Origin of the sequence: Embleya sp. NPDC059213 (assembly GCF_042754445.1) — a bacterium.
Classification (GTDB): Bacteria; Actinomycetota; Actinomycetes; order Streptomycetales; family Streptomycetaceae; genus Embleya.
The window spans coordinates 1-55,774 of sequence record NZ_JBHZAV010000022.1; the positions used below are offsets into that span (position 1 = coordinate 1).

At 72.0% G+C, this 55,774-nt stretch carries 52 protein-coding genes and 2 pseudogenes (1 of these 54 cut by a window edge); 23 read left to right on the forward strand and 31 right to left on the reverse strand.

From position 1 onward, the window contains the following. Positions 1–97: 97 nt before the first annotated feature. The 3 genes and pseudogenes from ACFXMF_RS11510 to ACFXMF_RS11520 all read right to left on the reverse strand — a co-directional run. Positions 98–739 (reverse strand): hypothetical protein, encoded by a 642-nt coding sequence (locus ACFXMF_RS11510; RefSeq protein ID WP_360315495.1) that lies wholly within the window; start codon positions 737–739, stop codon positions 98–100. Continuing rightward, entirely contained in the window at positions 736–1,530 is a 795-nt protein-coding gene (locus tag ACFXMF_RS11515) for a hypothetical protein (RefSeq protein WP_360315497.1), read from the reverse strand. Before ACFXMF_RS11515 ends, ACFXMF_RS11510 begins: the two co-directional genes overlap by 4 nt. Before the next feature lie 124 nt (positions 1,531–1,654). Next, positions 1,655–2,670: pseudogene (locus ACFXMF_RS11520) on the reverse strand (aldehyde dehydrogenase family protein); the annotation flags it as partial. Between the two features lie 240 nt (positions 2,671–2,910). Here ACFXMF_RS11520 and ACFXMF_RS11525 point away from each other — a divergent pair. The 3 genes from ACFXMF_RS11525 (at position 2,911) to ACFXMF_RS11535 (ending at position 5,496) form a co-directional block, all read left to right on the forward strand. Continuing rightward, complete coding sequence (locus tag ACFXMF_RS11525) at positions 2,911–3,729, forward strand: tyrosine-protein phosphatase (protein ID WP_360315499.1); 819 nt, start codon at positions 2,911–2,913, stop codon at positions 3,727–3,729. 143 nt (positions 3,730–3,872) lie between these two features. Beyond that, the gene (locus tag ACFXMF_RS11530; protein ID WP_360315501.1) at positions 3,873–4,664 is read left to right on the forward strand and encodes a GNAT family N-acetyltransferase; all 792 of its coding nucleotides are present in this window, start codon (positions 3,873–3,875) and stop codon (positions 4,662–4,664) included. Between the two features lie 124 nt (positions 4,665–4,788). After that, a complete protein-coding gene (locus tag ACFXMF_RS11535) occupies positions 4,789–5,496 on the forward strand; it encodes a DivIVA domain-containing protein (RefSeq protein WP_379991158.1) in 708 nt (235 codons plus the stop codon). 131 nt (positions 5,497–5,627) lie between these two features. Here the strand turns inward: ACFXMF_RS11535 and ACFXMF_RS11540 are convergent, their stop codons facing one another. The 7 genes from ACFXMF_RS11540 to ACFXMF_RS11570 all read right to left on the reverse strand — a co-directional run bounded on the left by ACFXMF_RS11540 (position 5,628) and on the right by ACFXMF_RS11570 (position 14,283). Further along, the gene (locus ACFXMF_RS11540; RefSeq protein WP_379991159.1) at positions 5,628–6,770 is read right to left on the reverse strand and encodes a zinc-binding dehydrogenase; all 1,143 of its coding nucleotides are present in this window, start codon (positions 6,768–6,770) and stop codon (positions 5,628–5,630) included. Further along, entirely contained in the window at positions 6,767–7,078 is a 312-nt protein-coding gene (locus ACFXMF_RS11545) for an antibiotic biosynthesis monooxygenase family protein (RefSeq protein WP_360315509.1), read from the reverse strand. The genes ACFXMF_RS11540 and ACFXMF_RS11545 overlap by 4 nt, the downstream gene beginning before the upstream one ends. Next, positions 7,075–7,746: a glycerol-3-phosphate responsive antiterminator gene (locus tag ACFXMF_RS11550; protein ID WP_360315511.1), complete on the reverse strand. Its 672-nt coding sequence runs from the start codon at positions 7,744–7,746 to the stop codon at positions 7,075–7,077. Before ACFXMF_RS11550 ends, ACFXMF_RS11545 begins: the two co-directional genes overlap by 4 nt. A 28-nt stretch (positions 7,747–7,774) precedes the next feature. Next, positions 7,775–9,316: an FAD-binding oxidoreductase gene (locus ACFXMF_RS11555; protein ID WP_379991160.1), complete on the reverse strand. Its 1,542-nt coding sequence runs from the start codon at positions 9,314–9,316 to the stop codon at positions 7,775–7,777. 79 nt (positions 9,317–9,395) lie between these two features. Next, positions 9,396–11,114, reverse strand: a complete 1,719-nt coding sequence (locus tag ACFXMF_RS11560) for a glycerol-3-phosphate dehydrogenase/oxidase (RefSeq protein WP_360315515.1) — start codon at positions 11,112–11,114, stop codon at positions 9,396–9,398. A gap of 95 nt (positions 11,115–11,209) precedes the next feature. Next, positions 11,210–12,742, reverse strand: a complete 1,533-nt coding sequence (locus ACFXMF_RS11565; RefSeq protein WP_379991161.1) for an FGGY family carbohydrate kinase — start codon at positions 12,740–12,742, stop codon at positions 11,210–11,212. A gap of 68 nt (positions 12,743–12,810) precedes the next feature. Then, the gene (locus tag ACFXMF_RS11570; RefSeq protein ID WP_360315519.1) at positions 12,811–14,283 is read right to left on the reverse strand and encodes an MFS transporter; all 1,473 of its coding nucleotides are present in this window, start codon (positions 14,281–14,283) and stop codon (positions 12,811–12,813) included. Between the two features lie 266 nt (positions 14,284–14,549). Between ACFXMF_RS11570 and ACFXMF_RS11575 the strand changes: the two genes are divergently transcribed. The 3 genes from ACFXMF_RS11575 to ACFXMF_RS11585 all read left to right on the forward strand — a co-directional run bounded on the left by ACFXMF_RS11575 (position 14,550) and on the right by ACFXMF_RS11585 (position 16,124). Continuing rightward, positions 14,550–14,825 (forward strand): hypothetical protein, encoded by a 276-nt coding sequence (locus ACFXMF_RS11575; protein WP_360315521.1) that lies wholly within the window; start codon positions 14,550–14,552, stop codon positions 14,823–14,825. Continuing rightward, a complete protein-coding gene (locus tag ACFXMF_RS11580) occupies positions 14,822–15,064 on the forward strand; it encodes a hypothetical protein (RefSeq protein ID WP_360315522.1) in 243 nt (80 codons plus the stop codon). Before ACFXMF_RS11575 ends, ACFXMF_RS11580 begins: the two co-directional genes overlap by 4 nt. Before the next feature lie 67 nt (positions 15,065–15,131). Further along, the gene (locus tag ACFXMF_RS11585) at positions 15,132–16,124 is read left to right on the forward strand and encodes an aldo/keto reductase (RefSeq protein WP_360315524.1); all 993 of its coding nucleotides are present in this window, start codon (positions 15,132–15,134) and stop codon (positions 16,122–16,124) included. A 43-nt stretch (positions 16,125–16,167) separates the two neighbouring features. Here ACFXMF_RS11585 and ACFXMF_RS11590 read toward each other — a convergent pair whose 3' ends face one another. The 5 genes from ACFXMF_RS11590 to ACFXMF_RS11610 form a co-directional block, all read right to left on the reverse strand. Further along, positions 16,168–16,833 carry an HAD family phosphatase gene (locus ACFXMF_RS11590; protein WP_360315526.1) on the reverse strand — a complete coding sequence of 222 codons (666 nt, stop codon included), beginning with the start codon at positions 16,831–16,833 and terminating at the stop codon, positions 16,168–16,170. A gap of 133 nt (positions 16,834–16,966) precedes the next feature. Continuing rightward, the gene (locus tag ACFXMF_RS11595) at positions 16,967–18,052 is read right to left on the reverse strand and encodes an exo-alpha-sialidase (protein ID WP_360315528.1); all 1,086 of its coding nucleotides are present in this window, start codon (positions 18,050–18,052) and stop codon (positions 16,967–16,969) included. 133 nt (positions 18,053–18,185) lie between these two features. Then, positions 18,186–18,548 carry a DUF2203 domain-containing protein gene (locus tag ACFXMF_RS11600; protein ID WP_360315530.1) on the reverse strand — a complete coding sequence of 121 codons (363 nt, stop codon included), beginning with the start codon at positions 18,546–18,548 and terminating at the stop codon, positions 18,186–18,188. A gap of 97 nt (positions 18,549–18,645) precedes the next feature. Continuing rightward, complete coding sequence (locus ACFXMF_RS11605) at positions 18,646–18,861, reverse strand: hypothetical protein (protein WP_360315532.1); 216 nt, start codon at positions 18,859–18,861, stop codon at positions 18,646–18,648. Positions 18,862–18,903: 42 nt separating this feature from the next. Then, positions 18,904–20,148, reverse strand: coding sequence for a helix-turn-helix domain-containing protein (locus tag ACFXMF_RS11610; RefSeq protein WP_360315534.1), 1,245 nt, complete (start codon positions 20,146–20,148; stop codon positions 18,904–18,906). 279 nt (positions 20,149–20,427) lie between these two features. Here ACFXMF_RS11610 and ACFXMF_RS11615 point away from each other — a divergent pair, with 279 nt between their 5' ends. The 4 genes from ACFXMF_RS11615 to ACFXMF_RS11630 are packed head-to-tail and all read left to right on the forward strand — an operon-like array spanning position 20,428 to position 24,374. Beyond that, the gene (locus ACFXMF_RS11615; protein ID WP_379991757.1) at positions 20,428–22,923 is read left to right on the forward strand and encodes a nitrate- and nitrite sensing domain-containing protein; all 2,496 of its coding nucleotides are present in this window, start codon (positions 20,428–20,430) and stop codon (positions 22,921–22,923) included. Continuing rightward, positions 22,920–23,378, forward strand: a complete 459-nt coding sequence (locus ACFXMF_RS11620) for a roadblock/LC7 domain-containing protein (protein WP_360315538.1) — start codon at positions 22,920–22,922, stop codon at positions 23,376–23,378. Before ACFXMF_RS11615 ends, ACFXMF_RS11620 begins: the two co-directional genes overlap by 4 nt. After that, positions 23,375–23,809, forward strand: coding sequence for a DUF742 domain-containing protein (locus ACFXMF_RS11625; RefSeq protein WP_360315540.1), 435 nt, complete (start codon positions 23,375–23,377; stop codon positions 23,807–23,809). The genes ACFXMF_RS11620 and ACFXMF_RS11625 overlap by 4 nt, the downstream gene beginning before the upstream one ends. Then, positions 23,790–24,374, forward strand: a complete 585-nt coding sequence (locus tag ACFXMF_RS11630; RefSeq protein WP_360315542.1) for an ATP/GTP-binding protein — start codon at positions 23,790–23,792, stop codon at positions 24,372–24,374. Before ACFXMF_RS11625 ends, ACFXMF_RS11630 begins: the two co-directional genes overlap by 20 nt. A gap of 216 nt (positions 24,375–24,590) precedes the next feature. On the opposite strand, the gene ACFXMF_RS11635 is transcribed toward ACFXMF_RS11630, so the two are convergent. Beyond that, positions 24,591–26,900 (reverse strand): germacradienol/geosmin synthase, encoded by a 2,310-nt coding sequence (locus ACFXMF_RS11635; protein ID WP_379991756.1) that lies wholly within the window; start codon positions 26,898–26,900, stop codon positions 24,591–24,593. 179 nt (positions 26,901–27,079) lie between these two features. On the opposite strand from ACFXMF_RS11635, the gene ACFXMF_RS11640 reads away from it, so the two are divergent. Both ACFXMF_RS11640 and ACFXMF_RS11645 read left to right on the forward strand, forming a co-directional pair. Then, complete coding sequence (locus tag ACFXMF_RS11640; RefSeq protein ID WP_360315546.1) at positions 27,080–27,505, forward strand: RidA family protein; 426 nt, start codon at positions 27,080–27,082, stop codon at positions 27,503–27,505. Between the two features lie 118 nt (positions 27,506–27,623). After that, positions 27,624–27,995 (forward strand): hypothetical protein, encoded by a 372-nt coding sequence (locus tag ACFXMF_RS11645; RefSeq protein ID WP_379991754.1) that lies wholly within the window; start codon positions 27,624–27,626, stop codon positions 27,993–27,995. A 67-nt stretch (positions 27,996–28,062) separates the two neighbouring features. Here ACFXMF_RS11645 and ACFXMF_RS11650 read toward each other — a convergent pair whose 3' ends face one another. Further along, complete coding sequence (locus ACFXMF_RS11650) at positions 28,063–29,400, reverse strand: VWA domain-containing protein (protein ID WP_379989365.1); 1,338 nt, start codon at positions 29,398–29,400, stop codon at positions 28,063–28,065. Positions 29,401–29,563: 163 nt separating this feature from the next. Further along, on the reverse strand, positions 29,564–30,922 hold the full coding sequence (locus ACFXMF_RS11655) for a glutamate-1-semialdehyde 2,1-aminomutase (protein ID WP_360315552.1): 1,359 nt from the start codon (positions 30,920–30,922) through the stop codon (positions 29,564–29,566). A gap of 86 nt (positions 30,923–31,008) precedes the next feature. Between ACFXMF_RS11655 and ACFXMF_RS11660 the strand changes: the two genes are divergently transcribed. Then, a complete protein-coding gene (locus ACFXMF_RS11660) occupies positions 31,009–31,752 on the forward strand; it encodes an SDR family oxidoreductase (RefSeq protein WP_360315554.1) in 744 nt (247 codons plus the stop codon). Positions 31,753–31,884: 132 nt separating this feature from the next. On the opposite strand, the pseudogene ACFXMF_RS11665 reads toward ACFXMF_RS11660, so the two are convergent. The 3 genes and pseudogenes from ACFXMF_RS11665 to ACFXMF_RS11675 form a co-directional block, all read right to left on the reverse strand. After that, positions 31,885–32,466 (reverse strand): annotated as a pseudogene (locus ACFXMF_RS11665) (DUF6309 family protein); the annotation flags it as partial. Further along, positions 32,418–33,185, reverse strand: a complete 768-nt coding sequence (locus tag ACFXMF_RS11670; protein WP_360315556.1) for a phytanoyl-CoA dioxygenase family protein — start codon at positions 33,183–33,185, stop codon at positions 32,418–32,420. The pseudogene ACFXMF_RS11665 and the gene ACFXMF_RS11670, both read right to left, overlap by 49 nt. Positions 33,186–33,468: 283 nt before the next feature. After that, on the reverse strand, positions 33,469–33,891 hold the full coding sequence (locus tag ACFXMF_RS11675; RefSeq protein WP_379989362.1) for a YjbQ family protein: 423 nt from the start codon (positions 33,889–33,891) through the stop codon (positions 33,469–33,471). Between the two features lie 175 nt (positions 33,892–34,066). On the opposite strand from ACFXMF_RS11675, the gene ACFXMF_RS11680 reads away from it, so the two are divergent. The 3 genes from ACFXMF_RS11680 to ACFXMF_RS11690 all read left to right on the forward strand — a co-directional run bounded on the left by ACFXMF_RS11680 (position 34,067) and on the right by ACFXMF_RS11690 (position 36,699). After that, complete coding sequence (locus ACFXMF_RS11680; protein WP_360315560.1) at positions 34,067–34,435, forward strand: helix-turn-helix domain-containing protein; 369 nt, start codon at positions 34,067–34,069, stop codon at positions 34,433–34,435. Positions 34,436–34,622: 187 nt separating this feature from the next. After that, on the forward strand, positions 34,623–35,813 hold the full coding sequence (gene aroB / locus ACFXMF_RS11685; RefSeq protein WP_379989361.1) for a 3-dehydroquinate synthase: 1,191 nt from the start codon (positions 34,623–34,625) through the stop codon (positions 35,811–35,813). Next, a complete protein-coding gene (locus ACFXMF_RS11690) occupies positions 35,806–36,699 on the forward strand; it encodes a carbohydrate kinase family protein (RefSeq protein WP_360315564.1) in 894 nt (297 codons plus the stop codon). Before aroB ends, ACFXMF_RS11690 begins: the two co-directional genes overlap by 8 nt. Here ACFXMF_RS11690 and ACFXMF_RS11695 read toward each other — a convergent pair. The 3 genes from ACFXMF_RS11695 to ACFXMF_RS11705 are packed head-to-tail and all read right to left on the reverse strand — an operon-like array spanning position 36,665 to position 39,866. Next, entirely contained in the window at positions 36,665–37,825 is a 1,161-nt protein-coding gene (locus ACFXMF_RS11695) for a sugar phosphate nucleotidyltransferase (RefSeq protein WP_360315566.1), read from the reverse strand. The genes ACFXMF_RS11690 and ACFXMF_RS11695 overlap by 35 nt on opposite strands. Continuing rightward, on the reverse strand, positions 37,822–38,901 hold the full coding sequence (locus ACFXMF_RS11700; RefSeq protein WP_379989360.1) for a sugar phosphate isomerase/epimerase family protein: 1,080 nt from the start codon (positions 38,899–38,901) through the stop codon (positions 37,822–37,824). The genes ACFXMF_RS11695 and ACFXMF_RS11700 overlap by 4 nt, the downstream gene beginning before the upstream one ends. Before the next feature lie 35 nt (positions 38,902–38,936). Beyond that, a complete protein-coding gene (locus ACFXMF_RS11705) occupies positions 38,937–39,866 on the reverse strand; it encodes a BadF/BadG/BcrA/BcrD ATPase family protein (protein ID WP_360315570.1) in 930 nt (309 codons plus the stop codon). A gap of 133 nt (positions 39,867–39,999) precedes the next feature. On the opposite strand from ACFXMF_RS11705, the gene ACFXMF_RS11710 reads away from it, so the two are divergent. The 5 genes from ACFXMF_RS11710 to ACFXMF_RS11730 are packed head-to-tail and all read left to right on the forward strand — an operon-like array spanning position 40,000 to position 46,210. Further along, a complete protein-coding gene (locus tag ACFXMF_RS11710; RefSeq protein WP_379989359.1) occupies positions 40,000–41,346 on the forward strand; it encodes an MFS transporter in 1,347 nt (448 codons plus the stop codon). Next, positions 41,343–42,350 carry an SDR family oxidoreductase gene (locus ACFXMF_RS11715; RefSeq protein WP_379989358.1) on the forward strand — a complete coding sequence of 336 codons (1,008 nt, stop codon included), beginning with the start codon at positions 41,343–41,345 and terminating at the stop codon, positions 42,348–42,350. Before ACFXMF_RS11710 ends, ACFXMF_RS11715 begins: the two co-directional genes overlap by 4 nt. After that, entirely contained in the window at positions 42,350–43,786 is a 1,437-nt protein-coding gene (locus ACFXMF_RS11720; RefSeq protein WP_360315576.1) for a trehalose-6-phosphate synthase, read from the forward strand. Before ACFXMF_RS11715 ends, ACFXMF_RS11720 begins: the two co-directional genes overlap by 1 nt. Before the next feature lie 28 nt (positions 43,787–43,814). Further along, on the forward strand, positions 43,815–45,233 hold the full coding sequence (locus ACFXMF_RS11725; protein WP_379989357.1) for an aspartate aminotransferase family protein: 1,419 nt from the start codon (positions 43,815–43,817) through the stop codon (positions 45,231–45,233). Continuing rightward, entirely contained in the window at positions 45,230–46,210 is a 981-nt protein-coding gene (locus ACFXMF_RS11730) for an alcohol dehydrogenase catalytic domain-containing protein (protein WP_379989356.1), read from the forward strand. Before ACFXMF_RS11725 ends, ACFXMF_RS11730 begins: the two co-directional genes overlap by 4 nt. Before the next feature lie 27 nt (positions 46,211–46,237). Here the strand turns inward: ACFXMF_RS11730 and ACFXMF_RS11735 are convergent, their stop codons facing one another. Together ACFXMF_RS11735 and ACFXMF_RS11740 are read right to left on the reverse strand one after the other, a co-directional pair. After that, positions 46,238–47,482, reverse strand: a complete 1,245-nt coding sequence (locus ACFXMF_RS11735; RefSeq protein WP_360315582.1) for a hypothetical protein — start codon at positions 47,480–47,482, stop codon at positions 46,238–46,240. Between the two features lie 157 nt (positions 47,483–47,639). Beyond that, a complete protein-coding gene (locus ACFXMF_RS11740) occupies positions 47,640–48,908 on the reverse strand; it encodes an OmpA family protein (RefSeq protein WP_379989355.1) in 1,269 nt (422 codons plus the stop codon). Positions 48,909–49,159: 251 nt separating this feature from the next. Between ACFXMF_RS11740 and ACFXMF_RS11745 the strand changes: the two genes are divergently transcribed. Then, entirely contained in the window at positions 49,160–49,774 is a 615-nt protein-coding gene (locus ACFXMF_RS11745; RefSeq protein WP_360315586.1) for a hypothetical protein, read from the forward strand. Between the two features lie 68 nt (positions 49,775–49,842). Here ACFXMF_RS11745 and ACFXMF_RS11750 read toward each other — a convergent pair whose 3' ends face one another. The 4 genes from ACFXMF_RS11750 to ACFXMF_RS11765 form a co-directional block, all read right to left on the reverse strand. Then, positions 49,843–50,772, reverse strand: a complete 930-nt coding sequence (locus tag ACFXMF_RS11750) for a hypothetical protein (protein ID WP_379989353.1) — start codon at positions 50,770–50,772, stop codon at positions 49,843–49,845. Positions 50,773–50,774: 2 nt separating this feature from the next. Then, positions 50,775–53,036, reverse strand: a complete 2,262-nt coding sequence (locus ACFXMF_RS11755) for a hypothetical protein (RefSeq protein ID WP_360315590.1) — start codon at positions 53,034–53,036, stop codon at positions 50,775–50,777. Between the two features lie 15 nt (positions 53,037–53,051). Then, positions 53,052–53,855: a hypothetical protein gene (locus tag ACFXMF_RS11760; protein ID WP_360315592.1), complete on the reverse strand. Its 804-nt coding sequence runs from the start codon at positions 53,853–53,855 to the stop codon at positions 53,052–53,054. A gap of 140 nt (positions 53,856–53,995) precedes the next feature. Further along, entirely contained in the window at positions 53,996–54,751 is a 756-nt protein-coding gene (locus tag ACFXMF_RS11765; RefSeq protein ID WP_360315594.1) for a Crp/Fnr family transcriptional regulator, read from the reverse strand. Between the two features lie 219 nt (positions 54,752–54,970). On the opposite strand from ACFXMF_RS11765, the gene ACFXMF_RS11770 reads away from it, so the two are divergent. Then, positions 54,971–55,381, forward strand: a complete 411-nt coding sequence (locus ACFXMF_RS11770; RefSeq protein WP_360315596.1) for a PPOX class F420-dependent oxidoreductase — start codon at positions 54,971–54,973, stop codon at positions 55,379–55,381. A 27-nt stretch (positions 55,382–55,408) separates the two neighbouring features. Here the strand turns inward: ACFXMF_RS11770 and ACFXMF_RS11775 are convergent, their stop codons facing one another. Continuing rightward, positions 55,409–55,774, reverse strand: partial view of a histidine phosphatase family protein gene (locus ACFXMF_RS11775; protein ID WP_379989352.1) — the 3' portion only. Its footprint extends 216 nt past the window's final position; the window shows 366 of its 582 coding nt (coding positions 217–582); the start codon falls outside the window, past its right edge; it ends in the stop codon at positions 55,409–55,411.

The following is a 55,774-nucleotide window of genomic DNA, read 5'->3' on the forward strand; positions in this document are numbered from 1 at the left end:
GGGGGGGGGGGGGGGGGGGGGGGGGGGGGGGGGGGGGGGGGGGGGGGGGGGGGCCGGCCCCCGCCGCCCCGCCGGGGGCCCGGGCCCCCCCGACCGCTCAGAACCGGACCGACCGCTCGATCGACTCGATCTCGGCGAACCGTTCGGTGGCGCTGCTCGGGGCCGAGGACAACATGTAGATCGGTACCGCCCCGGTGTCGATCACGGTGACCCGCAGCCGGAACGGCGCCACGTTCTTGTCCTCGGGCGCGCACTCGATGTCCATCAACCACGCGTTGCGGCCGTCGAGTCGGGCCGCCTCGCTGGAGCGGACCGAGTCCTGGGCCTTGGCCGGGTAGATCAGTTCGAGCTGGGTCCGGCCAACGGTCTCGGCCATCTCCGGCATCGAGCGCGGTTTGGCCACGTACACCTTGGTGTCCACCACGCCGACCATGAACGTCCCGAGCGGGTTCTTCGGGTCGGCGGTGGGCTTGGCGGTGGGGTCGGTGGCCTTGGGGTCGACCGTGGAGGCGACCGAGGAGTACAGGCCGACCACGGTGTCCGGCGGCTTGGCGTACCAGCCCTGGGGCAGCACGTACGACACGTGCGCCTTGGGGTCGCGGATCTCGCCGGGCCGGGCCGGCTGCGTGGGCGACGGCGTCGCGGACGGCTCGGCCTTGGCATCCCCGTCGTCGGCCGGGCCGCACGCGCCGACGGCTATCAGTGCGGCCACGGTCACCCCGAGCGCCGCCCGCCTCATCCCTCGACCTCCACGTCGCCCGCCTCGACCGCCGCGCGGTAGGCCGCCTCGACCTCGCTCCGGTCCGCGCCCTCGCGGTCCAGCAGGTGCGCGTACAGCAGGCGCGAGCCGTCGATGCCCGAGTCGAGCGCCCGCCGGATGTGCTCACGCGCGGCGTGCAACCGACCCGCGTCGAGTTCGGCGTCGCCGAGGTCGACCAGCGCGTCCTCCTGGCCCGCCTCGACCGCCCGGGTCAGCCACGCGATGCCGTCCTCGATCGCGTCGCCGTTGAGCAGCAGCCGGCCGAGGTTGGCCATCGCGAACTCGTCGCCCGCCTCGGCCGGCGGACGCAGCAGCGCCTCCGCCTCCGCGTCGCGGTCGAAGTCCTGGAGGAAGGCGGCGAAGTCGTTCGGCGCGTCGGGGTCACCGGCTTCGAGCGCGGAGGTGTACCAGCGCTCGGCCGCCTCGGGCTCGTCCAGCGCGTCCGCCAGCAGGTTGGCGATCGGCAGCGCCCACTGCGTCTCGCCGAGCCGATGCCGATCGATCAGCAGATCGACGGCGGCGTCCGCCCGGCCGGTGACCTCCAGCAGCTCGCTGAGCGCGTCCACCGCCTCGGCGTCCCCCTCCGCCAACGCCTCCCGCAGGATCGCCTCGGCGGTCTCGTCACCTCCCGCGAACATCAGCTCGCCGGCCTTGCGCCGAGCCTCGGGCACGCCGGAATCGGCGGCGTCGAGGTAGAGCTTGACGGCGGCATCCATGCGTCCCTCGCGCATCGCTTGGTCGGCCTGGGCGAGGTGGTCAATGCCGGACATGGTCCTGCTTTCGGATCGCGGGGTGTGGACCCACGAGCCTGCCACATCCCACACCGTTCCCCGCGCCTGCCACGAGTCGAGTCGGAGGTGCGCGGAGCCCACGAACGCAAGGTGCGGGCCCCGCTCAGAACGGATGTGGCGCGATGTCGCCCCGTACGGTGACCCACCGGGTCTCGGTGAACGCGTCGATGTTGGCGTCCGGGCCACCGAAGCGCGCGCCCGCGCCGGAGGCCGCCTGGCCGCCGAACGGCGCGTTCGCCTCGTCGTTGACCGTCTGGTCGTTGATGTGTACCAGTCCGGTGGGGATCGCGTCGGCGATCCGCATGGCCGACCCGACGTCACCCAGGATGCCGAGCGAGAGCCCGTACTCGCTGTCCCGCGCGAGCGCGATCGCCTCCTCGACCGTGCCGAACGGTACGACCGGCGCGACCGGTCCGAACACCTCGTCGGCATACGCCGGCATCGTCGGCCGCACGTCGGCCGGCGCCGTCGGCCGATAGAACAGCCCCTCGTGGGTCCCCCCGGCGGCCGGCCGCGCGCCCGCGGCCACCGTGTCCCGCACGAGCGCGTCGATCCGGCGCAGTTGGCCCTCGTCGACGATCGGGCCGAGCGCGACGTCCTTGCTCACGGGATCGCCGACCGGCAGCCGATCGGCCCGTTCGGCCAGGGCCGCCACATAGTCCGCGTGCAGGCTTTCGTGGACCAGGTGCCGACCGGTGGTCATGCAGATCTGGCCCTGGTGCAGGAACGAGCCCCACGCGCCGGCCGACGCGGCCTTGTCCACGTCGGCGCCCGGCAGCACGATCAGCGCGTTGTTGCCGCCGAGTTCGAGGTGGGCACGCTTGAGCAGGCGTCCGCAGGTCTCGCCGATCCGGCGGCCGGCCGCGGTGGATCCGGTGAACGAGACGATGCGGACTTCCGGGCCTCGACCAGGGCCGCCCCCGTCTCGGCGCCACCGGGCAGCAGGTGCAGGACGCCGGCGGGCAGCCCACCCTCCTCGAACACTCGGGCCAGGACGACCCCGCCACCGACCGCCGTGCGGGGATCGGGCTTGAGCTTTCGGACTGCCGAATACGCCCTGGACGTTGCTACGAATCCGGACACGGCGGGCCAATACCTTCCACTGAACGGAAGCAACAGGAGCCCGGAACGAAAACCGAGCGGCTCGGGGCAGCGGCCGGAGATCGCGCAGCCCGGCCGAACGGCGGGCAGAGGTCGCGCGGGCGCCGAACAGGGGCGGGCGGCAGTGGCGTGGGCGCCGGGCAGGCGCCGATGGAAGTTGCGGGCGCGCGCAGCGTGGAAGGTGGGCGGAGGCTGCCTCGGTGCCGGGCGGGTGCACGGGGCGGGGCGTCGATCGGTAGGTCGACATAGGATCATGCGATGAACCAACCGACGCGACGCCACGTCGACTTCGCCCGCCTGCACAACTTCCGCGACATGGGCGGATACCGGACCGCCGACGGCCGCACGGTGCGTTGGGGCGCGCTGTACCGCTCCGACTCGCTCGGCAAGCTCGAAGGCGCGGACTGGGAGACGTTCCTGGCGATCGGGGTCCGCACGGTGATCGACCTGCGCTACCCCCAGGAGATCGCATACCGAGGTCGTGTCCCGGCCCACGAGTCGTTGACCTACCACAACCTCAGCATCGAGCACCGCCCGTACAACCAGCCCGACTTGGCCGAGGACGTACTGCCCGGCCCGTACCTGGCGGCCAGGTTCGCCGAGGTCGCCGAGGACGGCGTGCGTGAGATCCGCGAGGCGCTCGCGGTGATCGCGGCGGCCGAATCCGCGCCGGTGGTCTTCCACTGCGCCTCCGGCAAGGACCGCACCGGCCTGATCGCCGCTCTGGTCCTGGCCCTGCTCGGCGTCCCCGACGAGGACATCGTCGCCGACTTCGCGCTGACCGAGCTGGCCACGGCCCGGTTGCTCGCCGACTGGCAGGCCGAACACGACGGCGCGACGCCCCGCTGGCCGGCCTTCGGCCGCGCACCGGCGGAGGTGATGGAGCTGTTCCTGGCGGACCTGGCGAAGACGTACGGCTCCCTGCACACGTACGTCACCGACCGTCTCGGCTTCACCGAAGCCGAGATCGAAGCCCTCCGCGAGGCCCTCCTCGAATCGGCCGACGCCCCTACCGGCCCGGTTGTCGGGGGCGCCCCGGTCACCTCCGACACCCTGGGCACGCCCGTCACCCCGTGACGCGGTAGCCGCGCGGCTGCGTCTGCCGCGCGCCCGGCGCTCCCCCGGGCCCGCCCGGGCGCGCAGCCCGCAGCCGCGGTCGGGCGCGCCGCCCAGCCGAAAATGCCGGCCCCGGCCCCGGCCCGATGTGGTGGGGTGGCCGGATGAACGTGACCTCCCTGGCCTTCCGCACCGACCTGATGTTGCTCACCCTCCAGGGCAGCCACATCGACGAACGTGACGGCTACCTCGTCGTCCGGACCCCGGCCAACCCCACCTTCCACTGGGGCAACTTCCTTCTCCTGGCCGCGCCGCCCGCTCCCGGCACGGCCGCCGCCTGGATCGACACCTTCCGGCGCGAATTCCCCGACGCGACCCACGTCGCGCTCGGCGTCGACGGCACGACCGGCGCGGCCGGCGACCCGACCGACCTGGCCACCGCCGGCCTGGCCGCCGAGCGCAGCACCGTCCTGACCGCGACGACCCTGAACGCGCCCCCGCGACCCAACACCACCGCGACCTTCCGCATGGCCGAATCCGACGACGACTGGGCCCAGGCCGTGGCCCTCACCGAGGCCACCAACCCCGGCTACGCCCCGGCCGCCTACCGCGAATTCGCCACCCACCGCCTGGCCGGCTTCCGCAACCTCCAGGCCCGCGGCCACGGAGCCTGGTTCGGCGCCTTCGAAGACAACCGACTCCGCGCCGGTCTGGGCCTGTTCACCGACGGCCGCGGCCTCGCCCGCTACCAGACCGTCACCACCCACCCCGCCCACCGCAACCAGGGCCTCGCCACCACCCTGGTCCACGCCGCAGCCCGACACGCCCAATCCCACTGGTCGGCCGAAACCCTGGTAATCGTCGCCGACCCCACCTACCTCGCCATCGACCTCTACCGCGCCCTCGCCTTCACCGACACCGAATCCCAAGTCCAACTCAGCGCTGACGCAACCTGACCCGCGCCGAGCACGGCAAACACCCTTGGGGCGGGTCGGGTGGTCGCGATCCGGTGGTTGGCCGTCCGGGTGGCGGCGACGGCACGGTTGTAGCCTTCGCGAGCGGGTCGAGTGGAGGCAAGGGGTGTCGAGAACGTGCGGCAGCGAGTACTTGGGGGCGGGAATGCAGTGGAACTTCACTCGGACGCGGCTGCGTGAGGGGTACTCGATCGCCGACGTGGACGCGTTCCTGGCCTTGGTGCGCAGCAGCCTGGACGGCACCGCCGCGGTACCGCTGACGCCGGCTCAGGTGCGCGAGCAGCAGTTCACCACCGTTCGACTGCGCGAGGGCTACGACGAGGACGAGGTGGACGCCGCGCTCGACGAGATCGAGGCCCGATTGGCGGCGCGCGGCGGGGCGTGGGGCTCCGCCGGGAGCCGCGGCGCGGACACGAGGGCGGACCGGGGCGCGAATCCGGGAGCGGACCGGAGTCCGGACGGGAATCCGGGCCGGAGTACCGATCCCGGCGCGGACCCGGAGGAGGTCCGGGTGGCGGCCGAGCGGTTCGCCGACGCACGCGCCGAGGCGGACGTGAAGGCGGTGACCCTGCGGCCCGCCGGGGAGCGCTTCGCGTCGGTCCGGCGCGGCTACCCCCGGGATACCGTCGACGCCCTGGTGAGCCGGGTCGCCGAGGCACTGCGCGGCCGGGTGCGGCTGACCCCCGAGGAGGTTCTCGCCGACCGCTTCGACATCGCCCGCCGAGGGTACGACCGCGCCGAGGTGGATGCCTGGCGCGATCGCACCGCCGATCTGCTGATCCGTCGCCGGCTGGACGACGCGGCCGGAGACTGAAGGCGGCAGGGCCCGCACAAGCAGACGAGCACGAGCCGCCGGACCGGACGAACCGGGCCGGGCCCACCCGCACTCACCCCACCCGACCCGGGCCCGCCGCACACTCACCCCACCGCCGGGCCCACCCGCACTCACTCCACCGGGGCCGCCCCCGTCCGGATCACCTGCCGAATCGCCTCACCGCTCGCCAGGGCCTCCATCGCCTCGTTGAGGTCGGCCAGTTCCACCGTCGAGGTGTGCAGGTACTCGACCGGCATCAGGCCGGCCCGCCACAGCGCCAGGTAGCGCGGGATGTCCCGACGCGGCACCGCGTCGCCCATGTACGAGCCGATCAACGATTTGCCCTCGCCCGCGAAGGCCAACGCCGGCACCGCGTCCAGCGTGCGGCCCGGTGCGGGCAGGCCGACCGAGACCACTCGGCCGCCCCGGTCCACCGCGGCCAGGCAGTCCGCGACCACGGCCGCGCTGCCGACCGCCTCGATCGCGACGTCCGGGCCGCCGTCGGTGAGGTCGCGGATCGCGCCCACCGCGTCGGCCGGGTCGTACGCGTGCGAGGCACCCAGCCGCAGCGCCAGGTCGCGTTTGGCTGGCATCGGGTCGACCGCGACGATCGGGTACGCGCCGGCCGCCCGCGCACCGAGCACCGCGGACAGCCCGACCCCGCCGAGGCCGAACACCGCGACCGACTGCCCGGGCCGCACCGCCGCCGTGTTGATCACGGCGCCGGCCCCGGTGAGCACCGCGCAGCCGAACATCGAGGCCACCGCGAACGGCACGTCGCGCGGGATCGGCACCACCGATTCCTGTGCCACCACCGCGAATTCGGCGAACGCGGAGACCCCGAGCTGGTGGTGCACGACCTCGCCCCCGGCATCGCGCAGCAACGCGGGGCCGTGCAGGAGCCCGCCCGAGCCGTTGGCCGCCGCGGCGGCCGAGCACAGCGCCGGGCGGCCTTCGTCGCAACGCGTGCAGTGGCCGCAGCTGGGCACGAACACGAGCGCGACGTGCTCGCCCGGCGCGACCCGGTCCACCCCGGGCCCGACCGCCTCGACCACGCCGACCGCCTCGTGTCCGAGCGCCATCGGCAGCGGCCGGACCCGGTCGCCGTTGACCACGGACAGGTCGGAGTGGCACAGGCTCGCGGCGGCGATCCGGACCAACACCTCGCCCTCGCGCGGGTCGCCGAGTTCGACCTCCTCGATCGCGACGGGCCGGCTCGCCCGATACGGACGTTCGCGCGATATCCCACGCAGCACCGCTGCCCGCATCTTCACCGGGCGTCCGTCGCGGCCGCGTCCCGAGGGCTGAGCCGCACCACGTCCCGGCTCGCCAGCAGCGGCACCACCTGCCCGAGCACGATCTCGGCGAAGTGCGCGGAGGCGCAGTGCGCGGTGAAGTCGGCCTCGGCGTCGTACTCCTCGTACAGCACGATCGTGCGGGCGTCCTCGACACCCTGGTGCACGCGGTAGCCGCGACAGCCGGGTTCGGCCAGCGAACGTCGGGTCATCTCGTCGAGCAGCGCGAGCACCCGTTCCTGCTCGCCGGGGTTGGTCAGGTAGCGGGCGACGACAACATAACTCACGGTGTATTTCTCCTACTTGCATGAGAGCCGGCCTGGGACGGCGACCCGAGCGCCGCGAGCCGATCACGGCTCAGGTCCCACAGCCGGGGGTCGGACGTGGCCACGGCGACCGCGCCGAGCGCGAGCGCGGCGGCCGCGTCCTCGGCGGTCTCCACGAACCCGGCCGCGACGAACGGCGACATCGCGCGCTTGGCCTCGGGGGTCATCCGCGCCACGATCGGCGACGGCATGATCTCGACCAGGTCCGGGCCGCCGCGGGCGATCGCGTCGGTACTGCGGCGCATGTTCGAGCGGTCGGTGACGAACACCTTCTGCATGGTCAGCAGCCCGAGCGGGCGCCCCTTCTCCATCAGCGACAGTCGGGTGCTGACCATGCCGTGCGCGCCCATCGCCTTGAGGAACTCCAGGGCGCCCTTGTCCTGGGCCAGGCCCGGGCAACTGTCCACGTTGACGAACACCGTCTTGCCCGCCTTGCCGAGCAATTGCACGATATTCGGCAATTGCCCGACCGGGATGGACGCGAGGATGCACACCTTCGCCGGCGCGCCGAGGAAGTTCTGCAGGCGCTGGGGTCCGATGATCGACGCGATGACCGGTACCTCGGCGAAGGCGGACGACAACACGGAGGACATCCGGGGCCCGCTCGCGGGGCGTTGACTGGCGTTCATGACCTACCTGCGCTGGGTCTCGGCCGCCTCACGCATCGAAGCGGTTGGGGAGGCCCAGTTTGCCAGGATTGAGTATTCCGACCGGGTCCAGGGTCTCCTTGACCTTGACGAACGTGTCGAAACCGGCGCCGAGCGCGGCGGGCAGGTACGGACCGCGCAGCAGGCCGCAGCCGTGGTGGTGGCTCAGCGCCGCGCCCTGGCGGATCAGCACCTCGTTGGCCGCGTCCCACACCGCGCGGTACCACTCGCGCCGCCTGGGCCGGTCCACGTCGCCGCGCAGCGAGAAGTACACACACGCGCCGTCGGTGTACGCGTGCGACTGGTGCGCGGACGCGGCCAGCGTGCCCGGCACCGACTGGATCGCCGCGACCACCTCGTCGTACACCTCGGCCAGCGCGGTCCAGGATCCGGCGATCTCCAGCGTGTCGGCGACGAAGCCGGGGCCGGGGGTGAAGCCGTCGGAGGACTTGCCGACCAGCATCCGCTCCTTGAGCCAGCGCTCGAACACCGTGTCGCTGTCCAGTTCGGGGCCGTACGCCAGGCAGACCTCCTCGCTGACCTTCAGCATCGCGTCGACCAGGATCGGGTCGCCCTCGTCCGCGATCAGCAGCAGGTTGGTCTCGGGGTGGCCGAAGTGCACCCCGCTCTCCAGCTTGTCGTACAGGCGCAGCACGGCCGGGGTCGCGCCGCGCTGCATGATCTTGCGGCACGCGTCCAGGCCCTCGGCGAAGGTCTCGAAGCCGAACGCGAGCGCCTTGGCGTAGGTGGGCAGCGGGTGCACCCGGATCCGGGCGGAGGTGATCACGCCGAGCGTGCCCTCCGAGCCGATGAAGATCTGCCGCAGGTCGGGGCCGGTGGCGGCGCGCGGGTAGTCGCCGTAGGTGGCGCGCGTGCCGTCGGCGTGCACGACGTCGATGCCGACGACCATGTCCTCGATCTTGCCGTAGCGCGTGGAGAGTTGGCCGGCGCCGCGGCAGGCGATCCAGCCGCCGACCGTGGAGACGGCGAACGCGGACGGCCAGTGGCCGGTGGTGGCGCCGTAGGTCTCCTGGAGTTCCTGCTCGAACAGGTCGCCGAACATGCCGGCTTCGACGTCCACGACGAGCGATTCGGCGTCGAAGGAGCGGATCCGGTTCAGTCCGCACAGGTCGAGCACGACGCCGCCGTGCACGGGCAGGGCCGCGCCGGTGACGTTGCTGCGGCCGGCGGAGGCGGTGACCGGGATGCCGGCCGCGTTGCAGATCCGCAGTACGGCGGCGACCTGGTCGGCGTCGACGACCTCGACCACGACCGCGTCCGGGGTGGCCGGGCGGCCGTCGGTTTCGCCGATCATGGTGCCGGCCCACCAGTCGCGGGTGCGGGTGACGACGTCCTCGCGGTCGGTGTACACGGCCTTGGCGACGCCCTGCAGGTCGGTGATCACCGACGCGGGGACCTCGACCACGGCGCCCTGCAGCGACGCGTCGCCGGTGCCGACGGGGGTGTTGCGGGCCCATTTGGGCGGCGTGGGCGCGCCGACGATGTAGTCGCCTCGGTTGAACGGGTTGGTGATGGTCTGCCTGCTGATCACTGGTCTGCTCCTTCGGGTCGAGCGAGTTGTGGGGTACACCGGGTGTCGTGGGGGCGGGCGGCACGATCCGCCGTGTGTGTCACGCCCGTCGGCCGGCCCCGGCGGACGCGTGCGCTGCCTCGGCCGGCTCGAAGTCGCCCAGCAGCACCGCCTTCTCGTGCCGCACGGCGGCCAGGTAGTCGGCGACCTGGCGTTCGATCTCCGGCTCGGACAGGCCCAGTTCGGCACCGAGCAGCCGGCCCACCTCGGGCGCCGCGGCGGCCGAGGCGTCGCGGGCGAACAGGCGCGATCGGGTCCGGCGCGAGAGCACGTCGTCCACCGAGCGGGCCAGCTCCGAGCGGGCCGCGTAGACCACCTCGGCCCGGATGTACGGCATGCCCGCGACCACCGGTTCGGCCAGCGTGGCGTCCTCGGCGAGCAGGTCGGAGACGAAGCGCGCCTCGGTGCCGTAGCGCTCGCCCAGGTGCGCGGCCAGCCCGCCGGAGGCGGCGACCGCCTCGGCGTCGTAGCCGGCGCCGCCGATCAGCGGCAGGTTCGCGGTGCGGCTGCGGCCCTTGCGGCCGAGCACCTGCATCACCTTGTCGATCACCAGCTCGCCCATGTGCCGGCTGGTGGTGAGCTTGCCGCCGGTGACGGTGACCATGCCGCCACGACCGACGGCGATGTGGTGGTCGCGGCTCATGTCGAGGGTGGCGCCCTCCTTCTTCCCCACCAACGGACGCAGCCCGCCGATGCTGCCGACCACGTCGTCCGGGGTGAGCTTGCCCTCGAAGGCGGTGTTGGCGCCTTCGAGCAGGAACTCCATCTCCGGGCGGGTGCAGTGCACGTCGTCGACGGAGCCGCGGTAGTCCTCGTCGGTGGTGCCCAACACGACCGAGTCGCCCCAGCGGGTGCAGGTCGCGCGGCGTGCCCGGCCGGGGATGGGCACGGTGACCGTGCAGTCGATCCGGACCTTGCTCCACGGCACCACGATGTGTACGCCCTTGGCGGGTCGTACCTGCGGCTCGTGTGTGCCGTCGGCCATCGAGTCGACCGCGTCGCTCCAGACGCCGGTCGCGTTGACCACCGCCGACGCGCGCACGTCGAACCGCTCGCCGTCCACCTCGATCCGGGCGCCCGCCGCCCGACCGCGTTCGTCCAGGACCCGATCCACCTTGGCGCCGTTGAGCACGGTGGCGCCGAGCGCGGCGGCGGTGCGCACGATGGTCAGCACGAGCCGCGCGTCGTCGGCGCGGCCGTCGAAGTACATCAGCCCACCCTTGAGGTGGTCGGCCCGCAGCGTGGGCGCGTGCGCGAGCACCTCGTCGACGGTCAGCCGCTGGTGCAGCTTGCCGATCCGCCAGCCACCGACCAGGTCGTAGGTCCACAGCAGACCCTCGAAGCCCTTGGCCAGCCGGGCATCGAAGATGCCCTCCTTCTCCAGGATCGGGAACAGGAACGGCAGCCGGTGCACCAGGTGCGGTGCGTTCTTGCGGAAGCGGTGCCGCTCCAGCAACGAGTGCCGGACCAGGTTGACGTTGCCCTGCTCGATGTAGCGCAGGCCGCCGTGCACCATCTTGGACGACTTGGAGGAGGTACCGGAGGCGAAGTCGTCCTTCTCCACCAGGGCCACGTCCAGACCGCGCGAGGCCGCGTCGAGTGCGGCGTACGCGCCGGTGACGCCGCCGCCGATCACGAGCACGTCGAACACGTGGTCCGCCAGCCGGCGCTTGGCCCGGCTCCGGTCGAGAAGCAGCGGCTTCCCTCTCGTGGCCGCCGCTGACGCACGCCGAGGCTTGCGGGCGGGCAAGGTGATCACAACATCAACTCCTGGAATCTGTCCGGCGGTTCGATGACCGGCCGCCGGGTGGTACGTGTTGCGGGTGGCCTCGCGGCCGACTGCGGGTCCGCGCCTCAGTCGAGGTGCGGTGCGAGCACGGTCCGCCAGGCGGCCCGTTGTTCCTCGCGTTGTCCGGGAGTGGTGGTCGGCGCGAAGACCCGGCCGCGCGGTTGCGCCTCGACCACCTCTTCGAGCGAGGACCACAGGCCCTCGCGCACGCCCGCCAGATAGGCGGTGCCGCGCAGGCTCGCGGTCGCCGAGTCGGCGGCGCGCTCCAGCGGCAGGCCGACGACGTCCGCCTGGATCTGCATCAGCGTGTCGCTGCCGGCCACGCCGCCGCCCACCCGCAACCGCCCGAAGGGGGCGCGCATGGTCTCGGCGACGCCGTCGATCAGGTCGCAGACCGAGTGGGCGATCCCGTCCAGCACGGCGCGGGCCACATCGGCCCGGGTGGTGGCCAGGGTCAGGCCGCTGAGCGCGGCGCGCGCCTCGGGTCGCCATGCGGGGGTGCGGATCCCGGCCAGCGCGGGCACGAACCACTCGCGCCGGCCCGACTCGGCCGTTCCCCGGGCCTGCGCGGCGAGTTCGCCGATCTCCGCGGGCGAGGCGAAGAAGCCCAGGTCGTCACACAACCAGCGCAGCGCGGACCCGGTGGTGGAGCAGTACGCCTCCAGGCTGAAGTGCGTGGTCTCGCCCTGCCGCCAGCCGGGTTGGGCCAGGACCCCGGTCACGCCCGGGATCGGCAGCGCGGGGGTGTCCCCGGTGGCCGCGTCCACGAACGTACCGGTGCCGTACACGCACATCCCCTGCCCGGCGGCCAGCCCGCCGAGCGCGATCAGCGCCGCGTGCTGGTCGCCCATGACCGCAGCCAACGGCAGGTCGAGGCCCAGGAGTTCGGGGTCGATCCGGCCGTAGCCGGGGTCGTCGTCGGCGAACAGGTCGGGCAACAGGTCGAGCGGGTAGCCCAGTTGCCCGACCCACTCGTGGTCCCAGGCGTGTTCGCGGAGCAGGTAGGCGCCGACCGAACCGGCGTTGCTCGCCGAGACGGCGTGCGCGGCCCCACCGGTGAACTTCCAGGCCAGCCAGGTGTCCACGGTGCCGAACCGCAGCGTCCCGGCCGCGTGGGCGGCGGCCACCTCGGGCTGCTCGGCGAGTTGCCGGGCGGCCCACAGGAACGGCGCCCGGCTGCCCACCGGGCGACCGAGCCTGGCGGTGAGCGGCTCGTCCCATTCGGCCTCGTAGGCGAGCAGGTCCCGGGCGTACCGCCGGTCCTGCCACACACAGGCCGGCACCAGTGGCCGGCCGGTGCGCGCGTCCCACAACATCGCGGTGGCCCGCTGGGTGGACAGCGCGAGTGCGGCGATCTCGACGTCGTTCGCGTGCGCCCAGGCCAGCGCCTCGCGGCAGACGGTCAGGGTGGCCGTCCAGATCTCCACCGGGTCCTGTTCGACCGAGTGTTCGTCGGGATGCCGCACCGCGATCTGCCGGTACGCCACGTGGCCCACCGTCCCGGAGTCCAGCACGACTCCGGCCCGGGTCCCCGTGGTGCCCTCGTCGACGGACAGGATGCCGAGGCGCCGTCCGGGAGCGTGCAACGTCTTCGTCATCACAGCCCTTTCGGTCCGAAATATGCGATTGCGATCTCCGCGTGCGAGTCTTTCGCGGGAGGTCTGCGTCAGCGGGCGAGCAACGCGGGGTTCGCGGGGCCGGCCGAATCGGTGGGCGACGCGGTGAGCGTGGGCACGTCCGGGTCCTCGTCCGGCGAGATCGCCCGGGTCGGGTCCCACTTGATCGCGATGCACGTGAGCAGACCCAGCAGCGGGACGATCGCCAGGACCAGGAACGTCTTGTCCAGGCCGATGCCGTCCTTGATCTGCGGGAACAGGTAGAGCCCCGCCACGCTGCCGAAGCTGCCGATCATCCCGGTGACGCCGGTGCCCAGGGTGCGCACCTCACTGCGGTAGGACAGTGCGGCGATCGACTTGCCGTTCGCACCCGGGCCGGCCGAGTGACAGAAGATGAACAGCGCCGGGAGGATGAACGCGATCCAGGTCGGCACCCGGTCGAAGGTCAGCCCCATCCCGACCAGCATCACGAACACGCCGCCGAAGCCGAGCGCCGAGCTGACCCGAAGGCCCAGTTTGCGGGCGAAGTACGCGGAGAGGATGCCGCCGACGATGCCGAAGGCGTTGAACACCATCGAGCCGATGGTGGCCTTCTCGAAGCTGTTGCCGAAGATCGCCAGGCTGATCACCGGCAGGTACCAGCCGACCGCGAAGTACTGCATGGACTGGCCGAGCGAGATGGCCGAGGACAGCAGGGTGCGGGGCAGGTACTTGCCGCGGAACAGGATTCCGGCCTGCTTCATGCCCACGTTCGGCGGCACCTCGTCCGCGTCCGCGTCGTCGTGCGCGGCGCCGGCGGCGGCCGGTTTGGCGGCGACGGCCTCGATCCCGTAGATCCGGTGCAGGTTGCGCGCCGCGTCCTCCAGCCGACCCTTGGTGGCCAGCCAGGTGGGACTCTCCACGAGGAAGGCCCACTGGAGCAGGAACAACGACAACGCGATCACCCCGGCCGAGCCGACCGACCAGCGCCAGATGTCCGCGCCGACGTCGAACTTGAAGCAGATCAGGGTGAGCAGCAGGTTGCCGGTGGTGGCGATGTACCAGATGCCCTGCCACAGGTTGAGCCGGCCGCGCAGCGACTTGGGGGTGTACTCGGCGAGCAGCGCCATCGCCACCGCGAAGTCGATCCCGTAGGCGACGCCGACCAGGACCCGGCCGATCCACACCACGGTGAAGTCGTCCGCGGTGGCCGCGATCACCGCGCCGGCCAGCGCGAACAGCTTGGCCAGCAACAGTGGGGGCACCCGGCCGATCCGGGTGGCCAGCCACCCGCCGATCGGGTTGAACAGGATCGCGAGGGCCGGCGCGGTGGCGGTGAGGATGGAGACCTGGGTACTGCTCAGGTCCATCTGCTTCGTCATCGGGGCGAGCCCGGCGCCGAGCGCGGCATTGGAATACGCGTCGAGGAAAAGGCCCCCGAACACGAGGAACCAGATGACCTTGGCCCGACCGGAGATTCTCCCCAGTCGGTCGATGAGCGCGACGACGTCCTTGACGCCTCTGACGCTCTGCTGCTGTGCCATGTACCCGTCCTCGGAAAAAAGGACCAGTCGGCGACACGCGAGCGCTAACGCGTAGGAGGGCACAGCGAAGCCACCGACAGGTGGTCTTCGTCTGTTCCTGCCAAAGAATGATCTGGACCCTACGAGGGACATTTTGGGCTGTCAAGGGTCCGTAAAGGACCGATCCACCGCCCACCCCCGAGGCGGCACGGCGCGCGACCGGTTCACCGGGTCCGCCGCCGCGCGCCGGCTACCGGCGCCGCGCCGCCCCGTGTCACGCTGGCGCCATGAGTGATCGCCCAGTCATCCACGCCCACCACAACGGCCGTGTGGTCGAGCTGCCCGGCACCCTGGCGGACATCCGCGCCGCCCTCCCCGAGCACGAGCGGGCCGCGTTCGACCACGACATCCAGCACGCCGCCATCGACAACCTGCCGGCGGTCGCCTCCGCCTGGGCCAAGACTCCCGAGATGCGTGACCACGACGACGCCGTCGCCGCCCGAGTCGCGACCGGCGACCACCGCGGCCTGTACCACCCCGATGGCACACCGGTCGAGCCGTGAGCAAATACCGCGTGCAGTACACCGACAACGCGCTCGCCGGGTACAACGCCCTGACCGCCTCCACTCGCCGGGAATTCGACCGAGCCGTCGATGCCATGTCGCACTCGCCGCGCACCCACGGGGACGCGATCCGCGGCAACCCCGACCGGCGCACCGCGGTATTGGCCGGGGTGATCACCGAATACGAGGTCAGCTCCGGCGTCCTCGTGGTCACCATGCTCCACGTGCGCGGCCTGTGAGTCGAGGTCGGATGCCGACCGCGCGGCGGCATGGCCGCCGACCAGGGAATCGGGCGAAGATGGGGCCATGATCCACAAAGCTTCCGATGATCGTTACGAGTCGATGCGCTATCGCCGGGCCGGGCGCAGCGGGGTGCGGTTGCCCGCCGTGTCGCTCGGGTTGTGGCACAACTTCGGGGACACCCAGCCGATGGAGGTGCAACGGGCGGTGTTGCGGCGGGCCTTCGATCTGGGGGTGACGCACTTCGACCTGGCGAACAACTACGGGCCGCCGTACGGGTCGGCCGAGGCGAACTTCGGGGTGCACTTCCGGGCCGACTTCCGGCCGTACCGCGACGAGTTGTTCATCGCGTCCAAGGCCGGCTGGGACATGTGGCCGGGGCCGTACGGCGACGGCGGGTCGCGCAAGTATCTGCTCGCGAGTCTGGACCAGTCGCTCGCCCGGATGGGGCTCGACTACGTCGACGTCTTCTACTCGCACCGCTACGACCCGGAGACCCCGCTCGAAGAGACGATGGGCGCGCTGGACACGGCGGTTCGCTCCGGACGCGCGCTGTACGCCGGCATTTCCAACTACGGTCCGCAGGAGCACCGTCGGGCGGTCGAGATCCTGCGCGACCTGGGCACACCGGTGCTGCTCAACCAGTCGGCCTACTCGATCCTGGACCGCGAACCCGAGCGCGGCGTGCTGGACGCGATCGGCGAGACCGGGACCGCGCTGATCGCCTATTCGCCTTTGGCCCAGGGCCTGTTGACGGACCGATACCTGGACGGTGTGCCGAGCGATTCGCGGATGGCGGTGGGTCATTTCCTCACCACCGACCAGCTCACGAAGGAGCGTCTGACCCTGCTTCGCGCGCTGAACAAGCTTGCCCAGGGCCGGAATCAGACCCTCGCGCAGCTCGCGCTCACCTGGATCCTGCGCGACGAGCGGGTCGTGTCGGTGATCGTCGGGGCAAGCAGCGTACGGCAGTTGGAGCAGAATCTGTCCGCCGTCGGGCAGCCGGATCTGACCGCCGCCGAGATCGCCGAGATCGATCGGCTCTGCGCCGAGCTGTGACGTGGGCGGATTCGCGGCCCGCCGCGAATCCGCCGGACCGGACCTACGCCCGCGCCGCCGCGGACACGGCCAGTTCGCCGGCCTCGATCGAGGCCAGGGACTCGACCACCCGGCGGCCCGGGGCGGGCTCCATCGCGACGGTCGAGGACACCGCCAGGACGGCGCACCCGGCGGCCTCCGCCGAGGTGACGCCGACCATGGTGTCCTCGACCGCGACGCACGCGCTCGGCTCGACCCCGAGCGCGGTCGCCGCGGCCAGATAAGGGGCGGGGTCGGGCTTGGTCCGCGGCACGTCCTCGGCCGCGACGGTCACCGCGAATCGGGCCGACCCCAACGCGTCCCGCACCAGGTCCACGACCCGACGCGGCGACGCCGACACGATCGCCAACGGCACGCCGGCGGCGGCCAGTTTGTCCAGCAGCGCGAGGACCCCCGGCAGCGGCTCGATCCGGGCCTCGACCCGGGTCGTGAACGCCGCGTCCAGCGCGTCCGTCAGTTCGTGCACACACGGCGCCTCGGCGACCACCTCGTGCAGGTAGCTCGCCGTGTGCCCGATCGCGTGCCCGACCACGTCCGCCGCGTCCGTCTCCCCCAACGCGTAGCCGACCCGGCCGGCCACGTCCGCCACCGCCTCCCACCACAACTGCTCGGTGTCGACGAGGGTCCCGTCCATGTCGAACAACACGGCGGCGGGCGATACGGCGGACACACTGACTCGTTTCGATGGGCTGAGGCGAGGACGTCACGACCCTCTCAGCCCGACGTGAGCGCAGTGCCACGATCGGGTTGCGCGCACGTGAACGTGTGTGGACCCCAACGGCACGGGGTGCGGCCGGGCCCGGTCAGATCACCGCCGCGCGCAGCGACAGGACGTCCGGGAGGTGTTGGGCGATGCGTTCCCAGTGGTCGCCGTCGTGTCGGCCGCGGTAGACCTCGCCGCTGCGGGAGCCGAAGTACAGGCTGGTGTCCTCCGCGTCGTCGGTGCACATCGCGTCGCGCATCACGGCGGTCCAGAAGTCGTCCGGCAGGCCGTCGGCCAGGGCGGTCCAGGACTTGCCGGCGTCGTCGCTGCGGTAGACGCGGCATCGGCCGTCGACCGGGAAGCGCATCGCGTCGGCGGTGAGCGGGACCACGTAGACGGTGTCCGGGCGGCGCGGGTGGACCACGATGGTGAAGCCGAAGTCGGCGGGCAGGCCGTCGGCGATCGACTCCCAGGTCGCGCCCGCGTCGTCGCTGCGGTAGACGCCGTGGTGGTTTTGCAGGAACAGCCGTTCGGGGCGGTCCGGGTGCCGGGCCACCTTGTGCACGCACTGGCCGTACTCGGGATACTCGTCCGGTTGGAACGTGACGTGGATGCCGGTGTTGGACGGGCGCCAGCTCGCCCCGCCGTCCTCGGTGACGTAGACCCCGCCGGTGGACATCGCGACCAGGATCCGTTGCGGATCGGTGGGGTGCGGCAACACCGTGTGGATCGCCTGGCCGCCGAAGCCGGCCTCCCAGTGCGGCCGGTGCGGGTGGTCCCACAACGCCCGCACGAGTTCGAACGAGCGCCCGCCGTCCGTGGAGCGGAACAGCGCGGAGGGTTCGACGCCGGCGTAGAGCACGTCGGGTTCGGAGCGGGCGCCGGGCACCAGTTGCCACACCCGCTCGACCGAGGCGCCCGCGTCCGCCGGGAACCCGACCCGGCCCAGGTCCGGTTCGCGCCAGGTCGCGCCGAGATCGTCGCTGCTGACCACGACCGGGCCGAAGTGTTCGTGGACCACGCCCGCCAGCACCCGGGGCGCGGGCCCTCGGGTGTCGATCGCGACCGAGTAGACGCCGGTCATCGGATGGTGCGGCCCGGTGTAGGCCCAGGATCCGTCGCCATCCGAGCGACCGATCCACAGGCCCTTGCGGGTGCCGATGGCGAGCAGGACGGAATTCGTCATGGTGACCTCCAGGCAGCGTTCCGTACTCGGGGAACGCTACGCGGCGGCGGGGACAATCGCCCGATTCGACGCGATCACCCTGGTTTCGTGCACTTCCTCTCGGCAATCGGCCCCGTGCGATCGTGCTCGCGTGCTAAGGAAGCGGTCGGCGGCCGGCGAAGCCGAGGTCGAGGCGGTGGTACCAGCCGAGCCGGCGGTCGCCCTCCAGCCAACACAACAACACGGGTACGCCGTCCAGGTCGGCCGGGAAGTCCACGAGCAGCGGCGCGAAGCCCTTGAGTTCCGCGCCGGTCTGCTGGACCTCGGTCATCAGCTCGTCGAGCCGGGCCTGCATGCCCTTGAGTTCGGGCAACCCGCCCAGCTCACAGCGCGTCTCGCCGCGTTCCAGCGCGACCGCGACCTCCGCGGCGTCCGCCCGGACGGCGATCAGCTCGTCGAGCACCGGCAACAGTCGGGCCAGCTCCGCGCGTGCCTCGTCGACCGTGAACAGACCCATGCGGCACAACCTCCCGTGTCGTGCGCCGGCCGACGATGGCGCGCGCCGATGGTAGCGCCGCGGCCGACGCGCGGGGCCGCCGGCGCCCGCGAAGAGGTCAGCCGAAGTACTTGGTGTTCTCTTCCACGCCCGGAAAGGAAGCGTGATTGGCGTGCACACCGAAGATGCCGCCGGAGGATTCCGCCCGGCCGGTGCGCTCCTGTTCGATCCGGAGGCCCTCGTGGCTCGTGGTGTGCCCGCGCTTGCCGACCGTGACGGCGATGACCGTGACCAGCGCCATCAGGACGAGAACGAAAGAGATGATCGTGATCACGGTGCCCCCTGGGGGATTGTCCGGTCCGGCGCTTCGACTGTGCTACATGATCCATGCCCGCTCCGGCCCCGACGACCCATTTCCCGCGCACCGGGCCGCCAGTGCCCGCAATCGGGACTCGTCGCCGTCGGTGGACGAATCCAGCCGCAGGATCTCCTGGACGAAGCGGCGATTCATCGGCCGGCAGCGGACCTCCTGGGCCGCGACGGCCTCCGCCTCCAAGAGCGCGCCGACGGCTTCGCTGCGGCGGCCCACCGCGGCGAGGGCACGGGCGAGGTCGATCAGGTGCCGGGCCTGCCGACCGCGCGGCAGTACGGCGAGCGCGGCCGGGGTGAACCGACCGGCGATGGCCCGCGCGTACTCGCCGAGCAGGACATGCGCGGTGACCCGATGCAGCCGCACCTGGATCGCGCCGGGGTCGGCCCGCTCGGCCCCCTCCAGCAGGTCGCGCGTGGCGGGCCGATCGCCGAGCCGGGCTGCGGCCAGCGCCGCGCCGAGCCGCAGGGTGCGCAGCGCCGCCCGGCCGGGCCGGCCGCGGGCACCCAGCGCCGGGGCCAGGTCCGCCTCCGCGCCGAGCGCGAATTCGACGGCGGCACCCGCGCCTTCGTGCCCGACCATGGCGCCGGTGAGCCGATGGGCGGCCCGGGCCAGGACCACCACGTCGGCACTGCGGCCGGCCGAGGTGACCGCCCGGTCGGCGGCGCGCCACGCCAGCGCCGGTTCGCCGTACACGTGCGCGACGGCGGAGGCGAGCGCGAGCGCGGCGGAACGCACGACGGCCACGGCGGGCGCCGTGCTCCCGGCGCTCTCGGCGGAGTCGGCCGCCGACTCCGCCGGGCTCGCCCGCGTCGTCGCCCCCGCACCCGCGGTCGCCTCCAGCACCGAGGACACCACCCGGTCCAGGCAGCCGTAGTCCGCCGCCGCGTACGCGGTCCAGCCGTAGGTCAACTCCCGGCGCAGCACCCCGAGGTCGACCGGCGGCCCGGTGGTGCCACCCGCCAGCGCCGTGTCGGCCCGGCGCAGCGCCGCCCGTACCGCGGCGAGCGGATCGTGGTTGCGGGCCTCCCGGTCGGGTGCGGCGGGCAGCAGTCGGTCGATCCCGATGTGCAGGACGAGTGCGGCTTCGGCGAGCATCGACACGCGCGGGTCGGCTTGTCGGTGGCCGGCCTCCACGTCCTCGACCCAGCGCACGGATCGGCCCATCAAACGGGCGAATTCGGATTGGGTGAGGCCACGACGTGTACGCCAGTAGGCGATTCGCCGGCCGATTCCGGGCGCCGTCTGCATGTCGGGCCGCTCCTTTGGGTATTGCCGAGTGCGCGTCCGGTGACCGAGTCGCCGCGGGCCGACGTATCATCGTCGTTCTGCGCCGTTTGTACCGCACGGGCGGGAAGTTCCCCACGCACACTGCGTGGATTCTGTCGGCTGCCCCGCAGGTACCTTCGGCCGGGTCGCGGCAACCGCATTCGGGACCGGGTTGCCCTTGCGGGAGAGTCGATGAAAAAACTGTTGCGTGTCCCCGGGGTCGGTCGGACCCGAGCGGCTCGCTCGCGGCCGGGTCGTACGTTGTCGATCCGGACCTTGCTGGTACTGCTCACCGTGGTGCCCTCGATGGCCATGGTCGCCCTGTGGGGCATCGCCACCTACCGGTTGGTCGACCACGCGAGCAGCCTGGACAACGAGGTCTCGGTGGCCGAGCGGGCCGGCAACCCCAGTTACGCCACAATGGTGAATCTGCAACTGGAACGGCGGCTGACCGCGGGCTGGATGGCCAAGCCGACGCCGGCGACGGCCGAGGCGCTGCGGGCGCAGCGGGTCAGGACCGACGAGGCCGTGGGCCAGTTCGTCGCCTTCGCCGAAAGCGATGCGCGGGACACGCCTGGGCACGTGGTGCGCCGAGCGCACGAAATAGTGCCTCAGTTGACCCAACTCGCCGACGCCCGCCGCCAGGTGGACGCGACCGGCGCGGTCGGGCGGGATCGTTGGCTGGGTTACTACACGAAGCAGGTCGCCAACCAGATCTCCATGGTCCAGGCGCTGGCCGAGACCTCGGACACCGACGTCACCTTCGCGGGTCAGTTCCTGGTCATACAGTTCCGCGCCGGGGAGGCGTTGACACAGGAAGACATGACGGTCACGTTCGCGCAGGCCGGAGGCCGGTTGACCCAGCCGGACTTCGCCTCGTTCGTGCAGAACGTGGGCGTGCGTCGGCACACCCTCGAAGACGAGGTCGAGCCGTTCCTGCCCGCCGACCTGCGGCCCCTGTACGTGGCGCTGACGCAAAGCCCGGCCTGGCGGGACCTGACCGCGATGGAGGACGCGATCATCGCGGCCGTCGACGCCCCCAGGGACCAGCGGGCCGCGGCCGGCTCCGGGATACCTCTGCCTGCCGAACTGGCGAAGTGGCGCGAGACCTTCGATCAGCTCGCCATGCCCAACACGGCCTTCGACTTCGCCCGGGTCGAGCAGGTGTTCGCGGCGGGTGACGCGGCCACCTCGGACACCTGGAATCAGGTGTATCTGCTGAGCGCGATCGGCCTGGGCTTCGTACTGCTCGGCGCCCTGCTGTGTTGGCGGGTGACCCGCTCGGTGCGGCTGCGCCTGTCCCGGCTGCGCGACGCGACGGTGGAACTGGGCTCGCGGCGGCTGCCGCTGATCATCGACCGGTTGCAGCACGGCGAGCGGGTGGACCTGGCGGTGGAGGCACCGGACGTGCCGGTGGGGCGGGACGAGATCGGCCAGGTGGCCTCGGCGTTCAACGCCACGCAGCGGGCCGCGCTCGACGGTGCGGTGCAACTGGCCCGCCAGCGCGAAGGCTTCGCAAAGGTGTTCGTCAACACGGCGCTGCGCACCCAGTCGCTGGTCAACCGTCAGATCGGTGAGTTGGACGCGATGGAGCGTCGGCACCAGGACCCCGAACTGTTGCGCGAGTTGTTCACCATCGACCATCTGGCCACCCGTCTGCGCCGCTATGAGGAGAACCTCGTGGTGCTCACCGGCAACCGGCCGGGCCGGCGCTGGAGTCGCCCGGTCCGGATCGTGGACGTGATACGCGGTGCGGTCGGTGAGGTCGAGGACTATCACCGGATCGAGGTGTATTCCGACCGTGACCTGCAACTGTCCGGCCCGTCGGTGGGTGGGTTGATTCACCTGCTGGCCGAACTCGTGGAGAACGCGACGACGTTCTCGCCGCCGGACACACCCGTGCATGTCCGGGCGGTCTCGGTGGCCAAGGGCCTCGCGATCGAGATCGAGGACCGCGGCCTGGGCATGTCGACGGACGAGTACGAGTCGGCCAATCGACAGTTGGCCGTCCCGGTGAGTTTCGATGTGATCGCGCTCGCCGAGGACGTGCGGATGGGCCTGTTCGTGGTCGCCCAACTCGCCGATCGGCTCGGGGTGGAGGTCACCCTGCGGCCCTCGCCGTACGGCGGCACGCTGGCGATAGTGTTCTTGCCCGAGGAATTGATCACCCGGAGTTCGGGTGCGTCCGGCGAACCGGACCGGGCGGCGGGGCCGTTCGAACACGCGCTCGCGGCGGATTCGGATTCGGAGTCGGAGTCGGACATGCAGTCCTCGGTCGGGTCGGCGATCGACCCGACCCCGGTGGTCGGTGCGGCGCGCTCGTCCCGGGACGACGTCGAGTCGGACTCGCCGGATCGGCAACACCCCGAGCCCGTGCTGCGTTCGCTGGAGCGGGTGCCGGCCGCGCCCGTACCCGCCGGTGGCCTCGTCGCCACCGCCGAGGAGACCACCGCCGACGGCCGACGGGCATTGCCGCGTCGGGTCCGGCAGCGCAATCTGCCGATGCCGTTGCGTACCGAGGCGGCCGGCGGAGGCGAGAGCGACCCGGGAACCGGGTCGAAGCCCTCCACTCCGCGCGAAGCTGCGGCTACCTTGTCCTCGTTCCGGTTCGCGAGCCAACGAGCGCGCGAGGCGTCCGAACCGAGCGCGGCCGGCGACGAGTCCGCGATCGACACCGAACCCGGAACCGGGGCCGAGCCCGCACCGGGCCCGAGCCCCGCCGCCGGAAGCACCACGCACCCTGGGGAACCGTCATGACGAACACGCACGATCTCGCCGGCGGCACGGCCACCACCGCAACCGACAATCGGCTGGACTGGTTGTTGACCGACCTGGTCAAACGCGTGCATCAGACCCGGCACGCGATCGTGTTGTCCGAGGACGGGCTGCTGATGAGCCGATCCGAGACCATCCCGCGCGACGACGCCGAGCAATTGGCCGCCGCGGCGGCCGGGTTGCAGAGCCTGGCACGCAGCATCGGCCGGGGCTTCGCGGGCGGTTCGGTGCGCCAGACGCTGGTGGAGATGGATGACGCGTTCCTGTTCCTGACCGCCGCCGGCAAGCGCGCGCACCTGGCCGTACTGGCCGAACAGAGCGCGGACGTGGGAGTGGTCGCGTTCGAGATGAACATGTTGGTGAAGAAGGTCGGCGAGTACCTCGGGACACAGCCACGCGGCGACGGGGCGGGCGATCCGGCGGGTGGTCGGGCATGACGTCCCGGTGGGAGCAGTCCTGGGATGAGGACGCCGGCCCGTTGGTACGGCCGTACACGCTCACCCGGGGGCGCACCAAGGCCATACGGGACGCGGATCTGACCTTGATCACGCTCGTCACCACGGTCGCGCCGGACGAGCCCGGGGGCCGCGCCCCGGCCGCGGACGATCCGTCCGCGGCCGCGCGCCGCAAGGCCCGGGACGGGCGTGGCCGGCAGCCCGAGCACCAACAGATCCTGGAACTGTGCCGGGAGCCGCAGGCGGTCGCCGAGGTGGCCGCGCTGATCGACCTCCCGGTGAGCATCACCAAGGTGCTCGTCGACGACCTGCTCCGCGACGGCCTGGTGACCGTACGCGCCCCGCTGGCCCTGGCCCGAACCCCCGATCCCGCACTGTTGAAGAAGGTACGTGATGGTCTCCTTCGGCTCTGACCGGTTGCCCGAGCATGCGGCGGCGGTCAAGATCCTGATCGCGGGCGGGTTCGGGGTCGGCAAGACCACCCTGGTCGGCACGGTCAGCGAGGTACCGCCGCTGCACACCGAGGAGGTGATGACCGAGGTCGGCGTGGGCGTGGACGACCTGGTGGGCGTCGAGGACAAGTCCCGCACCACGGTAGCCCTCGACTTCGGCCGGATCACGCTGTCCGAGGACCTGGTCCTGTACCTGTTCGGCGCGCCCGGCCAGGAGCGGTTCTGGTCCCTGTGGGACGACCTGGCGATAGGCACGCTCGGGGCGATCGTGCTGGTGGACACCCGACGGCTGGAGGCCGGCTTCGGCGGCATCGACTTCTTCGAACGCCGAGGCATCCCGTTCGTGGTCGCGATCAACCGCTTCGACGACGCGGTCGAGTACACGGTCGAAGAGGTTCGCGACGCCCTCGACCTGGCCCCCGACGTCCCGATCGTCCCCTGCGACGTGCGCATCCGCACATCGGGCCGAGACGTCCTCCTGGCCCTCGTCGACCACCTGATGTCCGCCCCCCTGGCCCTCGCCTAGCCGACCCGGCCTCCGAGAACAACCGACCCGCCCAGGCACCCCCCCAGCCCACGCAGGCACCCCAGCCCAGGCACCCCCAGCCATCCAGGCACCCCCTCAGCCCGTCCGGCGCTTGAGGACAACCCACCCGGACCGACTCCCGCCCGCCCAGGCACCCCCCAGCCCGTCCGGCGTTTGAGGACAAGGCGGGCCGCAGGCCGGCCCACCCGCCCACCCTCACCGCACCGCAACCCCCGCCCGCACCCCCGACAACCGCGCAGCCGACGTCCCCAGCCCACGAGGCCCATAACCCACCCGAGGCACCGTCGCCGCCCCGCCGCCACCCCGCGCCACAGGCACCGCGCGCGAGCCGACCCCATCCCCGGCCACCTGCCAAGGAAACGGCACCAGCGGCTTCGGGTCCGCGTAACGCAGGCAGTCCTGATGCCACTTCAGGATCGCCGCGTTCCAATCACCCAGCGCCACCGCGTACCCGTCCAGCGCCGCCCTGGCCATCCCGTCCAGCGCCAGGTCCTCGTACATCGCCGGAAGTTCCACCGCGACCACCCGCTCGAACTCACGCATCCTGGAGGTCATCAGGTCGTTCACGATCACCAGCGCGCGAGCGAAGTCGCAACCGAAGAAGCTCTGCACCACCAGCAACAGGTTGTGCAACTCCCCCTCGACCTCGATCTCCTTGCGGTAGGAGAACACGTCGTTGATCATCCAGCCGAAGTCGGCGGCCGAGTTCTCCATCGCCCGCACCGCACGCGAGCGGTACGCCTCGTCCGGCACCACGTCACCGTGCGAGAGCCGGGACAGGCTCTTGGTCAGGTCGGAGCCGAACGTACGGCGACGCATCTCGATGTAGTCGACCGGGTCCGGAACCCGATTGAGCGCCATGTTGGCCAACTCCCACAGCCAACTGTCCATCATCTCCTCGATGGTGCGCCGGAACCTGCGGCGCGACCGCGGCGACATCGGCCCGGCGGTACGGGCCCACAGGTCCACCAGCCCGCGCTCGATCGCGTCCGTCGGCACCGGCGTCGGCTCGCCGTCGACCGGCATCAGCGCCTTGAGTCGCTCGGTGTACACCTTGGCGCCGGCCTGGTCGAGCGAGCGGCCGAACACGATCGGGTAGTAGTCGTCGCCGTAGGTGCCCCAGGTCAACCACCCGGAGGCGAGGTCGAGTTGTTCCAGGCTCACGTCCGGCGCGATGCCCGCCGCGCACAGCGGCAGGTCGAATCCGCGCAGTGCCTCCTCGTCCCAGAGGCCCTCGCCGGTGATGCCGACCCGTGCGGCCCACTCGACGATGTTCTCCCGCGAGGCGTCCAGGTGTCGATTCAGTCGCGGCGCGAACGGCAGGTGGAAGTCCGGGATGTCGTACGGCTCGACCGGCTGGAACGGCACGCGCGTGTAGGCGCGCAGCCCGTTGTGCGACCCGGCCACCAGTCCCGGCAGGATCCGCGCCGCCGAATTGCCCAGGCCCTGCGGTCCGGCCAACACCCCGGTCACCGTCGGCACGTGGGACCCATCCGTCGAACCCGCTTCCGCACCGGCCCCGTTCATGTACCGGCTGGAGCGCATGTGCCACTCGTGCCCGCCGGACTGCCAGTCCTGGAGGCCCTTGACGTAGGCCATCACGTCCAGGCAGGACTGCGGGTCCAGGCCGTGTTCGAGGAACAGCGGCGGCAGTTCGGTGAACGTGGTGTGCTCGAACTGGTGCAGGCGCGAGGTGAGCAGCTCGTTGACCGCGTCGGCCGCCTCCTGCGTGGTGCAGCCGAGGAACTTCTCGAACACCAGGATCGCGTTCGCGTTCTCGCCCTCGTTCTCCACCTCGCGCTGGTACGAGAACAGGTCGTTGCGCAGGTGTACACCGTCGGCGAAGGTGTCCCTGAGCACCCGCATCGGCCGCGAGGCCGCGATCACCGCGGGCACCTCGGCGTTCGCCACGTATTCCACCAGGTTGGCCGACCACGGCGCGCCGCCCACCTTGCGGCGCATCTCGATGTACTCGACGGGGTTGGCGATCCGGCCCTCGTTGATGTTGGCCAGTTCCCACATCGATTCCTCGAGCAGCGCCTGGGTGCTCTCGGCGAACCGCTCCCGCCACTCCCGCGACATGCTCGGCACGGTCCGCGCCCACAGGTCGGCCAGGCCCTCCTCGACCTGGTTGGTCGGCTCGGGGATCTCGGCGGTGGAGTCCACCGGCATGAAGGCGCGCAGGCGTTCCAGGTAGCCCTTGGCACCGGCCAGGTCGCGGGTGCGCTTGAAGATGTCCAAGAAGTGGTCGTCGAAGAAGAACACCCAGACGTACCAGTCGGTGACCAGGTCCAGTTGCGCCCCCGTGCAGTCCGGATGGGTATAGGCGCACAACAGCGCGTAATCGTGCGAATCGAAATCGTGCTCGTCCCAGATCTCCGAGCCCTCGATCATCCGCATCCGGCGGGCCCAGGTCTTGGAATGCTCGCGCGCGCCCTCCAGATGAGGGTTCAGCCGCGCGGGGTACGGCACGTAGAAATGCGGGAGTTCGAAGGGTTGTGGCATCCGTGCGCTCCTTTCGCCAGGGCACACGGTAGGTCGCGCGAACCCGCCGGAGCGCACGACGGATCGGTTCTCGCTCGATCTGGTGAAACGCACCGTCGCAGGCTTAACGATCTTGTTCGGCGGCCATGCGGACGAAAAACCGCGACAGGCGGGCCGGCCCACGGGCGAGGATGGGCGTCATGACGACATCGAATCGCCTGACCCACATCCCGGCACCCGAGGGCGTGCGACCGGGCACCGGCTACACCAACGTGGTCACCGGCACCGGTCGGCTCGTCGCGGTCTCCGGGCAGATCGCTCTCGACGAGGACGGCAACCTGGTCGGCAAGGACGACCCGGGCACCCAGGCCCGACAGGTGTTCGAGAACCTGCGACGCTGCCTGGCGGCGGCGGGCGCGACCTTCGACGACGTGATCAAGTTGACCTACTTCCTCACCGACGTCGGGCACCTGCCGGCGGTGCGTTCGGCGCGCGACGAGTTCATCGACCCGACCCGGCTGCCCGCCGCTTCGGCGGTCCAGGTGGTCGCCCTGTTCCGGCCCGATCTGCTGCTGGAGGTCGAGGCGTTCGCCCTGGTCGACGACCCGACCGCACCCGGCGCATAGGGCGCCGGCCGCGGTCCGCGCCGGCGGCCCCGAAGCACCGCCGAGCGATGCCGGCTTCATGCCCGGGCAGGTCGGCCCGCCGCGCGGGCCCCCGACGGTCTCCGAAGGGTGGCGGCAAGTGCTCGTGCAGGTACGCGTGGTCGGCGACGAGGGTTGCGAAGTCGCTTCGCTACAGCGCTGGTTGGCGATGGATCCGGAGGTCCGGGGCGGCATCGCGACCAGCTACGCCGAGGACGGCACGGTCGGCGCGATGGGAACCACGCTCGATGTGGTCGACATCGTGCTGAGCAACGGCATCGGCCTGGGCGGCCTGATGGTGGCGATCGCCGGCCGGCGCCGCACCGGGGCACCGATGGCCGGCCCGGGCGGGCCCGACATCGTGATCCGCCGCGGCGAGGTCGAGGTGGTGCTGCCCGGCGCGACGGAGGCGGACCTCGCTCGGGCCGTGCGCGCGCTGGAGGAGCCCGAGCCCGGCACACCCGGGACCTGATGGCCCGTCAAAAAAGCCCGACGGTCGGCCGCTTCGGCCGACCGTCGGGCGTGTTTCGTACTCGTTCCTACACCAACGCGTCCACCGGGTTCGCCGTCAGGACGCCCGCCGCGACCGCCTCGTTCAGCCATTCCGGGAACTCCAGGAGCAGTTGGTCGTACAGCTCCCCGTCCGCGAGCAGCCTCGGGTCGTGTCCGGCGTGGAAGAAGCCCGCGTTGTCGACCACGCGCTGTTCCGGCACGGTGAGTTCGTCCAGCTTGCGCAGGAAGTCGAAGCCCTTGGCCTCGGGGTCGCCGAAACCGATGAACTGCCAGAAGATCGGCAGCCCGGCCGCCTCGCACAGCGCCTTCGCGGCGGCGGGACGGCTGGTCGGGGCACCGTCGGTCTGGAAGATCACCAGCGCCGGGCCGGTGCTGCCGGACGCGCGGTAGTGCTCGACCACCTTGGCGATCGCCCAGTGGTAGTTGGTCCGACCCATGTGCCCGTAGGAGCCGTGCAGTTCCTCGATCCGACCGACGTGGTTGTCGGGATCGAGGTCGGCGACGCCGTCGATGTCGGTGGAGAAGAACACCAGCGGTACGACCGCCTCGCCGAGCTGCGCGGACAGCGCGAGCGTCTGGTCGGCGAGGTGTTGCACGGTTCCGTCCTTGTAGTAGGAGCGCATCGAACCGGAGCGGTCCAGGACGAGGTAGACGGCGACATCGCGGCCGGTGAGCCCGCACTTGGCCACGGCCGCCGCGGCGGCCTCGCCTCGGGCACCGAAGCCGGGCACGGCCTCTTCGGCTCGGGCGGACGGCACCACGGCGATGCCGGTCGGTGCCGGCGCGGCCTCGGCGACCACGAACGGCTCGACCTCGACCTCGACCTCGGCCGGGATCTCGGTCGCCGGCTCCGGCTCGGACACCTCGGCGTCCGGTTCGACGACCGTCGTCACCTCGGCCTGTTCGACCTCGACGGGTGTCGCGATCGACTGGGCCGGTACGGGAATCGACGCCGGCCCAAAGGCGTCGAACTCCGCCCGGGACACCGGGATGACGATCGACTCCGGGACGGTCACCGGGTCCGGGACGACCACCGGCTCGGGGGTGACGACCGGCTCGGAAATGACGACCGGCTCCACAACGGCAACCGGCTCCGGGACGGCCTCCTGCGCCGCGGGGCCGACCGGCTCCGGCGCGATCACCGGCTCCGGGCGCACCTGCGGTTCGACGCGGCCGCTCGTCGGCTCGACGCGCGGCTTCGACTCCGCTTCGGCGACCGGCTCGGGCGCGACGACCGGGGACACGGTCGGTGCGGCGTCGAGGTCGGTCGGCGCGGCGGCCACGTCCGTCGTCTCGGGTGTCTCCGCCGCCTCGCGGGACGCCCGCGAACGAAGTACGTTGCGCAGCAGACTCCTCAAACCCATCGGCGAATCCTTACCTGTGTGGGGGACGCCGTCCCGATGATCAGGACGGTTACGTAAGGCTAGTCATGGCCCCGGCCGACCTGTGGGCGACCCGCGCGTACGACACCCCGACCGACCCCCGAACAGCCGAAGGCGGCCCACCCGTACGCCGAGCGGCGACCCCTCACACCCCCGCGAGCAGTACGAACGCCGCGTCCACCGCCGCGCACGCGGCCGCGACGTCGTCGTCGGTGAGCGCCGCCGACACGAACCAGCACGCCGAGCCGACCGCGTTGACGTGTACTCCGCGCTCCAACAGGGCGTGTCGGAACAGCGCGTAGCGCGCGTCGTCGCTCGCCGCCAGGTCCCGGTAGTTGCGCGGCGCGATGCCGTCGGCCGAGAAGACCACCTGGAACATCGCCCCGACACCCTGCACCACACACGGAATCGCGTGGTCCCTGGCGGCCCGCCGGATCGCCTCCATCACCCGGTTCCCGGCCGTGTCGATGTGGGCGACCACCGCCGGATCGGCGAGTTCGCCCAGCGTCACCAGGGCCCCGGCCGCACACAGCGGCGAACCGTTGTACGTTCCACCGTGTTTGATCCGGTTCGCACCGACCTCGTCCATGATGTCCCGGCGCCCGGCGAACGCCGCGATCGGCAACCCGCCGCCCAGCGCCTTGGCGTACACGGCGAGATCCGGGAGCACCCCGAACAGCCCCTGGGCGCCGCCGGGTCCGGTGCGAAAGCCGGTGCACACCTCGTCGAAGATCAACACGATCCCGCGTCGGGTGCACTCCTCGCGCAGCGTCTCCAGGTAGCCGGGCAGCGGCATCGTGCACGCGTTGTTGGCCACGATCGGCTCGCAGATCACCGCGGCCAGTTCGCCGCGATGCGCGTCCAGGATCTCGCGCAACACCTCGGCGTCGTTCCACGGGCAGATCACCACGTCGGCGACCACGCCGGCCGGCACCCCCGGCGAATGCGGGTGCGCGTGCGGCCGGGTGTACGGTCCGGCCTCGGCCGCGGTGGGCCGGTTGGAGACGGCGAGCGAGTCCGCCCATCCGTGGTAGTGGCCCTCGAACTTGAGCACCTTGTCCCGCCCGGTGAAGCCGCGCGCGGCCCGGACCGCGCCCTGGATCGCCTCCGACCCGGAGTTGGCGAACCGGACCAGGTCGGCGCACGGGATCATCGACCGCATGATTTCCGCCAGTTCGATCTCCGGGACGGTACCCGCGCCGAACATGGTGCCGCTCGCCAGGACTTCGGCCACCGCCGCACCGATGGACGGATTCGCGTGCCCGATGACCGCGCAACCGTACGAAATCAGGTAGTCGACATACTCGTTCCCGTCCACATCCCAAATGTGCGCGCCCTTGCCGCGCGCGATATAGAGCGGATAGGGAAAGGGACCGGTGCTCGTCGTGCGTGCGGAGGAAGCCGTTCCGCCCGCCAGTGAGCGTCGGGCCCGATCGAAAAGCATCCGACTGGTTTCGGTCGACTCGGCCGAGATCACGGAATACGCCACCTTCGCTCTTGACACCCGCCATGGACACTACGCAGGGTTTCTCTCCGTACCGTCGCGGTGAAAGCGAACGGGCCGGTCGTACCGATTCCGGGGGGTCACCCATGATCGAGAAGGTCGCCGTCGTCACCGGCGCGGGCAGCGGTGTGGGCCGCGCGTGCGCACTCGCCCTGATCGAGCAGGGCTGGTCGGTCGGCCTGGCCGGTCGGCGCAAGGTCGCCCTGGAGGAGACCGCCGGCCTCGCCCGGGATCCGCGCCGCGCCCTGGCGGTGCCCACCGACATCACCGACCCCGACGCGGTCGACCGACTGTTCGCGACCGTCGTGGAGCACTTCGGCCGACTCGACCTGCTCTTCAACAACGCCGCCGACACGATGGCCTACCTGCCCACCGAGGACGTCGAACTCGACGACTGGCGAAGGGTGCTCGACTCGATCGCCACCGGCAGCTTCCTGTGCGCGCGGGCCGCGTTCCGGATCATGAAGGAGCAACATCCGCGCGGCGGCCGGATCATCAACAACGGCGCCCCCTCGGCCCACGTCCCGCGCCCGGATTCGATCGCCTTCACCGCCGCCAAGCACGCCGTCACCGGGCTGACCAGGTCGCTGGCCCTGGACGGCCGGCCGCACGACATCGCCTGCGGGCAGATCGACATCGGCAACGTCACGCCGATCGACCGGCCGCAGCCGGCCGTCCGGCAGGCGGATGGTTCGCTGCGGGTCGAGCCCACCATGGACGTCGGACACGTCGCGGACATGGTGCTCGTGATGGCCGGGTTGCCGGTCGGGGTGAACGTGCAGTCGGTGACCGTCATCCCCAGCGCGATGCCCTACGTCGGCCGAGGCTGACCCGAGCCCGGCGGCCCCGCCGAATCGGGGCGCGGAGCCGCCTCCGCGCCCCGCCGTGACCCCGAACTCGCCGCCGGCTCCGGCCAGATACGCCTCGACCCGGGTCCCGCCGGCCAGTCGGCCGTGCAGTTCCCAGGCGATCATCCGATGCAGCCCGTCCAGGTGCACGATCCCCTCGCGCACCGCCAGCCCCGCGTAGTCCACCGTCTCGACCGCGCGGGTGCACAGGTACAACGGCGTCATCGGCGCGTCCCGTTGCCAGGCCAGCTTGTCCGCGCAGACCGGATTGCTGTGCGCGTAACGCCCGCGGGTCGAGCGCAGCCGACGCACCGCCGCGGCCAGGGTCAGTCCGCGCGGCGGCACCAGTTCGAACGTGCCGCCCTCGCCCAGGTGCCATGGCAGGACGACGCCGAGCAGCGTGGCCCGGTCCAGTTCCACCCGCAGCCATCCGCCGGGCAACGCGTCGGCCAGGCGCAGCAGTTCCTCGCCCTCGGCGTTGCTGTTCCCCGCGTGGCCGCCCTCGACCGGGTGGTCGTGCCGGAATCGGTCGAAGACGACGTCGAAGCACACGGTTTCGAGAACCTTCAAGAATCGGATCCATTCGGGTGGCGGGCCGACGGGCGGCCGAACAACAAAGCGAACGGGCGCGGTTCGCCGGTCCGCGCTCAGGCCGGGTAGCGCGTGAAGTGGCGTTCCGCGAAGAGTTCGGGCCACCGTCCGCGATCGAGGTCCAGCTCCCGGGCCCGACCGAGCACGTGTCGCCAGTACGGCTTCACCGGCGGCCATCGGGTGCCGCACTGCCCGTACGAGCCGTCCACCATGTAGCGCGACCTGCCCCCGCTCGCCGGGCCCGGACGCCGGGCGTGGAACAGGGCCGAGTGCACCAGCACCGTGGAGCCGGGCGGCAGCCGGTCGATCAGCACCTCGCCGGGCAGTGCGGCGGTGCCCAGGTGCGCCCTCGCGTCCTTGTCCGCGACCTCGCGGTGCGAGCCCGGGAGCACCGCCAACCCGCCGACGGAGGCGTCCAGTCCACCGAGGTAGTGCAGCGCGTGGATCATCGTGAACGCCCGATCGCGCTGTGGGGTCTGTTCGTAGTCGTGGTGCCACGCCTTGCCGTCCGCGCCCGCCGGACGCCGGTCGCTGTGCAGGTGGTGGAACACGAAGTCGGCGCCCATCAACGCCCCGACCAGGGTCAACAGGGGCGGGTAGGCGGCCAGTTCGCCATGCGCGGCGAGTTCGATCTCGACCGACGGCGGCGGTCCCGACCGGCCGGTGTCCACGCAGGCGGCGATCGACCGCTCGCGCAGTCCCGAGTCCACCCAGTGGTCCACCTCGACTTCGAGCCGGGATACCAGTCCGCCGGGCAGGAAACCCGGCAGGAGCAGGTATCCGCACTCGGCGAATCCGTCGATCCGGCTTGCGTCGACCGCCATCGTCGGCATTTTCGGCATATGGAATTTCCCCCGTGTCGGTGGCGCTCGGCAGCCGGCCCACCGGCAAAAGCGGAATACTGCCTCGCATTTCCCGGATGGAAAGTACATGGCCGACAGGAAAACAGAACGTGATCGAGCCGATACAAGAAATATCCATTGCCACGGAGATCCATGCACACATTCGACAGATTGGCCGGATCGTTTCCCCGGCGGGCCGGACCGATCGTGCCTTCGGCCCGATGGCCGAGAACGGCGCGGGGCCGGCCGAGCGGCCCGGGCCGGCTCAGCCCAGGAAGGTCAGCCGCACCGTGCGATCGGGGTTGTCCCGATTGGTGTCCACCATCGTGATCGACTGCCAGGTGCCCAGCGCCGGTTGGCCGCCGATCACCGGCAGCGTCGCGTGCGGCGGGACCAGCGCCGGCAACACGTGGTCGCGCCCGTGCCCGGGACTGCCGTGCCGATGCCGCCACCGCTCGTCGGCCGGCAACAGGTCCGCCAGCACCGCGAGCAGGTCCTCGTCACTGCCCGCCCCGATTTCCAACACCGCCACTCCCGCGGTGGCGTGCGGCACGAACACGTTGAGCAACCCGTCCCGCCCGCCGGCCACCTCCCGCAGGAACCCGGCGCAGATACCGGTCAGGTCGTACACCCGTTCCCGCCGCCCGGTGGCGACCTCGAAAATCCGCGACACGACGCTCTCACTCATGCCGTCATGCTCGCGCAACGCCGGTCCGGTTCCGGGTCCCCGACACGGTCGTGTCGGGGATTGCTTTGCTTTCGGCCGAATGCGTACGGACAATATGGAGCAGTACCTACCTGTCGGTAAGGATGGCTCGGGATCGACGGGGATCGGCAGGGATCGCCCGGAACGGGAGACGCGCATGGCTCGGCGTTACCAGTGCGGCCTGGATGCCGCGATGGATGTCATCGGCGGCAAGTGGAAGGCGCTGATTCTGTGGGCGCTGCATGTCGAGGAGCGCCGCTTCGGCGAGTTGCGTCGGGCGGTGCCCGGGATCAGCGAGAAGATGCTGATCCAGCAGTTGCGCGAGATGGAGGCCCGGGGAATCGTGCACCGCGAGGTGTTTCGCGAGGTCCCGCCCAAGGTGGTCTACTCGCTGACCGCGCTGGGGCAGTCGCTGAACGAGGCGCTGTTGCCGCTGGGCGTGTGGGGACACGACCACGTCGAACAGATCGTGGCGACCGCGCCCGCGCCGGCCGGCGCGCCGGACCCGGCGGTGCCCGCCGCGTAGGTCGTTTCCGGGCGAAGTTTTCGGCATCGGCGAATGCCGGGAATAGCGCCGAGTGGTCTGCTATAACCGCGCGGGCGCACTCTCGGTGAGTCGTTGTTGACTTTTCGTAGCGCCCGCCGTAATTATTTCGGCAGCGAATATCCGGATTGTCTACGACGTCATCGTTGAGCCGCCGGGGTGTGAATATATGACCGAATACGTCCGAGTGTCCGAACAGTTGGCGCTGCCACGCGGTCCGGTCGATCCGATCATGGCCTCCGCCCGGCGGCTCGACACGTACCCCGTACACGTATGCCTGGACGAGGCCACCGCGCTCGCCCGATTGTGCGCCGAGATCGACGGTCGACGGGTCGCGCTGATCACCGACGACACCGTCTACGCGCTGCACGCGCGCCGGCTCACCGAACGACTGACCGCGACCGGACTGGACGTGGTGCACACGTCGTTCCCGGCCGGCGAGGCAAGCAAGAGCCTGCACACCGCGAGCACCCTGCTGGACTGGCTGGCCGGCACCTCGCTCGCCCGCCGCGACATCCTGCTCGCGGTCGGCGGCGGCGTGGTGATGGACACGGTCGGCTGGGTGGCCAGCGCGTACATGCGCGGCATCCCGTACATCAACGTGCCCACCACGCTGCTGGCCCACGTGGACGCCGCGCTCGGCGGCAAGGTGGCCATCGACCATCCGTCCGCGAAGAACCTGATCGGCGCGTTCTACCAACCCAGGGCCGTGGTTTCCAACGTCGGGTATCTGAGCACCCAGGACCGCCGGGGGTTACGCGCCGGGCTCGCCGAGGCGATCAAGACCGGGATCATCGCCTCGCCGGAGTTGTTCGAGCTGATCGAGCGCCGGCATCCGGCCATCCTGGCCGCCGAGCCGGCCCCCACCGCCGCCCTGGTACACGCCTCCAGTGTGCTCAAGTGCCGGTTGATCGCCCGCGATCCCTACGAGCGCGACCTGCGCCGGCCGCTGAATTTCGGGCACACCGTCGGTCACGCGGTGGAGACCGCGACCGGCTACGGCCCGATCCTGCACGGCGAGGCGGTCGCGTTCGGGATGGCCTGTGCGGCCCGGATCGCCGAACGACGCGGGCTGCTCGACCCGGCCCTGCGGGCGCGGGTGACCGGGCTGCTGGACCGGGTGCACCTGCCCACCACGCTGGCCGCGCTGCCCGCCCGCCTCGACCCGGCGACCACCGTCGAGGCACTCGGCCAGATCCGCAAGATCCGGGACGGCCGGTTGCGGTTCGTGTTGCCCACCGCGCTCGGCGAGACGGTGATCACCGACGACGTGAGCGACGAGGAGATCCACGCCGCGCTGGTGGTCTCCCCCGCCGCCGAGGTCTCGTTCGCCCGCACCCACGGAGGCACCGATGACTGAGCTGGACGTGTTCGTGATCGGCGGGGTCGGCCTGGACATCATCGTTCGGGTTCCCGAACTTCCCTTGCCGATACGAGACTTCAAGGTGCCGCCGATCCGCCGATACGTCGCGCACACGGGCAACGGAGTGGCCCTGGGCTGTCGGGCGCTGGGCCTGCGCACCCACTTCGCGGCCGTGCTCGGCGCCGACCCGGAGGCGGACTTCGTACTCGCCCACTACGCCGAACAGGGCCTGTCGTTCGCGCACGTCTCGCACCCCGCCGGCACGCCGCTCAGCGTCAACCTGGTCGGCCCGGACGGCGAACGGCTCTCGCTGCACGACAGCCGGTTGCCTGCGGACCTGGTCGTCGATCCGGAGCTGTACCGGCCCGCGATCGCCCGCACCCGGCACGCGCACGTGTCGATCGGCGGCTGGTCCAGGCCCGCGCTGGCCGAGGCGATCGAAGCCGGCGTGTCCACCTCGACCGACCTGCACGGCTGGGACGGGCACGATCCCGCCCGGGCGGACTTCGCCTACGGCGCCGGCCTGGTCTTCACCTCCACGAACCGGCTCGGCGACCGGGTCGAGGAGGCCGCTCGGGACGTGCTCGCCCGAGGCCGGGCCGAGGTCGTGGTCGCGATGGCGGGCGGTCGGGGCAGCTACCTGGTGCTGCCCGACCAACCGATGCGGCACGTGCCGGCGCTGGCCATGCGGGCCGACGAGGTGGTGGACACCAACGGCGCCGGGGACAGCTATGTTTCGGGCTTCCTGTACGCCTACCTGGCCGGCCGCGACTGGGCGGCCTGCGCCGCCGCGGGCACCCACGCGGGCGCGCACGCGGTGCGGACCGCGGGCACGCACACGTCGTTCATCACGGCGAAGGAGTTGGACCGTGCGCTCTCCTGACCGGGTCGGGAGCGAGCTCGCCCCCGGGCGGCGGTTCGGGCGACGGGTCGGTGGGCGCGGCCGACGCGAGCACGCCGGCCGGCGTGACGACGGCATCCCGGACGGTGCTTCCCGCACGGACCGCGGCCCCCGGCAACAGCACCGAGCGCAGTACGGTCGCACCCGGTTCGATCCGGCACCCGGGGTGCACGACACTGCCCTCGACCCGCGCCCCCGGCGGGATCTCGGTGCCCAGCAGACTCCCGGCCTCGTACCGCGGGTAGCCGTCCGGCAGGTCCGCCAGCGTGCGCGGGAGTTCCTCGGCCGCGATCGGGTGCGGGAGGGCCGGCAGCCGCAGTTGCTCGGTGCGGTAGCGCTCGACCGTGCCGATGTCGGCCCAGTAGTCGCGCACCGGATACGCCGTCACGCGGCGGCCCCGAGCGATCATCGCGGGCAACACGTCGCGGCTGATGTCGTGTTGCCAGCCGTCCTCGCCCAGCGCGGCCAGGTCGGCCAACACCTCGCGCAGCGCGTCGATCCGGAACACGCAGAACGCGGTGAAGACCAGGTCCGAGGTCGGCCGTGCGGGCTTTTCCACCAGGGCCCGGACCCGCAGGTCTGGATCGGTCTCGACCATCCCGAACAGGTGCACGTAGCGACGCTCGATCCGCTGGACGCCGATCGTGCAGTCCGCGTTCGCGGCCCGATGCGCGGCCACCAGCGGGGCGTAGTCGAACACGTAGACGTGGTCCGCGTGTTGCACCAGCAGGTCGGTCGCCCCCGGAGCGAACAGGTGGCGCGCGTTGGCGAGCAGCGCGTCCGCGGTGCCGCGTTCGGCCGGGCGGGCGGGCAGGATCGCGCCGGGGCCGCTGCGGGCCAGGGCGTCGTGCGGGCCGAAGTGCAGCCGGGTGCCCGGGTATCGGTCCCAGTGCGTGACCAGGTGTCGGACCAGGTCGGATTCCCGGTGCTGGGAGAGCAGGACCAGTTCGGGCAGGCCGGAGCGGATCGCGTTGGCCACGCTGAAGTCCACCAGTCGACACGAGGCGGCGTACGGCACCAGGGGTTTGCACACGTCGGCGGTGAGCGGGCCCATCCGCTCGCCCAGGCCGCCCGCGAGCAGGGCGCCGCGTACTCCGTCGAGCGTCACCAGGTCCGCCCCGGCGCCTGCCCTGCGGGTACCAGGGTGCGCAGCAGCGCGAGGGACGTGGCGATGCCCTGCTCCGTGGGCAGTAAGGCGTCCTCGTGTTCCACGTAGATCACTCCCCGGTAGTCGTCGTCGAGCAGCGCGGCCACGATGGCCGGCCACGGCAGGTCACCGGCGCCGAGCGCGCGGAAGCGGATCGCCGGGCCGGGTCCATAGCGCGACCAGCCCGCGCCGCGCGGCGATTCGGCACCGGACCAGCGCTGCAGGTCCTTCGCGTGTACGGCCGCCAGTCGCCCGCCCCAGCCGCGCACGGCCGCCACCGGGTCGTGGCCGGTCGCGGCGAGGTTGGCCGGATCCAGGCACAGCCGCACGCCGCTCACCGCCGAGAGCAGTGCCCTGGTACTCGCCGGGTCGTAGGCGACCTGCTTCGGGTGCGGTTCGAACACGACGCGCACCCCCAGCGCGTCCGCGAGTTCCAGGATCGGCCGGGCGGCGAGTGCCCACGCGTCCACGTTGTCCTGCCAACTCACCGCGCTGCCGGACCAGGACAACCAGCGCGTCAGGTCCGGCACCCCCAGCATCAGCCGGGCCAGCGGCGCACCCAGGCCGGCGGCCAGCCGTACCGTGTCGAGCGCGGCACGCGACCCGTGCGCCCGCTTGGCGTCGGCCGTCCCGGCGAACACCGGGTCGGTGTGCGGCCCGTGCGGTCCCAGCACCAACTGGGTGTCCCGGCTGTTGCTCACACAGCCCACCTCGACCCCGGCCGCCGCGCACTGTGCGCGGATCTCGCGATGCAGCCCCGGATCGGTGAGCCGCCCGGGCTCCACCAGCGCGAAGTGGCCGTCCGCGGGCAGATCCACCACGCCCACCTGCGCGTCCCGGGCCACCCGCAACGCCTCGCCCAGCCCGACGGGCGCCAGGGCGGCCAGGCACAACCCGAGCCGGATCGGCGCGCCGGCCGCGTGCCCCTTCGCGTCGCCGGCGGCGAACTCCGTTTCGGGGTACCCGGGTTGCCCGCGCTGTTGTTGTCGCTGTCGCGGGAGGTCGCGGGCGGCCCGTTCGTCCGGTTTCCCGGTCATCGGCGATCCCCTTCGCTCGACTGCGCCCCGGCACCTCAGAGGTTGCGGATATGTGCCCAACTCTTGGGCGGCGAACCATCGTTCGCAAGCAACGCGGCATATATCGCGGCGACCGGATCGACGATCACGGTCGGCGGTTCGGCCGCGCCGAGTTCGGTCACGATCCGCCGGCTCAGCTCGGCGGCGTACGGCGGACAGCCGCGGAACACACCGCCGTTGAGCACGGCCCGCCACGTCCCGGTCAGCCCGGCCGCGTCCCGGGCCGCGCGCACACCCGTGATCAGCTCGTCCACACCGGCGCGCACCACCTCGCCCGCCACCGCGTCGCCCGCCTGCCAGGCCGCGCACACCTCGGGTGCGAGTGCGGCCACCGCGGCCTTGGGAAACGGCTCGGCGGCCAGCCGACGGGCGAGTTCGCGCGGCTCGGCCGCGGCGAACAACGTGGTCGGCCGCCCGCGCCCGTCCGCCCCGCGCACGGCCGCCCGCAGGCCCGCCTCACCGAGCGCGTACGCGCTGCCCTGGTCGCTGCCCAGATACTCGCAGCCGCCGATCACGACGGGGGGTCCCGCGTCCGGCCCGGCACTCGCCACGCAGGCCGAGCCGGTGCCGGCCACCACCACGACGCCGCGCCCGGACAGCGGCGGTGCGAGCAGCAGCGGCGGCACGTCGCCGGAGACCACGAGCCGACCCGGCAGGCCCTGCTCGCGCGCGAGCACCGCCAGTCGGTCGATCGCCGCCGGCGCGGTGTCCATGGTGATCGCCGAGCTCGCGAACCAGCCGACCGCCGTACCGCTCAGGTCCGCGGCGATCTCGGCCAACAGCCGCACCAGCGTCTCCTCGGCGGCGGCGCCGGCCGAGGCGGGGTTCACCGACCCTCGGGTGTGCCGGATCGTGTCGAGCACCAGCGCCGTGGTGCGCGTGCCGCCGGCGTCGATCGCCCAGTATCCGCCGGCCCGGTGTCCCACAGTCGAAAGCCTCCGCAGTCCGTCGAAAAGCAATGTTCCGGGCCACGCTACCGGTGCACGTTGCCGGCCGAGGGTGCCGGCGAGGCAGTACGGTGGACGACACTCTCGGTCACCCCTCATGGACGGAGCGTCGATGCGGCACGGCGGCGGTGCACTCGGGCTGGTCGCTCCCGCGACGAGTTGGGGGCTGTTCTGGGGCGGTTGGGCCGCACTGATTCCCACCATCAAGGACGAACTCTCCCTGGACGACCGGCAATTGGGTCTGGCGCTGTTCGCGGTCCCGGTCGCGGCGGTGCCCGCGATGTTGCTCACCGGGCCGCTCGCCCGGCGACTCGGGCCGCGCACCCTGCCGCTGGTGACCGCCGCCTTCGCGGGCGGCATCCTGGCCGTCGCGGCGGCCGGGTCCCGGTGGACGTTCGCCGCCGCACTGTTGCTGATCGGCGCGGCCAGCGGCGCGATCGAGGTGGCGCTGAACGCCACCACGGCCGCCCGCGAGGCGCTCACCGGCGAGCGGCTGTTCAACAAGGTCCAGGCGGCCACCCCGCTGGCGATGGTGCTCGCCGCCCCGGCGGTCGGCCTGGCCCTGCATCTGGGTGCGTCCGCGCGGGCGATCCTGGTGACGATCGCGGTGCTGGTCGCACTCAGCGCGATCCCGGCGATCGACCGGCGGCGATGGCAGGAGCAGGAGGACCCCGAGCCGGCCGCGCACACCGACCGCGCGCACGGCCGACTCCTGGTCGGCCTGCTCGTGGTCGGCGCGGTCGGCGGCACCGTGTTGCTGATGGAGAACACCGTCGAGCAGTGGGGCGCGATCCACCTGGCGGACGGCCTCGGCGCGGGTTCCTTCCTGGCCGCGTGCGGCCCGGCCGCCTACATGGCGGGTCTGTCCGCCGGTCGCCTGCTCGCCCAGTGGCGCGGCGAACGGGTCGGCGACCAGGCGCTGGTGCTGGTGGGCGGTGTGCTGGGCGGCCTGGGGCTGGCCCTCGCGGCGGCGGCCTGGTCCACCGCGAGCACGCTCGCCGGGTTCGCCCTCGCCGGCGTGGGACTTGCCCCGGTCGTCCCGACGCTGCTCGCGGCGACCGGGCGCGCGGTCGCCCCCGAGCGGCGCGCGCAGGCGATCTCGCTGGTCACCACGGTGTCCTACGCGGGCTTCCTGGGCGCTCCCCCGCTGGTCGGCACCTTGGCCGGGCAACTCGGCCTGGGCACCGTCCTGGGCCTCGTCGCGCTGTGCGGAGCGGTGGTGGTGGCGGCGGGCAGTCGGTCGCTGCGCCTGTTGCCGGCCGAGGAGACGGGTGATCCGGCGCCGAAGGGGGGTACGGATCCGTCGACGGACCCGCCGGGCCGGGCCGATCGCGCGGCCGACCACGCCGGCGCGGGCGAACGAGGTTCGGCGAGCGCATCGGACGAACCACCCGGGTCGAGCGGGTCGCACCGACCCGGCCGGCCGAACCGGCCGCACCCGAAGGGGGTTTCCCGATGATCCGGGTCCTGGTGTTCGGCTCGGGATACATAGCCGGCCACGTCGGCACCCGATTGGCCCGCCTCGGCCACGGTGTCGTGCTCGGCTCGCGGCGCCGCCCGCGTACCCCGGAGACCAGGGGTCTGCGTTGGCTCCCGGTGGACGTCGCCGATCCGCGCCAGGTGCGTACCGTCGTCGACGCGGTCCGCCCGGACGCGGTGGTGGCCGCACACGGACCCTCGGACATCACCTGGTGCGAGGCCGATCCGGCCGGCGCGGCGGCCGTGCACGCGGCGGGCGCCCGACACGTGGTCGCCGCGCTCGCCGGCCGGACCGCGCGCACCGTACTGATCTCCACGGACAACGTGTTCGCCGGACGCGCGGACAGTTGCGGCGAATCCGACCCGACCACACCGGCCAACGCCTACGGCCGCGCGAAGCTGGCCGCCGAGACCGCCTACCTCGCCGGCGGCGACGCGCTCGTGTTACGGGTCAGCCTGGTGTACGGATGGGACCGGGCCGGATTGCGACCGAACTTCTTCACCACGTGTGCCGAACGCCTGGCCGTGGGCGAACCGGTCGCGGTGCCGGACGCGCACTGGAATACGCCGGTGTTGATCGACGACGTCGCCGCCTGGACCACCGCGCTGCTCGACTCGCCGCACACCGGCGTGGTGCACCTGGGTGGCCCGCGTCGGCTCTCCCGGCTCCGGTGGGCCCGGCACATCGCGACCACCTACGGCGTGGACCCCGCGCTGGTGACCGCCGTACCGCAGGGGGACACCGCGTACGCGTGCCGCCCGCGCAACGCGTGTCTGCACAGCGAGCGCGCCGCGCATCTGCCCGAACTGCGCGGTCTGGCCCCGGTGGACGTCTTCGCCGCGGACGCCGCGCTGATCGCCGGGCCGACGGGACCGCAACCACCCGCGCCGCACGGGAGCCCGACCGCCCTCGACGCCCCGGCCGCCTTCGACACCCCAGCCGCCTTCGACGCTTCAGCCGTCTTCGGAAGGGACCAGCCCTGATGGACCGTCATCTGTTCCTGGCCAGCAAGCGCGCCGCAGTCAGTTTCGCCCCGGATCCGGAGAGCGGCACGCTGCGACCATGGCTCGCCCCCGGTGGTACCGGCAACGTGGTCGCCGAGCAGGCGGGCGTACTCGACGTCACCTGGATCGCCAGCGCGGACACCGACGACGATCATCGGGCGGCCCGGGAGAATCCCGAGGGCCTGGATCTGCGGCTGCGTTCGGGCCGGGACATCCGGGTCCGTCTGCTGCGGCACGATCGGGACACCTTCGAGGTGGTGCAGAACTTCCTCACCGCCCAGCTCATGTGGGCCGCGAACAACTACGGCTGGGATCGGTGGAAGACGCCGACCTTCGGTACCGAGACGTATGCCGGCCTGGAGCGGTTCGCCGAGTTCACCGAGGACTTCGCCGGTGCGTTGCTGGCCGACTCGGCAGACGTCGCGGACCCCACCTACCTGGTGCACGACTATCAACTCGTCGGTGTCCCGGCCCGATTGCGCGCGGTGCGGACGAACGCGCCGATCCTGCTGTTCGTGCACATCCCGTGGCCGTCGCCGGACTATTGGCGGATCCTGCCCAAGGCGATGCGGGTCGGCATCCTGGAGGGCATGTTGCCCGCGACCACCATCGGCTTCTTCGCGGAGCGCTGGTGCCGAAACTTCCTGGACTGCGTGGCGGATCTGATCCCCGACGCACAGGTGGACCGCAACGCGGGCCTGGTGCACTGGCGCGGCCGGCGCACCGGCGTACGCACGATGCCGCTCGGTTACAGCCCCCTCGCCCTGGAGGCGGATCGGCCACGTCTCCCGGAGGGGATCGCGGAGTGGGCGGGCGACGCACCACTGGTCGTGCACAGCGGCCGGACCGACCCGATGAAGAACGCCGAACGCGCGGTCCGGGCCTTCGTGTCGGCGCATCGCCTGGAGCCGGCGGTGCGCTCGTCCAGGTTGCTGATCCGGATGAATCCCAATCGGCTCTACGTCGAGGCGAACGCCGAGTACCTGCGCCGGGTGGAGTACACGATCGCCGAGGCGAACGCCGAACTGGGCCCGGACACCGTGCGGTTGCACTGCGACAACGAAGTCGAGCACACCATCGGCTGCTTCCGCCGGGCCGACGTGCTGATCTTCAACTCGACGGTGGACGGCCAGAATCTGAGCACCTTCGAGGCGCCGCTGGTCAACGAGCGGGACGCCGAGGTGATCCTGTCCGAGATGTGCGGCGCGGCCGAGATCCTGGCCCCGGTCTGCCGCACGGTCAACCCGTTCGACCTGGTCGAGCAGGCCGAGGCGTTGATCGCCGCCTTGACCGCGACCCCCGCCGAGCGCAAGGCGGCGGCCGAGCGGCGACGCCGGGTCGCCGAGCCATGGACCCTGGAGGCCTGGGTGCGCACCCAGTTGGCCTGGCTGGACGCGGACCACCACGATGCCTGAGCCGACACCCCGATCGACACCCCGACCGATGCCTCAGCCGATGGAGGGGCCGTCGGCCGAGGCCGTCCAGGTCGCGCAATACCAGTTGGGCAACGCGGTGTTGGTTCGCGGCGAGGGCATTCGCTCGTGGGACTCCACCGGCCGGGAGTATCTGGACTGCGTATCCGGGACGTTCAACCTGGTGCTCGGGCACAATCACCCCGAGGTGATGGCGGCGGTGCGCGAGCAGACCGAGGAACTAGTGTTCGCCTCCTCGTCGTTCCGCACCGAGCCGACCGACCGGCTGATGTGCGATCTGGTCGCCCTCGCGCCCGCCGGCCTGACCCGGGTGAACCTGCGCAGCAGCGGCGGGTCGACCGCGAACGAGGGCGCGATCAAGATCGCCCGGCATCACACCGGACGGCGGGATGTGATCGTGCCGTTTCGGGGCCATGTCGGACAGACCATCGCGGCCACCGCGTTCAACGGCAGCAGCCGCATGCGCGCGCCGTTCCCGGTGCACGCCGCCGGCGCCCTGCACGTGCCCGACGCGTACTGCTTCCGCTGCTTCTATCGGCAGACCCCGGACACCTGCGGCATGTTGTGCGTGGAACGGATCGAGGACTTCATCACGTACGCGAGTTCCGGCAGCGTCGCGTGTGTGTTGATCGAGCCGATCAGCGGGATGGGCGGCAACATCGTGCCGCCGCCCGGATACTTCCAGGCGCTGCGGGCGCTGTGCGACGAGCACGGGATCGTGTTGATCTTCGACGAGATCCAGACCGCGTTCGGCCGCACCGGCGAGATGTTCGCGGCGGACCACTTCGGCGTCACCCCGCACATGATGACCGTCGCCAAGGGCCTGACCGGCAGCGGCCTGCCGCTCGCGGCCATCCTGACCGAGGAGCGCATGGCCGACTGGGACCGGTCGTTGCACGGTTTCACCTACGGCGGCCACACACTGGCCGCGGCGGCGGGGGTCAAGACGTTGGAGATCGTCCGCCGCCCGGGGTTCCTGGCCAACGTGCGCCGGGTCGGCGCGATCTTGAGCGACCGCCTGCGGGTGCTCCAGCGCGAGCATCCCGTGCTCGGCGACGTCCGTGGGCCGGGCCTGATGATCGGCGTGGAGTTGGTCCGCCCGGACAGCTCGAAGGCACCGGAGCTGGCCCAGGCGTTCCAACACCTCCTGCACGAGCGAGGCGTGCTCACCCGTGTGTCGGAACACGGCCTGGGCAATGTGATCGAGTTGCGGCCGCCGCTGATCCTGACGCCGACCGACGCACACCTGATCGCGGATCGATTCGGCGAGGCGCTGGAGATGTTGCGCAAGCGCACCGCATCCACCACGCCCGCGACGCGGGTGGTCCCGGGAGCACGGGCGGGCCGACCGGCGTCGTGCTCGGCCACGCGACCGGCCCACTCCGCCCCGACGACGTCCTCCACCACCGCCTCGGACTCGGCGGAATGAGGGTCGAGTTGGGCCCGTACGGCCCCCGCCTGCGGCTCGACCGGCCCGACCCGCCGGCCGGCGAGCACCGGGTGTCGATCCGGATCGAACTGGCCGGACTGTGCCGCTCCGACCTCAAGGAGGTGGCCCGCGAGCGGCACGGCCCCAGCCAGTTCGGCCACGAACTCGTCGGCGTGATACACGAGTCCACGCTTGCGGGCCGACTGCCCACCGGCTTGCGGGTGACCTTGGACCCCAACGTCCGGCTCGCCCGCACCACCGGCTTCGCCACCGAGATGTACGCGGCCGGACCGGCCGAGCACCTGCTCACCGCGCTGCATCCGGTCCCGGACCGACTCCCGGCCCGGCAGGCCGTGTTCGCCGAGCCGCTCGCCTGCGCCGAACATTGCGTCGCGGCATTGGCCGGCCACCTGGGCATGCCCGTGGCCGGCCGCCGGCTGGTCGTGCTCGGCGCGGGCGCGGCCGGGTTGCTGATCGCCGGCTCCGCCGAACTGGCGGGCGCCGAAGTCACCTTGGCCAACCGCAGTGCCGACCGCGCGAAGTTCCTTCGGGACCGCGGCTTCGAGGTGCGCGCCATCGCGACGCTGCCCGCCGCGGCCTTCGACGCGGCGGTTATCGCCACCAGCTTCGTCCGCCCGGACATCCTGGCCGACGCCCTGCGGGTCCTCGTGCCGGCCGGCCTGGCCCTGCTCTACGGCGGTACCGCCCCCGGCGACGAACTCCGCGGCCTGCCCGTCGACCTGGACCACGTGCGCCGGCACGAACACGCGGTCCACACCACCTGGTCCGGCCACCGGGTCACGGTGGCCGGCAGCTACGGCACCACCCCGGCCGACTTCACCGCCGCCCTGTCCTCCCTTCCCCGGCTGCCCGTCGAACGTCTGATCACCGAGGAGATCACCCTCCCCCAACTACCCGCCGTCCTGCGCGAGCAGGTCGCCGGCCGCCCCCTCGGCAAGACCGTGATCCACCCGTAGCCCGGGGCCGGCCCACCCGTACCCGCCTCAGCCACTCGCTTCCGGTCGCTCGTCGAGCCTGGCCACCAGTCGCTCCTGTCGCTCCTTGAGTCCGGTCGGCGAATACTCGGCGAGCACCCGCCGCGCCTCCACCAACGGCCCCAACTCGGGCCCGGGTTCGGCCACCCCCCGGAACAACAACGCGGAGGCCGCCGCCGCCTGGGCGGTCACCCCGCCGGGTTCCAGCGCGGGCGGCAGGTGTCCCGCCCGGCCGTGCAGCATCCGCGCCCGCAGGATCGCGCCCTCCCAGACCCGCATGCTCTCCAGCCGCACCTGTGCGGCGAGTTCGTCGCACATCGCCTGAAGGTCGCTGCACTCCTTGTCGTGCGCGCACAGCTTGTCCTCGACCCGGCAGGCCAATCGCCGATAGCTGCGGGTGGCGCGCCACAACCGCCGCCGGGCCTCGGTGGCGCTGTCCGCGTAGGGGTTGTGCGCGACGACCTTCATCGCCATCGCGGTGAGCGCGAGCACGAGCATCAGCACCGCCACCGAACCGGCCGGGTAGCGCTGCGCGATGGTCGCGTCGGCTTCCTGGGCCGCGTCCCCGACCCGCAACACGGCCCACATGGCCACCGTGATCATGACGCTCGCGAGATAGAGCAGCGGCAGCGGGAAACCGGCCAGGATCGCCATCCCCGGCCGGTCCTTGAAGCGTTCCCGCAGCGCGTCGCGCCACCGATGCAGCGGCGACGCCATCACGTGCCCGGCCAGCAACATCGCCACCGCGAGGGCCACTCCGGGCAGGAACGAGACGACCTGCTCCGCACGCGAGGGCGATTCGCCGTCGACGGTCAGGTCCTGGAAGACCTGCCTGAAGAACCACGCGTCGAAGGCGCCCAGGGCGAGCACCATCGGCCAGCGCAGGATCTGGATCCAGGCGTCCCGGCGACGCCGGTCGTGCGCGCCGTCCGCGCGATGGCGCGCCTCGACGGCGGCCTGCGCGCTCCGGGCCGCCGCGAGGGTGTTCGCCGACTCGAACCGGGCCAACGCCCGGACGGCCTGCTCGCCGGCCGCGTGGGCCTCGATCACCTTGGTCCGGCCCCGGGCGAGTCGCTCCCGGTTGTGGCCGACGATCTCGGCGACTTCCCGAACGGCACGCAACAGCACCTGCATCTCGCCGTTGTCCAGCAGCTCGGCGTCGTGCGGGGGCGCCTGTTCCGCGTGCTGCACGAGGTTTCTGATCTCACAACCGCAGCCGTGTTGGCAGGTCGGCGATCGGTGGGTGATGGACACGCTGGACCTCTCGTTGTCTCGGGTACGACGAAGCGGTGGGAAGCGGTACGAGGGAGCAGGACGCGGACGCGGTAGGACCGAGGCGTCCGACCGAGCCGCGTCCTCGCGGCGGCGGGAGGGGTCGGGGCGGCCACCCCGACCCCGGTCGTCGCCCCGGTCAGGGCTGCACGGTCGCGACGATCTCGACGCGACGGTTGCAGGCCATGGCCCGGTAGTCCGGCACCGTGCCGCGATATTCGGGACTGCACATCGGATGCCGGTCGGCGTCGCCCCGGGCGGTCACGTCGGTGACGCCGCGCTTGAGGAGTTCGGTGCGCACCGCGTCCGCTCGGGCCTGGGACAGCTCCTCGCCGCGGGCCTTGCTGCCGCGCGAATCGGTGTTGCCGGTCACCACCACACGCACCCGGCCCAGCCCGATCAGCCGGTGCGCGGCGTCGTCGAGTTGCGCCAACGCCTCCGGCGAGAGTTCGGCGCGGTCGGTGGCGAACAGGAGCGAGTCCGGCAGCACGATGGTGGTCACCGGTCCGGCGGTCGTGGTCCGGCCGGTGGGGAAGTCGATCGCCGGTTCGGCGAGCGGATCGGCGGGCCCGCCGGCCGGGACGATCCGCGCGGCGCCTTCGACCCGACACGAGGCCGCCTTCGCGGCGGCGCACATGCCCTGCCACAGGTCGACGAGCCACGCGGTCTGCGGTGACGAGGGCGGGTTGCCGGTACCGAGGTGGCCGATGCCGCGGATGGCCACGTCGATCCCGGCCAGGTCCGGCAACTCCCCTGCCCGGGCACAGGATTCGATGATCGTGGCGATCTCGGCACGGTCGAAGCCGACCGAACGCAGGTCCGCGCAGCCGGTGTTGACCAGCCCGTCGGTGGCGACCAGCACACGTCGGCGACCCTGCGGCCCGAGTTGTTCGCGGGTGGCGGCGAGCGCGCCCAGCAGGTCGGTGTTCGGGGTGCGCGCGGTGCCGCCGGCGACCTCGCCGATGCGCTGTCGCAGGCAGTTGGTTCGGCGCTGCCGCTCGTCCGCGCGCCGCCGGGCGACGCCGCGGACGGGGGTGACGACCGCCCGATCGACCTCCCAGCCGATCGAGGTTCGGGTGCCGTCGAAGCCGGAGACGGACAGATCGCCGCCTTCCAGTGCTTCGGGTGCCAGGTAGTCGGCGGCCAGCACGGTGGCGGGCCAGTCCGGAACCTCGCGGCCCGCCGGCGTGTCCCTGCCGGCCCGAGTGGATGCCGTGCGGTCCACCAGCACGGCGGTGTGCGCCGTACCGACGTCCCGGTCGTTGTCGGTCTTGCCCAACCACGCGCAGGGGCGCGCCTGGGGTGTCTCGAAGGCCCCGCACCCGGTAGCGGTGCCGAGCAGCGTCACGATCATCGCGATCGTGACCGCGATCCGGCGTCGGGGAGACGCCGCCGTCTGGGCAGTCACCGTGTCCTCATTCCTGGCGATCCTGGCGATCCTGGCGATCCGAAGTCCTGGCAGTTCGAAGTCCCGGCGATCGGAATCCCGGCGGTCCGAAGTCCCCGCGATCCGAGGTTCGCGGTGGTGGGAGATTCCCGGTGCCGGGAAATTCCTGATGATTCGAGGGGGAATCCACATTCGTAGCTGTTCCGAACCCGCCCGACCGGCGGTTACTGGAGGTGTCGGACCCACCGACCCACCGACCCACGGGAGTTGCGATGTCAGCCGGCCCGAACCCGGGTTCCTCGACCACGACCGACCCGACGACTGGTACACCGACGACCGACCCGACCGCCGATGCGCCGACGCCGGGACCGGCCGGTGCCGCGGGGCCCCGGGTCGGGCCGCCGGACACCCGTTCCGACCTGGCCGTGCTCGCGACCCTCCAGTCCGCCACCCAGTTCGCCGACACGAAGGTCGGCATCCTGGGCGCGGTCCAGGCGGGAATCCTGGCGACCGCGATTCCCCGGGCCGACGCGGTCCGCGATGCCTGGGAACGAGGTGGGGCGATCGGGTGGCTGGCGGTCGTCCTGCTCGCGGCCCAGGTGTCGGGTTTCGTGGCCGGGATCTACTGCGTGGCCCAGGCGTTGCGTCCCCGATTGAACCCGCCGCCCGCGCCCAACCGGTTCAGCCTGCCCCTGCTGGCCGCCGGGGACGGTACCCCGCCCACCGGTGGCGATCGTTGCGAACAGCGGGAGATCTGGCAGTTCGCCCGGGTGGTGGCCGAGGTGGCGGTGATCAAACACCGCCATGTCGCCCGGGCGATCGTCTGCACGGGCGTGATGGCCGTCGCGGGCGGATCGTGGTTCCTGGTCGGCCCGTTGCTCGGCTGACCGGGCGGCGGGGGTCGGGTGGCGGTCGGTCGGGTGGCGGGGGTCGGCCCGCCGTCCGGCTTGCTCGCTCAGCGCTCGTCGAACCGGGGCAGCGGCTCGGGCGGTCCGGATCGGGACGTCGGGCCACCCGGCATGGGCATCCCGAACACCTTCATGGCGCGCCCGAGTTGCTCCTCGTTGGTGACCACGAAGTCGAAGATGTCCATCTGCTGGTAGGCCTTGGTCTGGGCACTGAGGTAGTCGATGAACAACCGCACCTGCCCGGTGCGCTCGTCGAACATCCGGGCCACCTGGACGGCCGCCTCCTGCGGGCGCTCGGCGAGCAGTACCGCCCACGGCGTGGTCCAGGACAACGTCTCCACCTCCTGCGGCGTCAGCGCCCGGGTGCGGGTGCCGTCGGCGCCGCCCTCGATGCCGGTGACCAGTCCCTCGGCCAGGAAGTCCCGCCAGTGCGCCGAGACTTCGCGCAGTCGGCGAACCCGCAGCCGGGACAGGTCGTACTCGTGCTCGATCTGTTGCCGGCGCAGCGCCGCCTCCTGTTCCCGGTCGCGTACCTCGGGCGCCGGTTGCACCCGGGCGAGGGTCGCGCAGCGCACCAGTCCGTTCTCGAAGCACTCGCCGTCCGCGAGCACCGCGTTGACGGCGCGTTCGGCGTCCTCGACCCGATAGGGCTCGTGCTCCTGGGCGGGTTTGCGGATGCGGTCGGCGAGCCGGTCCGAAAGCCCTTCCTGGTACGTGTCGATGCTTCGCTGCAGGGCCGCCTCGTCGTGGCGTCCCTCCGCGCACCAGTCGCAGCGAATGTCGAGGTGGAACATGAACCCGCCGCCCCTGGCCGGGGTTTCCAGGGAGATCGTGGTCGTGCGGTGCACGGTCAGCAGCTCGGGAAGGTCCGCCCCGACGTGGACGGGTGAGCGAAAGACCGAACGCAGCCAGGTCCGCAGTCCGCGACGGCGGGGGGACCCGCCGAAGGTGCGCGTCGTGCCGGGCGTGAAGCTCATGCCTACCACCTTTCCTGAACGAGAATGTCGATGTCCGCGGCCGCGCCGTTGCCGACCCGCTGGTGATCCCACAGGCGCAGGTGGAACAGCAGCCGGGTGCGCAGTCCCCGGTCCGGGTCGGCGCACAGGTCGCCGACGAACTCGGCGACCGCCGCCACCAGGCGCTCGTCGTCGCCGGCCCGATCCACCCACTGACGGACGATGTCCCAACCGCGCCGCCGGACGCCGTCGTGCGCGCTGTGCATGATCTGCCGCGTCAGCACCAACAGGTCTGCTCGCGCGTTGGGTTCGTGCAGCAGTTGGGTCAGCGCCGGCACGTTGCGGTCGGCCGGCAGCCGGCTGATCAGTTGCAGGCACATCGCGGCGTCGATGTGCAACAGCGGGTAGGGCGATGCCGACCACAGGGCCAGGCGTTGCAGCACCTGGGTGGTCGATCCCGCGACGTAGAGTTCGCCCACCGCACCGCGCACGCTGCGCTGTCGAGACCTGGCGATCCGCTCCAGGCCGTCCAGTGCGTCGACCGGGAAGAGCGCGCCGATCGTGGTGCCGTACGCCTCCAGGGCACAGTCCTGATACCGGTGGGTGGCGGACCAGCCCTTGAGCAGTCGGCGAATGCGACCGGCGAGGCGATCGTCGGTCGCGGCACGTTCGAGCGCCCACGCGGCGGCCTTGATCCGCCGAACGGCGAGTGGGTCGACCCGGCGATCGGCGGCGGCCCAGTGCCGGAGCAGTTCCGACTCGACGAAGTCGAAGTCGAAGGTGGCGAGCAGCCCGACGGCCTGCGCCGCCGGCACCCGGATGCGCTCCTCGTCCCGCACCACGAGTTCCGCCAGCCACTCCAGGAGGGGAGCACGCGCACCGCCGTGGTCGTGCCACAGGACTTCGAGCACCACCGGCACCAGGCCGCGTTGGCGCACCACCACCCGACAGCCCGGGTCGTTCGGCATCTTGCGGACCCGACCACCGGTGGGGTCGGTGAACCACACCTCCTCGTGCGCGGTCCAGTCGTTCAGGCTCTCGTGGAACAGCGGCATCTCGGGCGGCGAGGAGGGCGAGCGCACGCCGTGCAACAGGGCGGCCAGTCGTTGCGACTCCTGGCTCACCCGGGTCGGCGACAGGCCGTCGAGCACGACGCAGGCCAGCAGGAACGCCTTGGACCACAGCGAGATGCTCTCGTCCGGGCCGCCGCCGGCCGACTCCCCGCCCGCGGCGGATTTCACCGGCGGGCCCAACAGGAACTGCGCACGCGTGCGCAACCTGGCCCGCAGTCCCTCGGCCAGCTCGTCCGGTGGCACGTCGTCGAGTTCGTCGATCGCCAATTGCTCGGCCAGTGCCACGATCTCGGTGAACCTTTGCAGTCCGCCCAGTTCGTCCACCACCGCCTCGGCGGCCAGCAACTTGGCGGGGGCGTCCGGGCGTTCGGTGAGGCGGTGGCACAGGTGGCGTTCCAGCACCGCTTCGCGCTCGGGCGGGCGATGCTCGACGAGGTAGCCCGCGAGGCCGTCCCGGTCCAGGGGTACGCGCTTGTCGAGCACGATCACCAGGGGCCGGTCCAGGGTCTGGCCGCCGAGCCGGTGCAGGAGTTGCGGGCGCAGCCGCTGGGCCCACCGGGCGCCGTCGCCCTCCAGCACGTGGGCGCAGCCGTGCTCCAGTCGGCCGGTGGCCGCCAGGTCCCGTGGATCCAGGTCGGGGTCCAGGACCACCACGCCGCCGCGTTCGAGGTCCTGGCGGGCCTCCTCGGCGGCCAGCCGGGCCGTGGTGCCCCGGCCGGTGCCGACGGCCCCGCACAGGATCGCCACGCCCTTGCTCTTCAAGGTGGCGACGAGCAACGTGTGCGAGGCCGGTCGCTCGTAGGTCTCGCGCAAGCGGTCCAGGGTGTCGCCGGGTATGGGTCCGTCGACCGGGTCGATCGGCCGGCCGGCGTCGGAGTAGAAGTTCTTGATGATGGTTTCCGCCGCGTAGGACCCGGCGCCGTAGGCGACCCCGCCCGCACGGATCCGGGTGTTGCCCTGCACGTGCGCGCCCCGGTAGTCGAGGCGGGCCCGGCGCAGATCGCGGCTGTTCGCCGCCTCCGCCGCCTCGGCGTCGATGTCGTCGTCCGGGACGTCGGTGGGCGGCGCCGCGCCCGCATCGCCGTCGGGCGCGGCGCCGGTGCGGGCGTCGCGTTCGGCGCCGTCCGCAGGGGGTGGGGTGGTGGGATCGGGTGTGCCGGGACTCGCGGGTGGGTCGCCGCCGGTGCTCGGGGTGTCGCTTTCGCTGTCCATGACCTGTCGTGTCCGTCAGTCGCGTCCGTTGATGGTGATGTTGTGCGCCGCGTGGCTGCCGGCGCCGAAGGTGACACCGCCGACGTCCTTGATCCGATGTACGTGCGTGCCCGCGCCGGAGCTGTGCGAGCCGGGCCGCTCGGGTTCGGGCCGGGTGCCGCGCCGGTCGGCGGTGTCCGCGGCCCGCGGCTGCTCGGCCGGGTCTTCCTCGGGCTCGAATCCGCGCAGTTCGGCGGGTCGGTGCTCCGGGACGTGCACCCAGCCGTGGCCGTCGTATTCCTTGGCCCGGACCGGAATGCGGGTGTACTGCGCGGGGTCCAGGCCCCGTTCGCGCAGGCGGACCACGTCCTGATAGAGCGAGTCGGACACGATCACCACCAGGTCGGTGGTGAGCGTCCGGGCGAGCACCCGCTTGAGTACGGGCGCGTCCAGCAGTCGGGCCACCGCGATCGGGGTCTGCCCGGCGTGGCCCAGCGCGGCCGGACGGGCCACGCCGACGTGCACCGCCATCCGCAGCCGCAGTCGATCCCGGGTCGGCACGTTGGCGTTGCGTTCCGCGAGGCAGCCCGCGAGGTGTCGGACGAAGTCGCCGACGATCACGCTTTCGTGCGTGTCGGGGGGCAACACCGCGAACTCCTGGTCGCCCTGCGCCTGACGCACCCACCGGGAGCGGTCGATCCCGGCGCGAGCCGCCGCGCGGTCGAGGATGGCGAGCAAGTCGGCTTGTGCGCACTCCTGTTGCGGGGTGTCCAGTCGGCTGTACTGCTCCACGTCGGTGGCCAGGCACAGCAGGCGCGAGATGGCAAGGTTCGAAGTCATCGGCAACTCGTCCGTTCCGAGGGGGAAATGCGCGGCGAAGGGGCGCGCGGTGGGTCAACTGTGCGACCGGGCACCGAAAATCACCCAGCGAGTCGTACTAATACGCCTTTGCCGGCGTCGGCGGCGGCCGGGCGTTGCGGTCAGCGGCCGTTCGGGGGCAGTTGGGCCAGTGCCCGCAACCGGGCCGGGTCGAGCACGGTGGTACGCCGGTAGCCGGTGGTCAGCAGGCGGTCCTCGCGCAGCTCGCGCAGCGCCTTGTGGATGGTGACCTCGGCCGAGCCGACCAGCGCGGCCAGCTCCGGCTGGGTCAGCGTGACGCCGATGACCACGCCGCGCGGCTCCGGGATGCCGTGCTCACCGGCCAGTTCGGCCAGTACGCGGGCCAGCCGCACCTTGACCGGATAGCCGCCGAACTCGATGCGTCGGCGGTTCGCCCAGCGCAACTTCTGTGCGACGACCCCGGCGATCAGGATGGCCGCCTCGGGGTGATCGCTCAGGAACTGCCGAAGTTCCGAGCGGCGTACGACACTCGCGGCGATCGGGCCGCAGGCCGTCACGGTCGCCGACCTCGGCGCGTCGTCCATCGCCGCCAGTTCGCCGACCACGTCGCCGCCGACGCGGATCGCCAAGAGCGACTCGTGCCCGTTCTCCAGCGCGGCGGTGACCTTGGTGATTCCGCTGCGCAGCAACACCGTGTGGTGTGATTCGTCGCCCTCGCGAAGGATCGTTTCCTGCGGCAGGTATCGGCAACGGGTGCCCAGCCGAAGCAGTTCGCGGCAGACCGGCGCCGAGAGGCGGCCGAGGAAGCTGCGGGCCGGCCACTGTTCCGGGGCGGGTTCGGTCGTGTTCGGGCACTCGGGAATTCGGCGATCCTCGGCTTCGTCGTTCGGCGACAACGGCGCCCCTCTCGGTCCGGGAGGTTATGGATATCGGTTGCAACGGCCCTGATCCACCCTCCGGTTCCACGAAGTCATCCCGTAGTGGTGTGCGCGGTAGTGCGTGCGGCGTGCCGGTTCACCCCGGCGCGACACCGGCGCACGCAGGCGCGCGAACGGCGCTCGACGAAGGAGCGCGGACACTCCCCCGCCCGAGGAGCACGACCTAGGATCGCGATCATGACGATCTCTCTGGGCGGGACCGCCCGCCGACTGCTCGACGCCGCGCACCCCGCGGTGCTGGCCACCGTCAACCGGGACGGCAGCCCGCAGACCTCGGTGGTGTGGATCGGACTCGACGGCGACGACGTGGTGATCTCCTCGCAGGCCGGCCGGCTCAAGGAGCGCAACCTGCGCCGTGAGCCGCGCGCGAGCCTGACCATCTACGATCCGGCCGATTCCGACGTCTACCTGGAGGTGCGCGGCACCACCACGATCACCGAGGACGTCGACCGGCGGCTCGCCGTCGCGTTGGCCGAGAAGTACGAGGGCCCCGGCGCGGGCGAGGAGTATCTCGCGCTGCCGGCCGAGTCGGTCCGGATCGTCATCCGCCTCACCCCGACCCGGCTCACCGGCCCGGCGGCGAACTGAGCGCTCCGCACGCGCGCCGACGGCGCGTCACGTGGCCGGACCGCCGAATCCGCGCAGGGCCCAGCGGGGACCGTTGTGGGTCAGGTCGACCCGGGTCAGCGGGCCCGCGTCCAGGTGCCAGAAGACGCTCGCGGGGGCGCGGAGCGCGTGCACCGCGACGGCGCGCGCGACGATCGGATGGGTGATCGCGACCACCCGCCCGTGGCCGACCCGCGCCTGCTCGTCGAGCCACCGCGCGGACCGGTCCAGCACCGCGGCCAGCGACTCGCCGCCGTGCGGGGTCGCGGTCGGCTCGGCGAGCCACGCGGCCACCCCCGCCGGATCCGCGGCCAGCACCTCGTCCAGCGTGCGGCCCGCCCAGGTTCCGTGATCGCAGTCGCGCAGCGCCGGTTC

Excerpts from the sequence above, each read along its gene's own strand:
- ACFXMF_RS11510 (WP_360315495.1), bottom strand. The coding sequence starts at position 739 with ATGAGGCGGGCGGCGCTCGGGGTGACCGTGGCCGCACTGATAGCCGTC.
- ACFXMF_RS11515 (WP_360315497.1), bottom strand. The coding sequence starts at position 1,530 with ATGTCCGGCATTGACCACCTCGCCCAGGCCGACCAAGCGATGCGCGAG.
- ACFXMF_RS11525 (WP_360315499.1), top strand. The coding sequence starts at position 2,911 with ATGAACCAACCGACGCGACGCCACGTCGACTTCGCCCGCCTGCACAAC.
- ACFXMF_RS11530 (WP_360315501.1), top strand. The coding sequence starts at position 3,873 with ATGAACGTGACCTCCCTGGCCTTCCGCACCGACCTGATGTTGCTCACC.
- ACFXMF_RS11550 (WP_360315511.1), bottom strand. The coding sequence starts at position 7,746 with ATGAACGCCAGTCAACGCCCCGCGAGCGGGCCCCGGATGTCCTCCGTG.
- ACFXMF_RS11565 (WP_379991161.1), bottom strand. The coding sequence starts at position 12,742 with ATGACGAAGACGTTGCACGCTCCCGGACGGCGCCTCGGCATCCTGTCC.
- ACFXMF_RS11570 (WP_360315519.1), bottom strand. The coding sequence starts at position 14,283 with ATGGCACAGCAGCAGAGCGTCAGAGGCGTCAAGGACGTCGTCGCGCTC.
- ACFXMF_RS11575 (WP_360315521.1), top strand. The coding sequence starts at position 14,550 with ATGAGTGATCGCCCAGTCATCCACGCCCACCACAACGGCCGTGTGGTC.
- ACFXMF_RS11585 (WP_360315524.1), top strand. The coding sequence starts at position 15,132 with ATGATCCACAAAGCTTCCGATGATCGTTACGAGTCGATGCGCTATCGC.
- ACFXMF_RS11595 (WP_360315528.1), bottom strand. The coding sequence starts at position 18,052 with ATGACGAATTCCGTCCTGCTCGCCATCGGCACCCGCAAGGGCCTGTGG.
- ACFXMF_RS11600 (WP_360315530.1), bottom strand. The coding sequence starts at position 18,548 with ATGGGTCTGTTCACGGTCGACGAGGCACGCGCGGAGCTGGCCCGACTG.
- ACFXMF_RS11610 (WP_360315534.1), bottom strand. The coding sequence starts at position 20,148 with ATGCAGACGGCGCCCGGAATCGGCCGGCGAATCGCCTACTGGCGTACA.
- ACFXMF_RS11620 (WP_360315538.1), top strand. The coding sequence starts at position 22,920 with ATGACGAACACGCACGATCTCGCCGGCGGCACGGCCACCACCGCAACC.
- ACFXMF_RS11625 (WP_360315540.1), top strand. The coding sequence starts at position 23,375 with ATGACGTCCCGGTGGGAGCAGTCCTGGGATGAGGACGCCGGCCCGTTG.
- ACFXMF_RS11630 (WP_360315542.1), top strand. The coding sequence starts at position 23,790 with ATGGTCTCCTTCGGCTCTGACCGGTTGCCCGAGCATGCGGCGGCGGTC.
- ACFXMF_RS11635 (WP_379991756.1), bottom strand. The coding sequence starts at position 26,900 with ATGCCACAACCCTTCGAACTCCCGCATTTCTACGTGCCGTACCCCGCG.
- ACFXMF_RS11640 (WP_360315546.1), top strand. The coding sequence starts at position 27,080 with ATGACGACATCGAATCGCCTGACCCACATCCCGGCACCCGAGGGCGTG.
- ACFXMF_RS11650 (WP_379989365.1), bottom strand. The coding sequence starts at position 29,400 with ATGGGTTTGAGGAGTCTGCTGCGCAACGTACTTCGTTCGCGGGCGTCC.
- ACFXMF_RS11660 (WP_360315554.1), top strand. The coding sequence starts at position 31,009 with ATGATCGAGAAGGTCGCCGTCGTCACCGGCGCGGGCAGCGGTGTGGGC.
- ACFXMF_RS11670 (WP_360315556.1), bottom strand. The coding sequence starts at position 33,185 with ATGGCGGTCGACGCAAGCCGGATCGACGGATTCGCCGAGTGCGGATAC.
- ACFXMF_RS11675 (WP_379989362.1), bottom strand. The coding sequence starts at position 33,891 with ATGAGTGAGAGCGTCGTGTCGCGGATTTTCGAGGTCGCCACCGGGCGG.
- ACFXMF_RS11680 (WP_360315560.1), top strand. The coding sequence starts at position 34,067 with ATGGCTCGGCGTTACCAGTGCGGCCTGGATGCCGCGATGGATGTCATC.
- aroB (WP_379989361.1), top strand. The coding sequence starts at position 34,623 with ATGACCGAATACGTCCGAGTGTCCGAACAGTTGGCGCTGCCACGCGGT.
- ACFXMF_RS11690 (WP_360315564.1), top strand. The coding sequence starts at position 35,806 with ATGACTGAGCTGGACGTGTTCGTGATCGGCGGGGTCGGCCTGGACATC.
- ACFXMF_RS11700 (WP_379989360.1), bottom strand. The coding sequence starts at position 38,901 with ATGACCGGGAAACCGGACGAACGGGCCGCCCGCGACCTCCCGCGACAG.
- ACFXMF_RS11710 (WP_379989359.1), top strand. The coding sequence starts at position 40,000 with ATGCGGCACGGCGGCGGTGCACTCGGGCTGGTCGCTCCCGCGACGAGT.
- ACFXMF_RS11715 (WP_379989358.1), top strand. The coding sequence starts at position 41,343 with ATGATCCGGGTCCTGGTGTTCGGCTCGGGATACATAGCCGGCCACGTC.
- ACFXMF_RS11720 (WP_360315576.1), top strand. The coding sequence starts at position 42,350 with ATGGACCGTCATCTGTTCCTGGCCAGCAAGCGCGCCGCAGTCAGTTTC.
- ACFXMF_RS11725 (WP_379989357.1), top strand. The coding sequence starts at position 43,815 with ATGCCTCAGCCGATGGAGGGGCCGTCGGCCGAGGCCGTCCAGGTCGCG.
- ACFXMF_RS11730 (WP_379989356.1), top strand. The coding sequence starts at position 45,230 with ATGAGGGTCGAGTTGGGCCCGTACGGCCCCCGCCTGCGGCTCGACCGG.
- ACFXMF_RS11745 (WP_360315586.1), top strand. The coding sequence starts at position 49,160 with ATGTCAGCCGGCCCGAACCCGGGTTCCTCGACCACGACCGACCCGACG.
- ACFXMF_RS11750 (WP_379989353.1), bottom strand. The coding sequence starts at position 50,772 with ATGAGCTTCACGCCCGGCACGACGCGCACCTTCGGCGGGTCCCCCCGC.
- ACFXMF_RS11755 (WP_360315590.1), bottom strand. The coding sequence starts at position 53,036 with ATGGACAGCGAAAGCGACACCCCGAGCACCGGCGGCGACCCACCCGCG.
- ACFXMF_RS11760 (WP_360315592.1), bottom strand. The coding sequence starts at position 53,855 with ATGACTTCGAACCTTGCCATCTCGCGCCTGCTGTGCCTGGCCACCGAC.
- ACFXMF_RS11770 (WP_360315596.1), top strand. The coding sequence starts at position 54,971 with ATGACGATCTCTCTGGGCGGGACCGCCCGCCGACTGCTCGACGCCGCG.